Below are 56,429 nucleotides of genomic sequence, written 5' to 3'. Positions count from 1 at the left end.
GAGGTTTTGCGAAATGGCCATGCCCGAGACGCGGGTGCGCGTTGGGAACATTTCGGGATAGAAGCTCGGGAAAATGGCGTTGTAACCTTGATAGAGAACTCCCCACATCAACAGGGACGCCACGATAGCCAGCGGCACGTTGTGAATGCTGATGGCATAGAGATAGCCGAACGACAGCAACCCCGAAGCGAGCGCACCGATGATGATCGGCGGCCTGCGGCCGATCTTGTCCGACAGGTTGCCGACAAACGGGATGACGAACACCGCGACGATATTGCCCATGACGGGGATCCACAGGTAAACGTCCTTCTCGAATCCGATGCCATAGCCTGGCTGGACGGCGTAAGCCGCTCCGAAAATCGTCGTGACCACCGGAATGACGTTCATCAGCGAGCAGCACATCACGCGCAGCATGTCCTTCCAGCTTTCCGTAACGGCCTGGATAACCGGCGCCTTCGGGACCGCGCCGTGTGCTCCCTCTTCGGCGAATGCAGGTGTCTCGTGGACCTCGCGGCGGATGATGTAACCCGCGATGATGACAATGAAGCTGAGCAGGAAGGGGATACGCCAGCCCCAGGCGTTGAACGCCTCCGTTGGCATGTAGTGGGCGAGCGGCAGGAAGACCGCTGCGGCGAGAATCTGTCCCGCTTGTACACCCTGCAATGTGAAGCTGGCGTAGAAGCCGCGCCGGCCAAACGGCGCATGCTCGAGAATCATTGAGCTGGCGCCGGATATCTCTCCGGCCACGGCGAAGCCCTGGACCAGTCGCAGCAAGACAAGAAGCGCCGGGGCGAGCAGACCGACCTGGTCGTAGGTCGGCAACAGCCCGACGGCCACCGTCGAAAAACCCATCAGGAACATGCACAGGATCAGCACCTGCTTGCGCCCATGCGTGTCACCCCAATGCCCGAGGAAGAAGGCACCGATCGGGCGCGCGACATAGCCCACGCCGTAGGTCGCCAATGACGCGATGATGGCGACCTTGGGATCCGTCTTGGGAAAGAAGATCTGTGGGAAGATCAGCGATGCCGCAGTGGCGTAGATGAAGAAATCATAATACTCCAGCGCCGAGCCGATCCATCCGCTGGCAGTAGCCTTCTTGGTCTGTTGTCTTGCGTGGGGCTCGTGGTCCGAGGTGTCTGCCATTGTGGTCTCCAGTATTTTTGATTTGGGAGTCTGCTGATCGAGGTTTAGCGGGCGACGACAGCGAATACCGCAGGCTTCGTGTGTTTCATCCAATGTTTCCCTATCAAGAACGACTACCTCTGCGCCTGGGCGGCCATCCGTGCCGGGGCGTTGGTCGCGCCATAGGCGTCGTAAGAGTCAGCACGTTGCACGATCTCAAAAGGAACGGCTGGTACAGTTCGATCGAAAGGCCGAGGTCTTCGGTGATGCGACGCAGCTCGGCGGCCGTCCCGTTGAAGTTAATGAAGTCGTTCTCGAACAGCTCGATGCCGTCGAAGCCCGCAGCCGCGATGGCCTCGAGCTTCTGACGCAGCGTACCGCTGAGCGACACGGTGGCAATGGATCGACGCATGGTGGGCTCCGCTTTCGCGATGAGTTCAGTACGGGTGGATCTGCGTGCCGCCATTGACCTGCATGCCCGCGTCGATCGTGAAGGGCAGATCGGCGGCGCCAGACGTGGGCGCCGCGCCCCTCACGTCCTTCGGTAAGCCCAAATAGATCGGAGCGAAGTCCTCGGCCGGCAGATTAGCGAATCGCTCCTGCCCGATGCCTGTCGTCGGTGCCCGGAGCAGACCGGCACAGACCTCGTACATCGCAATGCTCCGCGGCGTAAGCCCGATTGGCGCGCCCGTGCTAGACATCGCTCAGTTCACTCTTTGCGCCGCGCTCACTCGCTGCAATGAACGCCCGTACCTCCGGATAAACATTCTCACGCCACCGACGCCCGCTGAAGATGCCGTAATGACCCGCGCCCTCAACTTCGTAATGCCGCTGGTGGGCCTGGCTGATACCGGTACACAGTTCATGTGCGGCACGGGTCTGGCCGGAGCCTGAGATATCGTCCAACTCACCTTCGATGGTCAGCAGCGCGGTCGAATGGATGTCCTGCGGACGCACGCGCTCCAGCACGCCTTCAGGGTTCCTGACGTCCCAGGTGCCGTGTACGAGATGGAATTCCTGGAACACCGTGCGGATAGTGTCAAGGTAGTAGTTCGCGTCCATGTCCAGCACGGCGTTGTACTCATCATAGAACTTGCGGTGGGCCTCGGCGCTGGCGTCGTCCCCCTTGATCAGGTCCTTGAAGTAGTCGTAGTGGCTGCTCACGTGGCGGTCCGGATTCATCGCGACGAAGCCGGTGTGCTGCAGGAAGCCCGGGTAGACGCGGCGACCGACGCCCGGGAAGCCCTGCGGCACGTGGTAGATCACGTTGTTCTCGAACCATGCCAAACTCTTGCTGATCGCCACGTTGTTGACGGCGGTAGGCGACTTCCGGGCATCGATGGGACCGCCCATCATGGTGAGCGACAGCGGTACTTTCTCGCCGCGGCTGGCCATCAACGAAACCGCCGCCAGCACCGGCACTGTCGGTTGGCACACGCTGACGACGTGGCAGTTGCCGTACCGGGCCTGCAGATAGCGGATGAACTCCTGGATGTAGTTGACGTAATCGTCAAGATGGAATTCGCCTTCGGACAACGGCACAAGGCGGGCATTGACCCAGTCCGTGATGTAGGCCTTGTGGTCCTGCAGCAGGGTGCGGACAGTGTCGCGCAGGAGCGTTGCGTAGTGGCCGGACAGCGGCGCCACGATCAGCGCCACGGGCTGGTCCTTGAGCATGCGCAGGGTGTCCGGGTCGTCGGTGAATCGCTTAAAGCGGCGCAACTGGCAGAACGGCTTCTCGATCTCGACCGCTTCCTGGATCACCACATTGGCGTTGGCCACCATCACGGACTGGATGCCGAACTCGGGCTTCTCGTAGCCCTTGCCCAGGCGGTAGAGAAGATCGTATCCCGCCGCCAGGCGCTGTGCCAAAGGCAACTGTCCGAAGACGGCACCTTGAGCATAGAGCTTGGAGACGACTCGAGCGAGGTCGGTCACCGGCTCCGCCAGCGAGCGCTGCGTTTCGTAGAGTTGATAGAGCATGGAAATTCCTTTGGGTATCCCGCAACTACTAAAGTGGTGCCCCCTCTTCGGCTCCTCTTAGCCGGCTCGCAAATGAGACGGATCAAAAGTCGCGCACCACAGCGTAGAACTCCGCAGGATACTCAGAGGGACACGCGGACTGACCGCCCAGGAGGACAAGCATCCGACTCGACGGCCACAGCGCATTGTCATCTGCGCAACCTCGATGCGCCGTCTGGATCGGCGCGAGAATATCTAGATAACGAACAATGCACGCAATAGACGCAGAAGTTGTCCGATCTATGGCAGGATATTCGACCAAGTATGGTGAAACAAATTGTCTCACTGCGTTGCAAGAGTTGGAGCCTTCCACTTGGGCGAGTCGCGGAGAAAGTGCTGCGCCAGCATGGCCCTGTACGCCCCACCGATGGGCAAATTGTGGTCGTTGACGTCGTAGCTAGGGTTGTGCACCATGCAGGCGCCATGGCCGGCGTTTACATCCGCCCTGCCGGCACTATTGCGTGGTCAAGGCGTTTTCCCGCTGATCGGAGCAAAGGCCGCTAGCCCCAACAGCGCCCGAGCCTGAGCTACGCTGGCCACTGGGCGGTCATATTCCTTGCACAGCGTGGCCACCTGGCTCACCAACGCGGCGTTGGATGGGGCTAGCGTGTGCTTGTCGAGCCGTACATTGTCTTCCAGACCCGTGCGGCAATGGCCACCGAGTTCCAACGACCAGCGTGCCATGGTGATCTGGTCGCGGCCTATGCCAGCTCCAGTCCAAGTAGCGTCGGGAGCAAGTCGGTGCAGGGTGCGCACGTAGAATTCGAGTACGTCATGATCGACAGGCATAGCGTTCTTGATGCCCATGACGAACTGGACATGCAGCGCACCATCGACCTTGCCGGCCTGCTGCATTGCCGCCGCCTGGAAGATCATTGAAAGATCGAAGGCCTCGATTTCTGGCTTGATTCCATAGGTCTTCATCTCCTCGGCTAGCCAGTCAACCAGGTCCGGCGCGTTGTCGTAGACGCGAGTCGGGAAATTGACCGAGCCTGTCGCAAGCGAGGCCATGTCTGGCCGCAAGGACAACATCCCTCCACGCTCTTTTCCGGCACCAGAACGGCCCCCGGTCGAGACTTGCGTGATCATTCCCGGAGCGTGTTTGCGGATGCCTTCCAGCACCCGGGCGAAACGATCAGGATCAGACGACGGCGTCTCGTCGTCGTTGCGCACATGCAAATGGACAAGTGTGGCGCCCGCCTCGAAAGCGGCTTGCGTGGACTCAACTTGCTCGCTAACGGTGATTGGTACGGCCGCGTTGTCCCTCTTGCGCGGCAGCGAACCAGTGATGGCGACAGAGATAATGCAAGGCTCTTTCATTCAAGAACTCCGAAATGGGGGGCGCAAGAATCCGGCGAGAATAGGACCAGACTCGTTGCGCGAAGAACTGCAAGCGCAAGCGATAGCCTTTGCTAGCAGTCGGAATCGGCGGATACCGAAATAGCGACTGCCGCCAAGATCGGCGGCCATCGCATCCCGCTTTACCGCCGATCTCGATGATTCGGGAGTGGCGATGGCGTTAGAACCAGTGCACCATCCCCGTATACACACCCTGCTGACTGGAACCTGCCAGCGGCCTGTTGTTGCCAGCCTCTGCAGAGAAGGCTGCATTGCCACCATTCAGAACCGTACCAACGGTGCCGTACAGCATCGTTCTCTTTGACAGATAGTAGTTACCTCCCACCGCCAAGAGCGTGCCGTTCCCACCTGCATTGTTGCGATTCGCACGATATGCGCCGCCGATCAGCACCAGCGCCGGCGTTGCCTGATAATTCGCTCCGACCCAGAACAGTTGCTGCTTGGTCGCCCCAGTCGGATTGTCTGCGGTCGCCACCGTATTGGCGCCGGAGCGGGTCAGCGCATAGCCACCATAGAGTTTCAGATCGCGGACCTGATAAGCCGCCCCGGCTGCGTAGAGCTTCGATGCCGTGTACAGGCTGTTGAATCCACCATCGATATCTCGTATTTCCTCGTAGAGTCCTTTGACGACTAGCGGCCCGCTTTGATAGCTGATGCTACCTGCCAGTTGCCTGCCCGAATTGAACTGGCCTGCCGTGCCGTTCAGGCCTGCCTGGCCGCGGAACGACAATCCGCCCCACACGGGCGAGTTATAGGTAATCGTGTTGGCTCGCGATCCCCAGATACGGCCATTCTGCAGTGTCCCAAGGCTCGTAGCCTGATAGCCCATCGGATCGACTGCCGAAATTTCGCTGTCCGGCAATCCCATCGCGCGTCCGAGCCACAGGGAGCCATAGGTGCTGCTTGCAAGGCCGACATACGCGTAGCGATTGAACAGGCTGTTTCCCGTTTGGCCGTTGTCGGTGGCAAAGGCGCTTTCCAGGTTCATCACCGCGCTCAGGCCTCCGCCGAGATCCTCCTTCGCGCGAAGTCCCCACCAGCTTGTCCCCCAATTCCCCCCTGCATAGCGCAGCGTATCGGCGTGGCCACCACCACTTTGTGCGATCTTGTTCAGGTAATCGACGCCACCCGTGATACGGCCGTAGAGGGTCACGCTACTTTGCGCGTTCGCGGCCCCCGCCATGCCCAACGAGATCAAGGACGCCATGGCGCCTGCAAGCACCGGGTTCAGCTTCATCAACATGATTCTCCTCCAACGCAATCTTCTATCTCTTGTTAGAATCCGGATATCCAACGCATGCCATGCAGCGTCACAGGCACTGATGTGGGTTGCCCCGATTCGCTGCAGCTGTTGGCCGATAAGGCCAATGGCCATCGAAGTGGCCGGGCGCAATGCGACTTTGGAATTCCAGACAATACGATCCCCCTCCAGCAATGCACGTCAGGCGCTGGATTCAGGGCGGTACGACTTTTCTGGCCGCAAAGCGGCAATCACGCGTCAATTCATTGCTTCGATCTCCTTTTCACGGAACATCGCCTTCTGGCAACTGCACGTTTGCTGCTCTGCCGCTGTTGTTGTTCTCAACAAAGGGACGAGCTTCTCCCGCCCATCGTCAATGGCTCGATGGCAAAGGCGCAGGATGTGTGAGCGCCTCTTAATGCGCGGGCGGGGCACCTTCCCAGGCACGTTGAAGCAGTTCTCGGAGCGGTACTGCTTCCATCGGACGCGGATTCCAGTAAGCATTGCTCAGCGCCAATTCGCAGGCCCGATCGAGGTCTTTCTCGCGCATGCCAATATCGCGCAGCGCAACGGGAGCGCCCAGCTCCACCGCCAGGTCAAACAACCCTCTAGCGGCATCTACGCGACCGGCTGCGCGTGCGATGCGATGCATCGCGTCCGGAGCGGCGGCCGCGTTGTAGGCCAGCGCATGCGGCAAGACAATGGTGTGCGTTTCCGCATGGGGCAGATTGAACGTCCCACCAAGCGTGTGGCACAACTTGTGATGCAGCGCCATGCCAACATGGCCCAGCACCGAGCCACACAGCCAAGCGCCATACAGGCACTCGCTTCTTCCGTCCAGATCCGACGGATTGCGGGCGATGCTCCGCAGGCCCGTGAGCATGCCGCGGATGCCCTCCTCCGCCATCAGGCTCATGATGGGATTGCCGTCCTTCGCATAGAGCCCTTCGGCAGCATGGGCGATGGCATTGAATCCGCTGACGATGGACAACTTGAGGGGCAGGCCCGTGGAAAGCTCCGGGTCGTAGATGACGACTTTCGGCAGGACGCGGGCATCCCTGCCGGTCTTCTTCAAGCCGGCCTCCGTTATGCCGTAGATCGGGGTCATTTCGGAACCGGCATAGGTCGTCGGCAAGGCGATGATCGGCAGCGACGATTCCAGCGCGATCGCCTTGCCCAGACCCACCGTCGATCCGCCACCAACGGCCACGGCACAATCGGCCGATGCGCCGTCAGCGAAGGCCCGTGCCTTCCGGGCGACCTCGATCGGCACATGCATCTGTGCCTGCGCAAACACGCCGGCACAACGGCTGCCGAGGGTGGCCGCAACCTGTTCGCCTTGCTGGCGCTGCTCGGGCGTGCAAAGGACGATTGCCCGCTGCGCCCCAAGTTCAGCCACATGCTGCGCAATCCCTTGCGAGGCGCCAGCCTTGAAGATGACCCGAGACGGCAAAGATGTATAGACAAAATCGCGCATGATGAACTCGCCGCAAGTTATATTGGGAAGCCGTTCAGATGTAATCGACCTGGTGACGCGCGATGCGGCAGCCGCCCAACTTTTCCCGCACGCGAAGGTGCTCGGGGTGGGACGCGTAAGCAGCGAGCGCAGCCGTATCGTCGAACTCGGTGTAAAGCACCAGGTCGCACGCATAGTCGACGCCGGAAATATCCATGCCGACTTCCAGTTTGCGCATTCCGGGGATCTTGCCGATCAGCCCTTCGAATTGGCGCTTTACGAGCAAGGCAGTTTCCTTCTTGAGGGCCGGCGTATCCCCGTGGACGTTCCACATCACGATGTGCTTGATCATGTTCACCTTCAGGAATTCAGGGATGAGTGGATCCCGCGGCCCCGAAGTCCGGGGCTGCAAGGAAGCGGTTGCAAGAAAATTCGGCGTAACGTAGCGGGTCTTGCGCCTGTTGCCGACAGGCGTCGACTTACGCCTTGTTCTTGTTGTAGACGTCGACGAAGACGGCAGCGAGCAGCACGATGCCTTTGATGACCTGCTGGTAGTCCACGCCAATCCCCAAAATGGACATGCCGTTGTTCATGATGCCCATGATGAATGCCCCGATCACCGCGCCCATGACCTTGCCGACCCCCCCGGAGGCCGAAGCGCCGCCGATAAAGCATGCCGCGATCACGTCAAGCTCGAAGCCCGTGCCTGCCTTGGGCGTGGCGCTGTTCAGCCGCGCCGCGAAGATCAGGCCCGCCAGCGCAGCCAGCACGCCCATGTTGATGAAGGTCTGGAACGTGATCCGTTCGGTGTTGACGCCAGAGAGCTTCGCCGCCTTGGCGTTCCCGCCCACCGCGTAGATGCGTCGGCCAAAGACCGTCCGGTTCATCACAAACGTGTAAGCAGCGATCAGCACCCCCATGATAATCAGTACCGTCGGCAAACCGCGATAGCTCGCCAGCAAGTAGGTCGAAGCCAGAACCAGGCCGGCGAGCACCAGATTGCGCAGCAGGAACACGAAACTGGAGCCCACGGCCATTCCGTGCGCTGCAGCTTTGGCGCGGGCACGCAGTTCGATCACCAGGAACGCTGCTGCGAGCAGGACGCCGATCAACAGCGACGTCACACGGAGGCTCTGTCCGTGGAAGACATCAGGAATAAAGCCGGAACTCATTGCCCCGAACTGGTCGGGAAATGGTCCGACGGACTGTCCTTCCAGCACCAGGATGGTCAGGCCGCGGAACACCAGCATCCCGGCAAGCGTCACGATAAACGATGGCATCTTCCAATACGCCACCCAGTAACCCTGGATAGCGCCGATGGCAGCCCCGGCCAGCACGCACAATGCGATTGCGACGAATGGGTTGACGTCCTGCTCGATCATCAGCACCGCGGACAATGCCCCGATAAAGCCGGCCACCGAACCGACGGACAGGTCGATATGGCCGGCCACGATGACCATCAGCATGGCCAGCGCCATGATGACGATATAGCTGTTCTGCAGAATCAGGTTGGTCAGGTTCAGGGGCTGGAGCAGCACGCCACCTGTCGACACCTGGAAGAAGACGATGATCACCAGCAGCGAGATCAGCAGACCATACTCGCGAGCGCCGCCCTTCAGTGCGGCCTTGATCCCCTCCAGACTCGATGGAGCCCCCTGCAGCTTGGATGCGGACTTGTTCATTTCAATTGCCTCCATTTCTTACGATTGCCCGCATGATCGCTTCCTGGCTTGCGTCCTCTGCCGAGAACTCTCCCACAATGCGGCCTTCGTTCATCACGTAGATCCGATCGCACATACCCAGCAGTTCAGGCATTTCAGATGAGATCATGACCACGCACTTTCCTTCCTCCACCACCTGGTTGATGACGGTGTAGATTTCATACTTCGCGCCTACGTCAACGCCCCGCGTTGGCTCGTCCAGGATCAGCACATCCGGTCCGGCGAACAGCCATTTCCCAAGGACAACCTTCTGCTGGTTGCCCCCCGACAGGTTTCCGACGGCCTGCGAAACCGTATGGCAGCGGATATGCAGCTTGCGGCGGAACTCCTCCGCCACCACCGCCTCGCGATGCTCGTCGATCACACCGGAAGCCGATACCGCCCCCAGGTTGGCGAGGGTGATATTCCTGACAATCGAATCGTCGAGCAGCAGCCCGCAGCCCTTCCTGTCTTCCGTCACGTAGGCAATGCCACTCTCGATCGCCTGGCGCGCACTGGAGACATCCACGGCCCGGCCCTCGACGAAGACCTCGCCTTGAATGCCGCGGCCGTAGTTGCCTCCAAAAATGCTCATGGCGAGTTCCGTGCGTCCCGAACCCATCAGACCGGCGATCCCCACGACCTCTCCCCGCCTGGCGTGGAGACTGACGTCCTTGATCATCATCCGGTCGTCCTGCGTGGGATGCCGGACGCTCCAGTTCCTGACTTCAAACAGCCTCTCTCCCAGGCGCGGCTCACGACGTGGATACCGGTCCGCCATATCACGGCCCACCATGGCCTTGACGATACGGTCTTCGTCAACGTTTCCCCCCTTGCAGTCGAGCACGTCGACCGTCGCGCCATCACGGATGATGGTGATGGCATCGGCCACCCGCGAGATCTCGTTGAGCTTGTGGGAAATGATGATGGCCGTGACGCCGCGCGCCTTCAGGTCGAGCAGCAGGGACAGCAGTTTCTCGCTGTCGTTGTCGTTGAGGCTTGCCGTCGGTTCATCGAGGATCAGCAGCTTGACGTCCTTCGACAGCGCCTTGGCGATTTCCACGAGTTGCTGCTTGCCGATGCCAAGTGCGCCGACTTCGGTAGCCGGGTCATCGGCAAGGCCAACCTTGCGCAATAGCTCCCGTGTCTTCGAATACGACACTTCCCAGTCGACAATGCCGTTCCTTGCCCGCTCATTGCCAAGAAAGATGTTCTCGGCGATCGACAACATCGGGACCAGGGCCAGTTCCTGGTGAATGATGATGATGCCGATGTCCTCGCTGTCGCGGATACCAAGGAACTGCCGAAGCTGTCCGTCGTAGTGGATATCACCAGCGTAAGAGCCATGCGCATAGACGCCACTCAGGATCTTCATCAGGGTGGACTTACCCGCGCCGTTCTCGCCGCAAATCGCATGAATCTCTCCCCGCTTTACGTCGAGACTGACGTTCTTGAGTGCCTTGACGCCACCAAAGCTCTTCTGGATCTCGCGCATCTGCAGGATCGTTTCTCCGCCCATCGCAGTTGTCCCCTATCTCTCACACTCGGACGGCGTGCCTGCAAAAAGGTAGGCATGCCATGTGTTCGTCCGCCGCGCGTGCATGGCATCGACGGCGGACGCGTACCTCTTACTTCAGGCGCGATTCGGCGTAGAAGCCGCTCTTCACGAGTAGTTCCTTCCAGTTGGAGGCGTCGACGAGAACCGGCTTGACCAGGTAAGTCGGAATGACCTTAACCCCATTGTTGTAGCTCTTGGTGTCGTTTACGGGCACCGGTTTGCCGGCCAGTGCGGCGTCCACCATGTCGGCCGCCATGCCGGCGAGCTGCCGCGTGTCCTTGAAGACGGTACTGGCCTGGTCGCCGCGAATAATTGCCTTGATGTTCGGCAAGTCGGCATCCTGCCCCGTGACCACGGGCATCGGCTGCTGCGGGGAGCCATAACCGACCCCCTTGAGCGATGAGATGATGCCGATCGCCGTGGCATCATTGGGCGCCCAGACCGCGTCCAGGCGTGTGTTTCCGTAGTACGCGCTCAGCAGGTTGTCCATGCGCGACTGTGCGGCAGAGCCTTCCCAACGATAGGTCGCGACTTTCTCCAGTGCGGTCTGCTTGCTGCGCACGACAAACTTCCCGCTGTCCAGGTAGGGCTTAAGGACCGACATACCGCCGGCATAGATGACATGGGCATTGTTGTCGTCGATCGACCCGCCGAAGATCTCGATATTGAAGCTCTTCGCGTTCTTCTTCTGGAAGTTCGACACGATGCTCTGCGCTTGCAGCACGCCAACCTGATAATTGTCGAAGGTGGCGTAATAGTCGACGTTCTTCGTTTGCGCGATCATCCGGTCATAGGAGATGATCTTGATACCCTGGCTCGCGGCACGCTGGAGGACGTCGGACAGGGTCTTGCCATCGATCGGGGCGATCACCAGTGCCTTTGCTCCCTTGGTAATCAGATTCTCGATCTGGCTGACCTGAGTCGGAACGTCATATTCCGAGTACTGAAGATCTGTGGCATAGCCCTTTGCCTTCAAGCCGGCCACGATGTTCTGGCCGTCCGAAATCCAGCGCGCTTCCGATTTATTCGGCAGCGCGATGCCTACGAGCGGCTTGGCCTGGGCAAACGCTTGCGAGGCAAGCGTGCCGGCGCACAGGAAAACGGCGGCGGCGGCGATCTTGAGGGGATTCATGTTTTTGTCTCCAGTCTGTTGTTTGAGTTACCGTCAGCACCGCCAGAAAAAGCGGCACCGACGGGGAACGACTACGCCATCCGATCAGGCGTCGAGAAATACTTCCGCGCCCGCTTCCTTTGATGAGGCAAACAAGGCCTCGATGACGCGGCTGATGTTGTAGGCCTGCGTGGCGGGCACCACCGAAGGCGTACCAGCGCGCAATGCACCAAAGAAGGCCTCTGCCTCGCGGTCGAAGTACGCGGGATTGCCGATCTCCGCGAGTTCCGGCGAGTACTCGGTCTTTCGTACTGCCCATATCTCGGGAAAGCTTGTTTCCTGCCACTCGGTCCAGCCTTCCGGATACAGCCCTTTTCCCGAGTCGTAGAGCTTGTAGCTCGCGGGCAACGAGCGGGCCGACATGATGCCTTCGGTCCCGTAGGCAGTAATGTCCCAGCTTTCCGTCCATGGCAGCACGTCCCAGGACATGAAATCGACCACCACGACTTTGTCGGGATAGTTCAGCACCGCACCGGCGGCATCCTCGCGCGATTCCGGCCCGCGATAGTCGGCGAACTTGTGGATCCGCGCGTTGACTGACTTCGGCATACCGAAGTGCATCAGGATCCGGTCAACCAGATGGCAGCCGATGACAAATACCGCACCGCCAATATCACCAGGCTGGTTCATATGGCTGGTCGCCGCTTCGTCGTGCGAGCAACCGCCATGCGCACGGACCTGGAGCACCCGACCAAGGCGGCCGCTCTCCAGCGCCGACTGCATCGCGTCGACAGACGGCGCGAAGCGCCAGCAGTACCCGACCTGCACCATGCCGCTGGTGCGCTCGACCACATCGACGATGCGCTTTGCATCGACAGCACTGCGTCCCGCCGGCTTCTCGCACAACACCGCCTTGCCGGCTTCCAGCGCCTCGATCGTCAGGTCCGCCATCTTGTCGCTCTTGGAGTGGACCAGAACAACGTGGACATCGGGATCTGCGAGGATTTCCTCCTTGCTCCGGCTTTGCAGGCCGAAGGCTTCGGCAAATGGCGTCAGCAACGGACTGTTATCGTAGGCGCCCAGCATGCGGGCATCCTTGCGGCGCAGGATCGCCTTCACCCGGCCCGAGGTGTGCGGATGGGTGATGCCAAGGCACGCCACTCCCAGTACTTCGTGGTTGATGGGCTTTCTCATGATTGGTCTCCTCCGTTCAGCGGGGCTGTTATCCGCCCCGGTTGGTCAGCCGATTGGTCAGACCTTGACAACCTGCCCGGTGCGGACAGATTCGAGCGCGCAGTCCGCGAGGCGCAGCGCCTGCAGTCCGTCGTTTACCGTGGTCGGCATGGGCGCATTTGCTGCGACGGCCGCAACGAATGCTTCCAGCTCGTTCTTGTAGGCCTCGACATAGCGTTCGAGGAAGAAATTGAGCAGCGGCTCCCGGGCGTCGGTGGTCGTCGCGCTCCAGCGGCGGATCGTGGACGCGCGCAAGTTGTCCTGAAGCAGCATGCCCTTGGCACCGAACACCTCGAAGCGCTGGTCATAGCCATACACGGCCTCACGGCAGCAATTGATATGGCACTGCTTGCCCGAGGCAGTCTTCAGCTGGACCATCACCGTATCGTAGTCAGCCACGTCTTCCAGGGTCCGATCGACGAGGCGGCTTCCCATCGCCATCACCTCGACCGGTTCCTCGCCCAGCAACCAGCGCGCCAGGTCCAGGTCGTGGATCACCATGTCGCGGAAGATGCCACCGGAGTGCAACACGTAGTCGCGCGGCGGCATGCCAGGGTCGCGGCTGGAGATAACGACCTGGCGGATCTCGCCGACTTCGCCGGCGTCGATCGCTTTGCGGAAGGCCTGCGAGGTCGGGTCGAAGCGGCGATTGAAGGCCAGCATGACGCGCCCATTCAGCCGCTCCACTTCCCGCGCGGCAGCGATCGAGCGGCCCATATCGAGGTCGATCGGTTTTTCGCAAAGCACGGCCTTGCCCTGCTCGACCGCCTGCAGCATGAACTTGATGTGCGTATCGGTCGGCGTGCCGATCACGATTGCGTCGACGTCGTTGCGGGCAATAGCCGCGTCGCAGTCGGTCGTGGCTTCGCAGCCGAGTTTTGCGGCCAGGCTGCTTGCGGCCTCCGCAAAGGGGTCCGCCACGACGACGAGCTTGGCATCGGGGCAAGCTGCCACGTTGTGTGCATGGATCTTGCCGATGCGGCCGGCACCAAGTACTGCAATTCGGATCATGTTTGTCTCCGGAAGGATGAACTGCAGCGCGCCTTCCGCGCCACAGCGTTGCTGTCAGGTCAGGTGGTCACTAATCAGGCTGCCGGCTTGGCCGATCGGGCTTTTGCGGCCTCGAACTGAGCCATCGTGCTATCGAACGCACGCTTTGCCATCACGTCGAGCGGCAGGCGGCGGAAATGCTCGGAGATGATCTCCACGCCGTAGTAAGGGCCCGCAAAGCCTGCCGCCTGTACGGCCTGGATGAATGCGGGCGGATCGAACGATCCTTCACCGCAAAGCCGGCGCTGAAAGCGGGTGTCATCGAACAGCGTTCCCTGGATCTCGTCCACCGCGTCGTCGAGTTCGACCGATTTCAGGAAACGCGCCGGAATCCGCGCAACGTCTTCGTAGGAGCCGCCACCGCGGCAAACGTGCCAGTTATCCACCGTCAGTCCGCCGTTCGGCTGGTCGGCGGCTTCGACGATCGCCAGTGAGTCGGCAATGCCACGAATCGGCGAAAATGGCATGAATTCGAGGGAGACCGTCGCACCGACTTCGGCAACGTCCTGGCACAGCTTCGCAAACTCATCCGCCATCTTTGCCGTGCTCGGCGGATTCTGGTCGAGATGGCTCGCGCCGATCTTGAGATTCTTCATGCCCAGCGCACCGCCGAGCTCGATCACGTCGCGGCGGAAGGCGTCGGATTTGATCCGCCGCTCGTCATCGGTGTACCAATCGACCAGGATCTCAAGCTCGAAATGCTTGATCCCGTTGTCGTCCAGGATATGCCTGACGCCGGCTAGCCCCTGCTTGTCGATGGTCGCCTGCAGGTCGCTAAGGACCAGGCCAAGCCCTGTCCAGCCCGCCTTTGCAGCAGCTGCCGCGCGGTCCTGTAGTGGGTAGGGACTGACCTCGCTGGGGGCACAGGGATAGACGTCGCCAGCTAGGGTCCAATAGGCAGCCAGCAGATCGATTTGGGATGCGCTCATGTCTAGAGACTCACAGAAGAGAAAACAACAACTTCGGCACGCTGCGTGTTGCCAGTGACAGGATGCCGGGATAAACGATGGCAATGCGGAGGCGCGGTCAGCGCGCCAGTGGCGCCAGGGTGAAGTCCCATGCAACCGACCAGAACGGTGCCGTCAGGCCTGCGCTTTCCGCTGCAGCGGGATCCTCGACCCGCCGGAAATCCGCGACCAACTCACGCTTCACACCGAACACGGCGTCCTGGTGCAGATAGGGGCAATCGGGGGTGAAGATATGCGTGATCACGGGCTCGTAGCCCGGAGCCGAAACGATGAAATGCAGGTGCGCGGCGCGGTTGGGATGTCGCCCGATCTTCTCCAGCAGTTGCCCGACGGGGCCATCGGACGGAATCGGATAGTGGCGGGGCTTTACCGACCGGAACCAGTAACTGCCTTCGGCATCGGCGGTGAACGTGCCGCGCAAATTGGATTCCGGCTGGATTCCAAGCTGCTGGACATCGTAGAAGCCGTCGTTGTTGGTCTGCCAGACTTCGAGCTTCGCGTGGGGAACTGGGTTGTTCGCCGTATCGACGACACGGCCCGACACAATCAGCGGTTCGCCTTTGCCGTCCAGGCAAATGTTGTGACCGAGTTCATAGTTGGGGGAGTTCTCCACATAGAACGGCCCCAGGATCGTGTTCGGCGTGGCACCACTCGGTCGACGATGGTTGATGGCGTCTACCAGCATCGAGACGCCGAGCACATCGGACAGCAGGATGTATTCTTGGCGCCACTCGTTGCACATCTGGCCGGTCGCGGTGAGGAACTGAATCGCCGCAAGCCATTCGGCATGGGTCGGTTCAATTTCTTTGACCGCTGCGTGCAGGTGCCTGACGAACACTTCCATGACCTGGCGCAACCGCGAATCGGCCTGCGCTCCCATCCGCGAATTGACCACTGCGTCAGAGCCCGCTTCCTCGAAGTATGGCAGCTCGGCGGCCACCAAGGCATGTGCGGCATGTGCATCCTGGTCCATGCTGTCTCCAAAATATTTGTATGTGTTGTTCAAATTCCGACCGTGAACGCAGTATATATTCGCGGTCAACGGTGAAAAATGCGCACACAGCAAATGTCCTTTGCGCCAGTTGGGAAAATCATGGTCACAGAAGTTGCTCGTTCCCGTCGATAATTCGCACGCTAAGCAACAAATATCGGCATTTATGCCAGATCATTGTTTATATCGGAGGCAAAGCATGGACCCGTTCCGGGAAATCGATCTGTTTGTGCATGTTGCGGACTTGGGCAACATCAGCCGAGCGGCTGAAGCACTGGATCTGTCGACCTCCGCCGCTAGCCGCTTGCTGGTCGGACTCGAGGCGCGTTTGGGCGTGAAACTGATACAGCGCACGACCCGCAGGCTATACCTGACCGAGATCGGCGAGGAGTTCTACAGGCGCTGCAAATCCATCCTCTCCGAAATGCGCGAGGCCGAAGAAATCGCCAGCGAAGCCGCCGTCAATCCAACTGGCCTGCTCCGGGTCTCTGCCTCGCTCTCCTTTTGCATGCTTCATATCGAGCCACTTCTGCCGGAGTTCACCTCGCGCTACCCCGACATCACAGTGGATGTCGTTTCCGCCAACCGCTATCTGGACATCATTGAAAACGGCGTAGACGTGGCGATCCGAACGCGGCCGTTCGAAGTGGACAGCAACATCACCATCCGGCGACTGGCAGAAACGCGTCGCATCTTCGCCGCATCGCCCCGGTACCTCGAGCGGTACGGCACCCCGACCTCGCCTGACGACCTCAAGGGTCACAAGATGCTGATCTACACGTATGCGCTGAATCCCGAAGAACTGGCGCTGAAGCACGGTAGCAGTTCCGTGCTTGTCAAGGTCAAGCCGGCCTTGTCGGCCAATGACGGTCAGATTGTTCGGCGCGCGGCCATCGATGGCATGGGTATCCTCGTTCAGCCAAAGTACATCGTTCATGATGACCTGCAGGCAGGGACGCTTGTGCCAATCCTGGACGACTGGGAACTGCCCCGCCTGACCATGAACATCGCGTTCCAGACGCGTACCCACCTGCCGGCGAAGGCCCGTCTGTTTATCGAGGCCCTAACCGAGCGCTTCCGCATTAACGATTTCGAGCGCCTGTGGACATCATAGGGTGAAGGTCAATCTGCACGCACTGGGCAACACGAGCCTGAATGGTCAATTTCGATGAGATGAATTTCAGTGACGATAACCGTGCGACTCTCAGAAAGAATCCGTATCGGAAAAGGCTGGTGTCTCTGCGATACGCTGTGAGATGACCTTACAGGTCTCAAGCAAGGGCCGCACATAGGCATGCAAAGGATCTTCCTTTTGACGGAAGCGAAGAGTGCTCACACTGATTGCGGCGATAGGTTGGCCATTACGTCCAAAAATGGCTGCACCAAAACAGCAAATACCAGCCTCTTGCTCCTCATCGTCAATTGACCAGCCACGACTGCGTACATCAACCAATTGGGCACGCAGCTCAGCTAATGTAGTAACAGTATTAGGCGTGTATTTCGTGAAAGGACTTGATAACTCATGCAGCAATTTATCGCAAATTGGTTCTTCGAGAGCTGCCAGATAGGCTTTGCCTACTGCGGTTGAGTGGAGAGAGACGTTTGTGCCGATACGCGAACTCATTTGTACGGCGCTTGGGCTTTCCAATTTCTCCACATATACCATGTGGTGACCATTCAAAACAGCCAAATGGATTGTTTCTCCCGTGATGTCGCGCAGCCGTTTGAGATCTTCTACCGACGCCAGCCGCAGTTCTGACCGCCCCCAACTCCGGTTGGCCAATTGAATGAGACGCGGCCCCAATGCTAGACGACCGGTTCGAGGACCCTCTTCCAGTAGCCGCTCCGCGACCAGTGCCGCTACGGTGCGATAGACTGTGGGACGTGGATAGCCACTCAGCTTACTGAGCTCCGCGACAGTCAATGGCTCGGGCGTATCGGCTACAAGCTGCAATAAGTGCATGAACTTGGAGAATGCGGCGGTTCCGGCAATTTGAGAGCCTGCACGTGGCTCAGGCGACGACGATCTGGACATGGCGGATAAAATGAAACTCGATATCTAGAGAATCATACCGCTTTTTCGACGGCACCCATACGGAGCAATCCCCTGAATCGCCGGGCACAGCCCTCCACTGACAATAGCTGACAGGTATACTACAGTGTTTATGACCAAGGTGCGCGAGAGCTGCGGGCCGGGCATGCAGTGTCGATAGTGGCGCGCCGGCACTGCTTGAACTGCCGCCAGCTATTCCACGAACGCAAGCTATACCTGGACGGCAACCTCGCGGCATCAGGAACGAACTGCAGGCAATTGTCGATCGAATGATGCGCGTGCGAGCGAACAGCACCACGCCCAGTCCGTTCACCAGTTCCTTGTAATGGCTCGTGCAAGCGAGATTTCAATGCACAGCTTCTCAGTGGCGCGCGGAAAGTGAAATCCTTCGGCAACTATCAAGAAACACCGTGATTCGCGCGTTGCATCGACAGCCCTGGGTTCACGCGATCTAGCTGCTCGGCGCTCAGGAGAAAGAGGCATATCGCACAGAATCTCGTTGCACAGTCGTCGGGACACCATCAACTCACCATGTAACCCCCGTCGACCGGCAGGATAACGCCCGTCATGAAGCTGGCCGCAGGCGTGCACAGAAAGACGACGGCCCGGGCCACGTCCTGCGGCGTGCCCCAGCGGCCCAGTGGCGTGCGAGCGAGTATCAGCGCAGAGCGCGCCGCATCATCCTGCAAGGCCTGGGTCAGCGGTGTCCCAATCCAGCCCGGTGCGATGGCGTTGACGCGAATGCCGTCCGCCGCATAGGCAATCGCCAACGACTTGGTCAACTGAGCAACGCCGCCCTTGCTTGCTGCATAACCCGGTACCAGGCCACCGCCAAAGAAGCTCAGCATGGACGCCATATTCACAACGCAGCCCTTGGTGGCCTTGAGCTTATCGCGCGTAGCCACGCATACGCGCATGGTACCCGTGAGATTCACGTCCACCACTCGCTGAAACACCTCGACATCATGTTCCGCGCCGCGCTGGATGATGCCTGCGCAATTGACCACGATATCAAGACATTCAATGTCGGCGACTACGCGATCGACATCCTCCTGCCTGGTCACGTCGGCCTCGCGTACCTGCACAGCCGCTTCCAGCGTACCATCTCCCGGCCCCAGGCCCAGCGCCACCACGCGAGCACCAAGCGCCGCAAGCTGGTTCGAGATCGCCGCACCAATCCCCTGTGTAGCCCCAGCCACCAAGGCCGTCTTGCTTGCGAACAAGCCCTGCTGATAGGTCTCTCCCATGGCCATCATAACGTCATGTCCCCGTCAGTTGCTCTTCAAGCCCAGCGACTGGGCCAGCTTGGTGAAGGACGCGCTGTCCTTGACCATCTGCTCGCGAAAACTCTTCTCGTCGGCATAGACAAAGCCCAGGTTCTGCTTGTCGAGCACCTCGCGGAAAGCGGGCTCATCCACCGTACGCTTGGCCATGGTCTTGAGGTAGTTCACCACGTCTGGCGACATATTCTTGGGGCCGGCAATTCCACGCCACGTTCCGATGCTCAGATCGATCCCCCGTTCCTTAAGAGTGGGCACCTTGTCGAGGTTTTTCAGCCGTTGATCGGCCATCACGGCCAAGATCTTGAGCTTGCCGGCTTGGACCTGCTGCTTCACCTCGGCGGGGCTCACACTCACCGCGTCCACATGTCCGCCCAACAACGCCAGCACAGCCGGCCCCGCGCCCGGGAATGGAATGTGGTTGAACTGGACGCCGGTCTTCTGCCCCAAGGCCGTCGCAGCAAAGTGCCAGATGCCGCCGTTGCCACCATTGCCCATGCCGATCTTGCCGGACTCGTTCTTAGCGACGGCCAGGAACTCCTCGATGGTGTTCCACGGTGCATCAGCGCGCACCGTGATGGCAGCCGGGTCCGCATTGAACTGGATAATGGGCTGCACATCATCTTGGTTGAACTTGGCCAGGCCTAATGGCTTGAGCGTGACCAGCTCCACAGTCACCACGGCCAGCTTGTAGCCGTCGGGCTTGGCGTTGATCATCTCCGTCCAGCCGATAGCACCGCTGGCCCCCGGTTTGTTCATTACCACCACACTTTGCGGCATGTGCTTGCGCGCCGAATCCGAGAACGCACGGGCCACGCTGTCGGTGCCACCGCCAGCCTGGAACGGCACGATCAGTTCCACCGGGTGATTGGGAAAATCCGCCGCACTGGCAGTGCCTCCGGATGCGACCAACGCAACAACACCGGCCAAGGTCCGCCTGAATGCGCGACAGCGCAAAGCTTGAATCAACATGATGTCTCCTTCTGTTGGTCTATGGACTATTCCATTCATTGAACTGCGCTCTCAGGCCGTTGGCCATGAGTTGCCGCGATTCCGGCATAGCGAGGCTGCTCGGCAATCGAGACGGCGCAAGGCACCGCAGGGAACCGAGCGGGCGCCGCTTCAGCCCACCAGGAGTGCGGGTGCCGCAACGCCGAACTTCTCCAGCCACGGCATCAGTTGCGGCATGATCCCGGGGTTCAGTACTACCCCTTCGCGCAACTGTCTGGCCTTGCACGCCAGCGCCCCTTGCCCTGGCAGACGCACGGCATCGATGCCCGGACGCGGAGGATTGTCCACGCAGGCATCCGCGATCCAGCCCATCTGGTGCGCAAAGGCTGCGCTGCCTGCGAAGGCATCGGGATCGAGCACCTGCAGAAAAACCGTGTTGCCCCATTTCTCCCCAGGGTCATCGCGACCGTGGCCGCTCAACCCCGCGGTGAGCACCTCTACCATCAGCGACAGCGCAAAGCCCTTGTGGCCAACATCCAAGCCGCCTAGCGGCAGGATCGAGCCGGCGTGAGGCGGAAACAGGACGGCCGGGTCGTCACTGGGGTTGCCATGCTCGTCGATGAGCCAGGGGTGAGGCAGCCGCCGTCCCTCGCGATAGAGGCGGCCGGTCATCCCGTTGGTGGTGATCGACGTCGAGACGTCGATCAGCACCGGGCCCCGCGGGGTGGGAAAACCCACTGCCAGCGGACTGGGGGAAAATACGGGCCGCGTGCCACCGAACGGCGCCACCGACGCAGCCTCCGGTGCCGACGAGAACAGCAGCATCACGTAGCCGGCGCTGGCGGCGCGCTCAAGGTACGCGGCCAGGCAGGCTATGTGATGGCTACGCCGGATTGTCACCGTGCCCGTACCGTAGTCGCGCGCGCGCGCAATCGCGTCATCGAGCGCGCACAGCGTCAGCCACGGGCCAGGTAGCCGCTTGCCGTCCCAGGTGGCCACCGCCGCGCGCTCGCTCAGCACTTCGTAGTCCCCCTGCACCGCCATGCTGCCGCTCTCGATTTCGGACAGGTAGGTCGGCAGCAACTGCAGGCCGTGCGTGTCGTGGCCCATCAAGTCCCCCTCAACCAAGATGCCAGCGACGGCGTCCGCGCGCTCGTCAGGCATGCCGGTGCGCCGCAGCAAGGTGCCAGCCATCGTGACCAGAGCAGTGCTGTCGTGGCGCGGATTCTGTTTCTCTTCCTTCATCTCGCCTCTCCTTGTTAGTCGGTGCGTGGAACAGTTCCGTTTTTCAGTGCGTGAGACAAACTCAAACAAGGACGCTGATCTGCCAGGGCACAAACTCCTGCTGACCATAGCCATGACATTCGCTGCGCGAGCGTTCGCCCGATGCAATGTCTAGGAAGCGCTGGAACAGTTCGGCCCCCTGTTCGGAAATCGTGCGGCGACCCTCCAGCACTTCGCCACAGTTCATGTCCATGTCGTCCGACTGGCGCTCCCAAAGTGCCGTGTTCGTCGCCAGCTTGAAGGACGGCGATGGAGCGCAGCCGTAAGCCGAACCCCGGCCGGTGGTGAAGCAGATCAGGTTCGCGCCACCCGCCACCTGGCCGGTAGCCGAGATCGGATCAAAGCCGGGCGTATCCATAAACACCAGCCCATGTGCCCGAACCGGCTGGGCGTACTCGTAGACTTCCACCAGGTTGGTGGAGCCGCCCTTGGCGATGCCCCCCAGCGATTTTTCTAGCACAGTGGTCAGGCCGCCCGCCTTGTTGCCAGAAGACGGGTTGTTGTTCAGTGCTGCACCGTTTCGGGCGCAATAGGCCTCCCACCAGCGAATACGCTCGACCAGCTTCCGGCCGACTTCGGGGGCTTGTGCGCGGCGCGTAAGCAAGTGCTCGGCGCCGTAGATTTCAGGCGTCTCCGAGAGAATGGCCGTGCCGCCATGCTGGACCAGCAGATCCACCGCCGCACCCAGTACGGGATTGGCCGAAATGCCGGAATAACCGTCGGAGCCCCCACACTGCAAGCCTACGATCAAGTGGCTGGCGGGCACGGGCTCGCGCCGCACGGCGTTGGCGCCGGGCAGCATTTCGCGAATCAGCTCAATGCCGCGCACAATGGTCTTGGTGGTGCCGCCCGTGTCCTGGATGGTGAAGGTGCGTAGATGCTCGCCATCCTGTAGCCCCTGGGTAGCAAGCAGTTGGGGAATCTGGTTGGTTTCGCAGCCAAGGCCAATTACCAACAGGCTCGCGAAGTTGGGGTGGCAGGCATAGCCCCCGAGCGTGCGCTGGAGTAGAGCCAAGCCCTCGCCTTCAGAATCCATTGCGCAGCCAGTGCCGTGGGTAAGCGCGACCACGCCGTCCACGTTCGGGAAATCGGCCAGCGCCTCGGGGTGGATGTCACGCCGGAAGTGGTCGGCAATGGCGCGCGCCACTGTGGCCGAGCAGTTCACCGAGGTGAGGATGCCGATGTAGTTGCGCGTGGCCACGCGGCCATCCGGGCGGACGATGCCTTGGAAGGTAGCAGGCGCAGTCGCTGGCGTGGTGGGCTGGGCTTCCTCTCCAAAGGCATAGTCGCGTGTGAAGTCGCCCATCGCCAAGTTGTGTGTGTGCACGTGCTGGCCCGGCTGGATGGCTTTGCTGGCAAAGCCAATGATCTGCCCATAGCGCCGCACGGGCGCTCCGGACGCGATGGCGCGCGTGGCCATCTTGTGACCGGGAGGAATCAGCCCCGCCACGGTGACCTCTTCCGAAGGAATAGCGCTGCCTGCTACCAATTGATCGAGAGCGATGACGACGTCATCCAGCGGATGCAACCGGATGACACGGGGGGACGATGGTGCTTCGGAGAGGGCCATGGGGTTCCTGTAGTGGGTATGTGCAGATCACCGAAGCATTTCCGGTGGCAGTGGCATGCCGTGGTAGCGCGCGAATATCTCGTTCAACTTTCCGTTCTTGATGTTGGTCTTGACCCAGTTGTCGATCCAAGCTTTCAATTCTGGTTCGTTCTTGCGCAGACCGACAGCATATGGATTGACTTTCAAGGTGAACTTGATCACGAGATCGCGCGACGTATTCACCTTTTTCAAAGCAGCAACCACGCTGGGCGGGGTCGCGATGAAATCTTGCTGGCCTGTGACTACGGCCGTGTTGGTGGTGGCATCGTCTTCGTAGCGCACGATATTGACTCCAGCAACCTCCTTGCTGCCTCTGGTCAGCTCCTGGTCGCTCGTGGTGCTGCGCGTGACCGCGACGCTCTTGCCCGCCAGATCGGCGAAGGACGCGACTTTCGCGGCAGCCGGACCAGCGATCACGATCGGAACCACTCCATAGGGCTCGGAGTAATCCACCACCTTTTTGCGCTCCTCGGTGATTGAGAAGGAAGACATGACGATGTCAGCCTTGCGGGTGAGCAAATACGGCACTCGGTTGGGGCCGGTCACCGGAATGATCTCCAGCGCCACGCCCATGTCCAGCGCGAGCAGCTTGGCCGTCTCAACATCGGAGCCCACCTGCTTAGCCCGGTCATCGACCATGCCATAGGGCGGTGCACCGATATCCACAGCGATAAGGATCTTCTGGCGCTGTTTGATGGTCTCCAGCGCGTTAGCAGCGTGTGCCACGCTGACGCCTGCACCGAGCGAGAGCGCGGCTACGGCGATGAGAATTCGTCGATTAAGTTTCACTTGGCGTGTCTCCTTGGTCTTGTGAGAAGGGTGAGTGGCTTGTGCAGGCTCACAGGCCGTTAGCCACGAACTGCTGCAATTCCGGCGTGGCCGGGCTGCTCAGCAAATCGCCGCTGCCGCGCTCCCAGACAACGCCCTGGTGCATGAAAAGGATCTGGTTAGCTACTTGGCGCGCAAAGGCCATTTCGTGCGTAACCAGAACCATCGTCATGCCGTCCTGCGCGAGCTGCTCGATGACGCGCAGGACTTCGCCGGTCAACTGCGGGTCGAGGGCCGAAGTCACTTCGTCGAACAGCATCAGCTTGGGCTCCATCGCCAGCGATCGGGCGATGGCCACACGCTGTTGCTGGCCGCCGGAGAGTTGCTCCGGGTAGTAGTGGGCTCGCTCCTCCAGCCCCACCTTTTGCAGCATCTGCATGCCCAGTTCTTCGGCCTGCTTGGTCGGCACGCCCTTGACCTTGCGTGGCGCAAGCGTTACGTTCTGCAGCACCGTGAGGTGGGGAAAGAGGTTGTAGCTCTGGAACACGATACCAACCTCCTGCCTCAGCGCCAGGAGGTCGACGGCCCCCGAGTGCATGTCGCTGCCGCAGACCTGCAGTTCGCCACCTTGGATAGTTTCCAGCCCGTTGATGCAGCGCAAGGCCGTGGTCTTGCCCGAGCCGCTGCGGCCGATCAGCGCGACCACTTGGCCGCGGCCGACCGAAAAGCTCACTCCCTTGAGTATCTCCACGTTGCCGAACGATTTTCGGACCTCGTGAAAGCGGACGATGTCATTCATGGAGCGATCTCCTTGTTCTTTGCGATGACCTTGGTCAGCGCCGATTGATGCGTTTTTCGAGCCGGTACGCCAGCGAAGAAAGGGGGTAGCAAATCGCGAAGTACAGTAACGCGGCCAGTGTGAAAACCACGAAGGGCTTGAAGGTCGAGTTGTTGACCACCCGCGCCGAGTAGGTCAAATCGAAGAATCCAATGACCACCGCATAGGAGGAGTTCTTGACGATCTGCACCATGAAGCCCACTGTCGGTGCGATGGCGATGCGTATTGCCTGCGGCAGGATCACGTAAACCACTCGTTGCAGCGGGCGCAGCGCTAGGCACTCCGCCGCCTCCCATTGCGTGCGTGAAACCGCTTGAATGCTGCCTTTCCAGATTTCGCCTAAGTAAGCGCTGGCGTAGGCCGTCATGGCAAGCCCTGCCGCCACCAGCGAAGGCAGCTCGAAACCCGCGATGCTGATGCCGAAATAGGAAAGGAACATGATCACCGGCAGCGGCACGCCTTGTACCAACTTCACGTAGGTGCCTGCAACGCCGCGAGCTAGGCGATTACCGCGACTAAGCGTCAACGCGAGGGGAAGTCCTGCAAGCGCGCCGCCGACGAAACCCAAGAGGGATAGCACCATCGTCCAGCCTGCACCTTTGAAAATGAAGCCAATCTGGTCTAGCGAGATTCCGAACATGCTGATTCCTTGCGCGAGTGCATTCACAGCGGCGTCCTGAGGCGACGACGACGGGGAAACGCAAGGTTGGCCAAGCCCCCCATCGTCAGCCGCAGCAGCCAGGACATGGCGAGGTAGATGGCGGCGGCGACGAGGTAGATCTCGAAGCCACGAAAGGTCTCGGACTGAATGCTGTAGCCCGCGGCTGTCAACTCTTCGGCGGAGATTTGCGACATAATCGATGTGGCCAGCATCATCAGGATGAACTGGCTGATTAGCGCGGGGTACATACGCTCCACCGCCTGCGGCAGCACAACCAAGCGCAGCATCTTCCAGCGCGACATGCCCAGGCAGGATGCGGCCTCCAATTGGCCGCGCGGAATCGACTCGATCCCTGCCCGCACAATCTCGGCTGCATAGGCGGCGACGTTAATGGTCAGCGCGACAACGGCCGCCGTAAGCGCAGGCACTCGCACTTGCACCGCTGCAAGACCAAAGAACAGCCAGAAGGCTTGGATCACCAGTGGCGTGTTGCGAAGCACTTCCACATAGAAGCCCACGGCCTTGCGCAATATGGGCCCCCCCTGCGTGCGAGCCACAGCGAGCGCCACACCAAGGATGAAGCCGAGCACGATAGTGGCAAAAGACATGCGCAGGGTCAGCAGCATGCCGTCGACCAGTGTTCGCCAGTGCGTTATGAGAAAACTGAAATCGAATTCGTAATTCATTCTCTGATGGGGGCCTCAGATCATTGTTCAATTGGTCTATTGCCTACAAAAAACATATAGCGGACTTCTCCAGCACGGCCTTAACGGCCTTCCGCAAGTGCATTGCTCATAACCGGAACTACATTCGGTTTTCTGCTATACACGCCCGCGAAAAGCGTCGTGGATCAGCTTTTTTAAGAATGGCGGCTCGTAAAGTTCAGTTCTGCTTAAAGGTGGATTTCCTGTGTGCTCTACGTTGACGCAACGCCAGCGGGACATTCATCGGCATTAGCGGCCGAATACATGCTCATCATCTGGTTGGAATAATTTCGACATATCATGGTTCGTCTCCCCGCCTTTATAGAAAGCAGCTATATTATTATTTTCACCGTTCGAGGATATCAGTAGGTTGAGCGCCCGCCAGACAGATCAAACACCGCCCCAGTATTGAAAGTGCACGACCCAGAACATAGCCACGTCACGATTTCGGCAACCTCTTCACACTCACCTAATCTCCGCATCGGACTCTTGTCGATCATAGTTTGCACATGCGCCGGGGACATTTGCTCTAACAGCGTCGTCCGGATTGCAGCAGGTGCCACTGCATTGACACGAATGTCGGTTTCGGCCAGCTCCTTGCCAAGTGACTTGGTCAGTGCCATGACTCCTGCTTTGGCCGCGCTATAGGCAGATGCATTCGGCGTTCCCTCCTTGCCCGCCAGCGAGGCAATGTTGACGATGCGGCCTGAGCCTACGCGACGCATCGCAGGGACAACTGCACGGCAGGTGTTGAAGGTGCCAACTAGATTTACGTAGACAATACGCTCCCAAACGGCAGGATCGTATGTCTCCAACGGCTGAGTTGGGCCAGCGTAGCCTGCGCTGTTAACCAATATGTCGACACGTCCCAATTGCGAGAGAGTTTGCTGACAGGCTTGATTCACGCTATCGACATCCGAAACGTCCACACGCCACTGGTGCCCCGTATCCTGCGGGGCCAAATCCCAGACTGCGACAGTAGCTCCGTGAGCCGTCAGCTGGCGGGCAATTGCGGCGCCAATGCCTTGCCCGCCGCCGGTAACAACCGCCACAAGCCCGGAGAAATCGTAACTAGCCGCGCTTGCGGCTTTATCGAATGAATTGCGTGACATAGTCTTCGCCCAGGCCAACCTCAGTAAAGTGCTTCTTGCACATTTCAATCTTCGTGAATACATCCTCGTAACCGTTACCATTTCCCCAAGGATCGGTGTAATACATGATCCCGTTGACTTGGAAAAAGGTAATCATTTCCTCTACGTCAGGCGGCACATAGAGTGTGTGGGTTTCGCCCGGAGGCTCGAATACGTAGCTTCCTTCGGTTGCTTCCCAGTCGTGCTCCAAATAGCGCCAACGGCCTTTAAGCACGAAGCCATGCACTGCTTGTGGGTGTCGGTGGCGACTCAGCACACCCGACTTGCGCACACGCAGCAGGTTCATCCAGTAGCCCTGGCTTGCATTCAGGCACAGCGGCCTAAACCACACGTTTTCGGCCTGGGGCACCCATAGCCTCTCGTCAGCAGGAATAGCGTTGGGAATAACAATTTCGGGCGATGCCTCCGCAGGGTTGGGGTACTGATATGGCATCAGCGGTTGCGCTTCAGGTTGCTCGATAGGCATGTCTTAAGTCCATATTGTGGACTGGTTGTTTGTATTGTGGACTTAGTCTAGCATGGGCAAAACATCGTCATAGAGGGGTTTTCCCCAAGGCGATGCGTCGTAGTGTTCCCAGGGATCTGGTGCCACCTGATCGTCACGTGGCGTGGCTATCGTGGTTGTTGCGAGCGCAACATCGATCAACAGACGCAATCCGCGTCAGCCCATCCCCGCGGAAGCACAGCCGACTCTGCACGGCGGTCGCACGAAGAAACTCGCTACGTAACACCGTTGCATTCTGTGGTGGCTCATCTCCATCGCGGTCCACCGTAAGCGGTTGACCTACGTGGTGCCGCCTCGCGGCCAGCGCCAGCCGGCATGAAGTTGCGCCGTTAGATGTTCGTCGGCCCCAATCCAGTCACACGCAGACTGTTGCGGGCCAATCCATCCGCGGAGCCCCCTGCACAAGACCGAAAGGGTGGGAAAACGACAAGTAGGGATTGTTTGCTGGCATGTCGGAGAACAGAATTCACGTGTCTTCCAGCAGGTCGCTGTGAAGCTTCCGCGACTTCCTTGGCCCAATTACCTCGCATGTCCAGATATTCGGGCTGGAATGCTGCTTGCGGTGCAATTGCAATCTCTCGATCCGCTTCTGCACCCATTGCCAATCGGCGACGTGGTCCTCCTGCCTGCGCAAGGGAAGCAGTCGTGGGGTATTCCCGGGCGTGCCGCTGGAACATCCAGGACTGACCAGACAAACGGCATCGGCAACTGCATTCACCAGCGCCTTGGCGTCGATGCGTTCACGCAGCCAGACGACAAAATACTCACCTGACGGCGTTTTCTCCAACCTCGGGGACAAGGGGGCACCAGCGCCACCGAGTCGGGTCGCGCACTCGACTCTTCGAGCTCAAGCCGTCGGTCTGTTGGACTAGTCAGGTTTTCGTGGCGCGAAGCCCTCGGCGTATGCTTCGCGTAAGAAGTCAACGAATACTTGAGACACGCGCGACGCGTGGGCTGCGTAGGGCCGAATCGCGTACAACCATTCTCCGAAGACCCCGATAGAGCGCCACTCCGGCAAGACCTCAACTAGCCGGCCGCTCTGAAGGGCAGACTGGGCGCTGAAGTCCGGCAGCAGCGCAATCCCAAGGCTCGAGATCGCAGCGTCACGCAACGCCTCGCTGTTGTTGACCGCCAGCTGCCCGGAGACTGGCACAGTCACGGGGTCAGAGTGCTTGACGTCAGCCGATACAAAACTCCATGTAGTTGTGCCTTGCGCGCGCGGGTAGTGCAGGCAGGCATGTTGAGCAAGATCCGCAGGAGATTCCGGCATCCCTTTTAAGCGCAGATAGGACCGGCTCGCTGCAAGCACTGTTCGCGTCGATGCCAAGGTCCACGCAACGTGGGTCTCCGGTGGTGCCGCGGTATGGCGTACAGCTAAGTCGAACCCTTCCTGAGCAAGCGGCCGAATTCTGTCGGACATGTCCAGTTCGACCCGGATATCCGGATACCGCCGCAGGAAGGTTGGTAGTTCCGGAACGAGCTGCTGCCGAGCAAACGCAACAGGTGCCGTCACACGGAGCAGCCCCCTGGGTGCCCCGGCCAAATCCCGGACATTTGCAAAGCTCGTCGCAATTTGGTCGAAGGCACCGCGCATCGAATCGACTAGCTCGCGTCCTGCTGCCGTAAGCGTCGCACTCCTCGTCGTGCGCTGGACTAGCATGACGCCTGTGGACTTTTCCAGGTCCGAAATGTGTTGGCTCATTGAGGCTTTGCTCACGCCCAGCCGGGCGGCCGCCTTGCTGAAGCTACCTTGCTGATCCAGCACAACGAGCCAGTGCAAGTGCTCCCAAAGCTCTTCCACGTTGCCTTGCCGCATTCTCGCCCCCCTCTCCGCCGAAAGTTAATAATTCGCATCTACAGCATGGTACCAGTACAGATTCCTGAACAATATGTTTAGAAAAGGACGGCTACCTCGCTAGATCGCCCACACATATACTGCGTTCTCCGTATAGACGCACAACGAACAGGAGATACCAGTGATCGCGCCTTACACCGATTCCGCCGAAGTCATCCACTACATTTCTGGTGAGCAGTACAGCGGCACCGGTACGCGTTTGCAGGACGTTTTCAACCCGGCCACCGGCGCTGTCGCACGCCAGGTCCGCCTGGGTACCGTGGAAGATGTAGGCGCGGCTGTCGCCAGCGCGAAGGCAGCATTTCCAAAGTGGGCCGACACGCCGCCAATCCGTCGCGCGCGCGTCATGCTCAAGTTCCTCGAACTGATGAACAAGCACAAGGATGAGCTGGCATCCATCATCACCGCCGAACACGGCAAAGTCCTGAGCGACGCTGCGGGCGAAGTTAGCCGCGGCATCGATATCATCGAGTTCGCCTGCGGCATTCCCCAGCTGCTCAAGGGAGACTTCACCGACCAGGTCTCGACGGGCATGGACAACTGGACGCTGCGTCAGCCGTTGGGTGTGGTCGCAGGCATTACACCGTTCAACTTCCCTTGCATGGTGCCCTGCTGGATGTTTCCGGTGGCCATCGCCGCTGGCAATAGCTTCATCCTGAAGCCCAGCGAGCGCGACCCGTCGGCCTCGCTGTTCATGGCACGCCTGCTCAAGCAAGCTGGGCTACCTGACGGTGTCTTCAACGTTGTTCAAGGCGACAAGACGGTTGTCGACGCATTGCTGCACCACGACAACGTTAAGGCCGTTAGCTTCGTTGGCTCCACTCCCATCGCCAACTACATCTATGAGACGGGCGCGAAGCTGGGCAAGCGCGTTCAAGCGCTGGGCGGCGCCAAGAACCACATGGTCGTCATGCCCGACGCGGACATCGATCAGGCAGTGGACGGCCTCATTGGCGCGGCTTATGGATCGGCCGGCGAGCGTTGTATGGCCATTTCCGTTGCGGTTCTGGTCGGTGACGTCGCTGACAAGATCATCCCGAAGCTGGAGGCCCGTGCCCGCGAACTCGTCATCAAGAATGGCATGGAAGCAGATGCCGAAATGGGACCGGTCGTAACGAAGCAAGCTCTGGAGCGCATCGAGAACCACATCGCCACTGGCGTTGAAGAAGGGGCGAGGCTCCTCGTGGACGGCCGGAACTACAAGGTACCTGGTCATGACAAAGGCTTCTTCACCGGCGGTACGTTGTTCGACAATGTGACCCCCGAGATGCGCATCTATAAGGAAGAGATCTTTGGTCCGGTGCTTGCCTGCGTACGAGTCGATGACTTCACCCACGCCGTGAAGCTCGTCAACGACCACGAGTTTGGCAACGGCGTAGCCTGCTACACCCGTGATGGCCAGATCGCCCGCGAATTCGCCCGTCGAATTGAAGTCGGTATGGTCGGCATCAATGTGCCCATCCCTGTGCCGATGGCCTGGCACGGATTCGGCGGTTGGAAGCGTTCGCTGTTCGGCGACATGCACGCCTACGGCGAAGAGGGAGTTCGCTTCTACACCCGACAGAAGAGCGTCATGCAACGCTGGCCCAATGACACGGCACGCGGGGCCGAATTTGCAATGCCGACGGCCAAGTAAGAAAACTGCACGACTTTCGTGTCCGAAGTGAGTTGCCGGCCCGTCCGGAGACCACTACGACCTCCCAAGCCCCATTTCGCGCGAGCGATCTGGGGTTTTTTCTGTCTCAGCTTGCTCGTGGGCATACTGCAGCAGTGACGAGGATTTAGATAGCGATTAACGAGCAACCTCTTACCCATTCCTGCGCGTGCTCTCCCGAGCGATAGTCTCGAATCCAACGTCTAGCGCCACGGAAGCTGTGTCTCCCCGCATACGCGCCAGAAGCGCACGTCCCGCCTGGTTGCCAATTCGCGTCCCGTCGACTGCTAACGTTGATAGTGTCGGCACTGCATCCATGGCCAACGCTTGATTCCCAAAGCCCATGACACCAAGTTGCTCGGGAACGTTCAGGCCGATAGCATGCGCGTGAGCCAACGCACCCAATGCCAGCGAGTCTGAGCTACAAAAGACCGCATCGGTCGTCGGCGCGCGGTGCAGCAACTCCCTCATGACTTCCCGGCCGCGGCCGGCCTGAGGATTCGATTCGGGGAATACGATCTCCACAGGTTCCGGTGCTCCGTCCTCCTGAGCTGCGCGTTTGAACCCAAGTGCGCGGCGCCCTGCCCGACCATCATCTGAGCGCAAAAGGGCAGGCTTTCGGTAGCCGCAAGCCTTCAAATGCCGATAGGCTGCCCGCCCGGCGTCCTCCTGAGAGAAACCAACAACGACATCCAGCGGATGAGGCGTGTAGTCCCATAGCTCCACGATGGGAATGCACGCATTAAGCAACAGGCGTCTGCTGCGCGCGGTATGCTCGATGCCAGTAAGCACGACACCATCGGGACGTCTGCTGAGCATCGTGGCAAGCCAACGCTCCTCGCGTGTCGGGTCATATCGCGAGATTCCTAGCGTAGTCTCGTAGCGCTCTGCTTCGAGCACCCCCACCAGCTCATCGAGCATGTCCGAGAACAGCGAGTGGCCAACGGAAGGCACGATCGCAGCAACCAGACGCGTCTGTCGCGACGTTAGTCCCCCCGCCAGCGAATTGGGCACGTATCCCGTCTGCTCCACCGCGGCTTCCACACGAAGCCGCGTCTCCTCCGCCACCAAATCTGGCCTATGCAACGCGCGCGATGCGGTCATCGGAGAAACGCTGGCCAGGCGAGCAAGGTCCTTCAGCGTGGGAGCTACGCTAGCTTTTCGGGAGCCCATCTTCGCGCCATCCGCATCAAAATGATTGCAATGTTACGGCAATCATGTAGGCAACACAAAATATCATCAGAATTCCATCCCAAGCATGGCTTTCTCAATTGGTTGCGGGTCTATGATTGCGCAATCATTGGAGGAGACAAAAACAATGCACCATAGGTCACACCTAGCATCCCGCCGCACCATTCTGCTCTGCCTGGCGGCCAGCCTGATTGCTCCCATTGGTAGCGCTTTCGCTGACAACTACCCCTCTCGGCCGGTGTCGGTGGTCGTCCCGTTCCCCCCCGGCGGACAGACTGACGTCGTTGGCAGATTGATTGCGAACCAGCTCAGCAAGTCGCTCGGCCAGCCGTTCGTCGTAGAAAACCGCCCAGGCGTGAACGGTTCGCTCGCCTCGGATACTGTGACTCGCGCAGCCCCGGACGGTTACACGCTGGTAATCGGCGGCCCTGGCACTCATGCGATTAACCAGTTGGTGAACTCGAACGTCCGCTACGACGCTCGAAAGGACTTCACTCATATTGCATTGCTGAGCAGGGCTCCAATGCTACTAGTGGCGGCACCTCAGCTCAAGGTCAACAGCGTGGCAGAGCTGATCGCGCTTGCCAAATCTCGCCCTAACTCCCTAAACGTCGCGCTTACGGGAATCGGTTCCTCAAGCCACATGACGACGGAGTTGTTCAAACAGACGGCCGGAATCACGTTGAACTCGGTGCCCTACAAGGGAGACGTTCCCGCTATGACGGACTTGATCGGTGGGCAGTTGGACCTTTTGTTCGTGCCAGCCACATCGGCCGTTACTTTTGTACAAGGCGGAAAACTGAAAGCTCTCGCTGTCGCGGGCTCGCAGAGACTGGAGTCGCTGCCGAATACTCCAACGATGGCGGAGGCTGGTCAGCCGCGCATCGTCAACTACTCGTGGACTAGCCTGGAAGGCCCGCCGGGAATGCCTGCGGAGATTGTTCAGCGACTGAACAAAGCTTGCCAGGAAATCCTGAGGCAGTCAGACGTCATCGCCCAACTCACCAAAATCAACAGCACACCGACGCCGGGCACGCCAGAGCAAGCCGCTACTTTCATTTCGACCGAGGTCGATCGTTGGATGCCTATTGTCAAAAGCGCCAACATTCGAACAAACTAAGTCATAGACATGCTTCCTACCAATCATTTCAAACGCGCTTTGCAAGAAGGGCGCGCCCAGGTTGGCATTTGGTCTACCATTCCGTCGCCCTACGTTTCTGAACTCATTGCCGGCGCCGGCTACGACTGGATGTTGCTGGACACCGAGCACACTCCCACAGACGTTCCGCTCATGTTGAGTCAGTTGCAAGCCACTGCCGCTGCCCAACCGGCTCAAGGCATGCTCCCCACGCATCCGGTGGTACGCCCGGCATGGAACGACTCGGTCCAGATAAAGCGGTATCTGGACATCGGCGCACAAACTCTCCTGTTACCTTTCGTTCAAAACGCCAAAGAAGCCCAAGCTGCTGTTCAGGCAACACGCTACCCAGGCGCCGGCATTCGTGGCATGGGCGGATCCACCCGCGCCGCCAACTTCGGTCGCACGACGGACTATGTGGCACGCGCAGCGGAAGAACTCTGCGTTCTCGTCCAGGTGGAAACGGCTGAGGCATTGGACCAGATTGAGGCCATCGCAGCTATCGAAGGGATTGACGGCATCTTTATCGGCCCCGCAGATCTCTCCGCCAGCCTCGGCTACCCCGGCAAGGCCAATCATCCCGAAGTAAGCAAGACCATCGACGACGCAATTTGTCGCATTCGCGCGTGTGGCAAAGCGCCAGGCATTCTCATGGTCGACGAACCTCGCGCACGAGAGTGCCTTGAACTCGGCGCACAGTTTGTCGCGGTGGCCCTCGATACCATCATGCTGCGAAATGGACTTGATGCCGCCGCAATGCGCTTCCGTGGCGCCGGACAGCCTGCGGGCACTCCGCTCACCAACAGCTATTGAGGATTGACATCGTGACGTTCGACGCTCAAGCTTGGCTGGCCGGGGCTCGCTCGCTAATCGGCGATGCGAATGTGCTGACGGAAGACCGCGGCGAAGACCTCAGTTCTTTCGTGAAAGACTGGCGGGGCAAATTCCGAGGGTCTGCACTTGCCGTACTGCGGCCCGCAACGACTGCTGAAGTACAGGCTATTGTCCGACTCGCAGCGAGCACCTGTGTAGCGATCGTGCCGCAAGGCGGAAACACCGGTCTCTGCGGAGCCTCCGTCCCAACAACCTCAGGTACGCAGGTGGTACTGCAGCTTGGGCGAATGAACAAGCTACGCGAACTGGACGTGAGGAACAACACCGTTACAGTCGAAGCCGGCTACATCCTGCAGCGACTCCAGGAGTTGGCCGCCGCTGCGGGACGTCTCTTCCCGCTGTCGTTAGGCGCCGAAGGCTCATGTCAGATTGGCGGTAATCTCGCGACCAACGCAGGCGGGATGCAGGTCCTGCGCTACGGCAATATGCGGGAGTTGGTTCTTGGCCTGGAAGTGGTGCTCCCGGACGGTGAAGTCCTGGACCTTCTCCGCGCGCTTAGGAAGGACAATACCGGATACGACCTGAAGCAGCTCTTCATCGGGTCGGAAGGTACGCTCGGTATCATCACTGCAGCCACGCTCAAGCTGTTCCCGCAGCCAACGGCAGAGACCTCAGCATTCGCAGGAGTGAAATCACTCGAGGACGCGATCAGCGTTCTGGATGCCATGCGCGCATCCATGGGCGACCGATTCACCACCTTCGAGCTCATCTCTCATCCCGCCCTCAAATTGGTTCACCAGTACTTTCCGGAGACCCCAAGCTGCTCGAGGAAGATTGCGCCTGGTACCTTTTGATGAAGGCAGCCGACGGCGGCGATGACAGCGCCTTGAGTGAGGCGATGCAAGCTGCGCTAATGGCATGCCTTGAGCAAGGAACCATTGGCGACGTCGCGCTCGCGACCAGCGTGGCGCAGAGCAAGGTTCTTTGGGACCTTCGCGAGAATGTAACGCACGCGCAGCAGATGGACGGTGGCAACATCAAGCACGATGTCGCCCTGCCTATCTCGAGGATTCCCGCGTTTGTCGAGGGAATCATTCCGGAGCTTGAGAAGGCGTTTCCTGGCGTACGACCCATCGTCTACGGCCACCTTGGGGATGGGAACTTGCACTTCAACGTCAGCGCACCCAACGGCGTTGGTTCGAAAGACTGGCAGGCTAAGACTGAGTCAATCAACAAGATCATCCACGATGCAACTGTGGCGTTGAGGGGGAGCATCAGCGCAGAACATGGCGTCGGCCAGCTAAAGCGCGGGGATCTGCAGCACTACAAGACAGCGGTTGAAATGGCTGTCATGCACCGCATCAAGAAGGCGCTCGACCCGCAGGTCCTGATGAACCCGGGCAAGGTACTCAGTACCTCGCAACGCTAGTACCCAGGTCGGAGAATAGCGATGGATAAATCACAGACCCACGTTTCATATTTGCCATGAAGAAAGCAGAATATTTGCGAAGTGCCCGGTGGTTCGCGCCAGACACCGCCAGTGCCAGCTTGTCCAGCAGACCGATGTCGATGGCGTCCGCGTGACGCAGGCAGGATGCGAGTTCCATGTCCTCCACCACCCATCTGCCGACAATCTTCTGCGCGGCCTGAGCGAACTCGGGGACACGCGCGTCGCCCGTGCGCCCGGAGCGCGCCAGCGCGATCAGCACGCGCCGATTGCGCTCCGGCTGCGTCATGAGTGCGTGCGCCGTCCATTTTTGCCACTGGGCGATGCGATGGTCGTTGACGCGTTGCGGAGTCTGGTTCAAGGGCTTGGATAGCGGCTGGCGCTTGGCTTGCCGTGCCCCGGCCCGGTTCGGGGCTTCGCCCGAGGAAACGCACTTCGTCTTGGGACGGCCGATCTGCCCAGCGACGGCCAGCGTTTCCTGCGCGGCGCGCCGGACCTTGCTCCACTGCGCCACCTTCTGGCTGTTGCAGGCGGCGTCGAAGCACAAGGATGGCGTCACGCGACCATACGATCCCGGCATCGCCGACACGGCGCAACCGAAGGACTGGCAGCCCTTGCACGCGCCGTACTGCTCGGCACCGACACCCAATTCGCCGACCGCCGTCACCGTCAGCGGGGTAAAGCCGTCCGACGGCTTGACGATTCGGATCACCGGATACTCGTCACGCAGCGCCTGCTCCCGGGTTTCGACTTCCTTCATCATCAGTTCGTCGAAGTGGGTGGCGCTGGGCGGCACGGGCTTCTTCTGCGGCGGACATGGCCCGCCCGGTGGTAGTTCTCGATGACGGCCATCGCCTCTGCGCAGGCGTCATTCACGTCCTTGATAGTCACCGGCATGTCGTAGCTGTCGCCGAAGACGTTCTTGGCGGCCCGCCAGCGACGCTCGCCGGCGATGATCCAAACTGGTCGGAATTGGGTATGGGGCGGACAATGATGGGCTCGATCACGCCGAAGACGCGGATGCCTTCTTCGAGTTCGGCCATCTCGTCGGGATCGAAGTATTCGCGCGGATTCTTGCCCTGCACGATCCGCGAGATCGGTAAGGTTTGTAGGGACATTGGGGACTCCATGACGCATGCCTCATGGCATGGATTCTTGGTCCCGCCCGACGCCCCTCGTTCAAGGCCGCGCCCAAGGCCCGGCCGGCGCGATTCCTTTCCTGCCGCTCGTGGTCACAGCACGTGGTGCGTCTTCAACAGCCGGTCGAAGAACTCCCCGACCGTCTCTTGCGCCCGCTTGCCTATGGCCCAGGACTCAAGGGCCACATCCACGAACTCGCGACCGCCAAATCGGTAGACTCAATTGTCTGTTGCATGCGTGCCGCGCGGCGGAGGAGACGATTGTCGTTCACGCACCGCATGGCTTGGAGACTGACCCAGTGCTCTGCGACCGCGAACAACGTGCCCTTGTGGCCGCGATCTACACCACCGTGATTGACGATCCCGCCCCCACCACGTGACCGATGCCCGGTCGCAGCCTCGCAGGAGCTGCAGCTTGACATCTCCGAGTCGCAGGCAAGCTGGCCAGGTATTGGGGCGCCCAACACGCCGCCTCCACCGACAGGTACCCCCAAGTGCCGCCGCACCACGCCGGCGGCGGGACAGAGCCGCGCTCACTGCGACAACCCGTACCACAGTCGCGGATTGGCCTAGCCGCAGACAGCCGCGGGCCACCAGGCGCGTGGCTCCCCATCAACGAGCCGCAGGCGAGCTTGCTTGCAGCTTGGAGTGGTTGCCACCGACTAAACCATTGTCATTGATCCAAGCGGCCCCAATCGCGGCTAGCACTACAGCCATTGCCGTAAAATGGAAAATACTAACTCTATTCGGCGATATCGGCTTCACGAGTAACTTTCGTCCAATCGGGCCAGATTGGTTAGAAGCCATCTCAACTGCCTCCGCAAGCTTATTTAACTCAAGCTGAGACAAACGAATCACCCAAAGATTGCAAATAGAGAAAAACAAATAACTGACCGCAACAATAAAATATGTCAGCAGCGTCCAGTTATTTCTCCCTGAGTTAATCGTATAACCCAGAACTGCGATTGATACTATTTGAAAATACCCCCAGAGTTTATGTAGACTCTCGCTCTGTTTTTGATAAATATCGAATGCATCCCTAAGAGTCACATCCGCGATCACCTTCCCAGTTACATCACCCATTCTAATCCCCTCCCTATAATCTAGCTGCCCCTTTCTCAGAAGGTAGCATTGAGTGCTCGCGGCACAGCAGAGTCAGCTGTACCTGGGCACTCACCAAATCTACTTTGCTCTGCCTGTTTCTCGGGGCAATAGAAGTAATTCTATGACGTTGATCTATTCCCCAGGATCACCGATCAGGCCCCAAGATTCGCAGTGACGTCCCCAACGATATTTCGCTTCGCAATGTCCCGAATCGAGCGTGTCGATTCGATGACATCCATTCCATACTCGCTGAACGTTTGCGGACCGAACACGTTTCTGGACAGCAATGGATTTGTGAAAATCTGCGTGAAAGCGTCGTATGCGACCATGGTGTTGAGCAAGTCGCCGAACAGCGCGCCGCCAGTTCGATCCTCGGCCATTATCCCCACCAAGAACTCGACATCATCAATCGAGCCATAGCACTGCTTGATCGAAGCAATAGCAGTGTCATCCTTCGTTAGATCACTGAATTTCGACAGCCGGTTCAGCCCAAACTGTTCTCGGTAATCATTGTAAGACTGCAGTTTAAATGCTCGAGACATGGTGAGGCTGGCGGTTTCAGCCTGCAACAAAAAGGATGGCGAATTAAAGAGACCAATACGGCCAGCGCGTTGGTTGGATGCGCTCGTCAATACCTGAGCGATACCAACGTGCTCGAGCAGTTCATTGTTGTTGCGAAAATCGCCGGCGACCACAGTCTGTCCGGCGACCTGGATAGCATCCGGGACGAGAGAATGCCACCGATAGAGCAAGTCAAACTCGATAGCGATCCAGTTGGTACGATACCAACTCTGGTCTTCCGCGAAATTCGGATCCAGCTTGAATATATTATTTCCAGCAATGTGATTTATGTAGTCCTCCACCACAACCTTCATCAGGAGGACGATATTTATCATTCGTGCCGTTTGGAACAGCCTCTCATCACCCCAACCCGGATTACTTGCAGCCAACCCAGCGCAGATGCGATTATGTTCACGCATGAATATCGTGCTAATCGCCGCATATCCGATTGTGGAGTTTCCACGCTCCAGTCCAGTGGCATACGCCTTTCGCCTACGCTCATCGTTCTGAAAGATAGAGTCCAGGATCTCTATATACGGTAGGCCGGCATACTCAGGCTTTGGTGTCAGTGGGCTGTCGGGATCGCCTTGAACGTAGAGATAATCAAGAAAGCTCTCCCCGTCAATATCACGGCATCGCAGTCTGCCGCCCTCGTGGCTACGAAGGATGCTCGCCGTCGCTTCAGACAGGCCGTAAATCTGGCACAGGTCGATATCGTGATTCGACGTGTTACGCCGGCGGTCCGTTGGATCTACACGCAGCACGCTGTCGGTGAACCACTGGGCGAAGAACATGAAAAGTACACTCGAGCGATCCTCTTTCATGGAACTACTGCGCTTGAACAACGGTATTAAGCTCTCCACGGGCGTCTGAAGCTTGGCTAGATACTCAGGGGAAGCGACGGGCAAATGCCGTCCCGAGAATCGGCGATCCGTCAGTCCGGGCCAAGACGTGTATTCGCTCACGGATCCGATTGCCGGCGACGGTGGCGAAGGAACGGGGGACCAGAGGCTGAATGGCCGTGGACGTGGTGTGGTTCGCGTTGCGATATGGTTGATGGCAATCCGATTCAACTGATCGCCAAGGAATGGGATATGCCCGATACCGCCTAATACTTCGTCAAATAGGCTCATTTCATCTTCTCCGTGTGAACTTCAGGGCAGCCGCGTCTTTCACCTATGTTCCGATCGGTCCGCTAGAGGAAAGAGATTGCTTGTCTATGGAAGCGAAACAGGCCGTGGCCATCCAAGCAAAGGACGCGCTGGCGGCACTGCAGACATTTGCACACCATGCATGGCCTGGAGCGAGGCGCGTGTATGCGATCATCCGCATCCAGCGAATGGTGCCGCGCCACGCCGCCAGTCGCGTACTGCCGCTACACTGGTCGTAGCGACACCTGCGACTGCCGGCTAGACGGCTTCAGGGGGATAGGAGCAATTTGCGACGTGCCCTTGCGCTTGCGGACCACTCGTTTGCCGAGTCGGACAGCATCGATCAGCTCTGTCCGCAGCTGATTGTTAGCCAACGCCTCTTCAACTGTCGCGCAATAGATCGGTGCCAACTTCTTGTAGCCGCCTGTGGTTGGGTGGATCTCGTTAGCCCAATCGCCGCTCACCCCCGTCGTGCCTGGCGCTGCTGGCGTCAATCCAGTTCGAAGGTCAGTCAGGTAGATCTTGGGATGATTGGCACTGATACGCGTCAGCAAGGCGAAGAATCGATCAAAGAGGTAGTCGCTGAGCTCCCGCCACGCACCACCGGCGTCGGGGATCGAGTACGTGTCAAGAGCGCGTGATAGCCACGGACCGGTAAGCCACGCGCCGGGTACTCCGCCCGTGCCTGCTGGCCGTGGCCGAGCGTAGCAATAGCTATGCAGAACGATCGGAGCGGATTGGGACTTGCTTCGCGGACCATCGCGCCAGTCGACCAGGTTCTGGAACACCCCTTGCAGATAGATCTCGAATGCGGCCCACCCGCTGTCGGAGACATAGCGCGAGGCGTCAGCCTGTGATCCCCATTCAGCAGGGAGCAACAATATTCGACGATTTCGAGGAACCTGGTTGCCCTTCGCATCCTCAGGCGGCGTGCCAAGCGCCGCGATAAGGTCATTGCCGCCAGCTGAGAGGAGGATGGCGTCCCACTTCTCCGAGAGCGGCCCGGTCAGAGCTGCCTCGAATGCAGGATCAAATACCCATTGCGACGACGGCGCCACGTTGACGATCTGGCCGAGCTCTGCTCCAGGCTGGGCGTAATTGACCGCACAAGCGGAAAAGTTGAACGCCATGTGCTGCGGCATGTTGGTAGTCAGGGCATCGGGAGGAAGGGCGCCGATCGAAAACCAGGAATCTCCCTGCATCAGGAATTTGTGACGAAATCCGATGCTTGGGTCCGGGTACGCCCGTCTCCAGTCGGTTGGTGTGAACAGCCGCAGTTGTTCCATTTTTATCTCCTCACTGGTGACGTGGCTTGGCGTTCCTCCGCGGAGGCCCTCTGCCGCCTTCACGGCTGTTCTCCGCACGCCGGGCGCACGCTGGCGCCAATGCGAACCTCGCAACCGCCCATGCCCGGCTTCACGTGCAGCTATAGTAGGTAACGCGAAGCCTAGCCCACATGAATAGTTTCTAATCCTGTCCTGAATGCAATTGAATTGTTCGGCCTTCCGATACTTGGCCCGGACGGCCGACAACCATCGCCACAGCCAGACTGCATCGATGTGTCCCGCAACGGCGTCGCGCCCGGCGCTCGGGCCGGGCGCGGGTTGTCGGCCGGGCGGGCCGACTGCGCTCTGTGCTACTTTGCCAGGTTCAACGCTTTAGGCAGGCGGATCTGGATGAACTCGTTGTCATCCGGGGCCTTCGTGCCGACGTGGCGGCCGACACTGAACGGATAGTTGTTGTCGTCGATGACCAACAGCGTGTTTGCGTCAAGCACCACGATGTCTTCGATGGTGTTGAAAGGCATGCCAAACGGATCGCCGATTGCCACATCGCCGGCGGCGCCACCCTTGCTGATCCCCGCCGGGTCGCGGAGCTTCATCAGGTTGGCCAGCTCCGTCTTGCCAACGTACTCGCCCGGCCTGCCCAGCGTCACCTGGAACAGCTTCTTGAAGCCGTTCAAATCGCCCTGCGAACCATCGCGCTCGATGATGATGCCTTCGGTCGCGTTGTACAGGATGAAGTCGCCGATGTTGGTGCCCTTGTCGTCAAGCTTGTACTTGTACTGCACGCCCGTGTATTGGCGCTTGGCGATGTCGAACTCGGAGATCAGCAGCGTCTTGCCGTCGTGGCCAGTCAGCGGCAGCTCCAGCAGCGGGTAGAGCTTCTTGCCATCGGGGCTGATCGCCATCCCTTCGAATCCGCCCGAGCGCTTGGCACGGACCGGGGCGGAGGTGACGGTGGAGCGGTACGGCCAGTACAGCCCCGCCATCCACGGCGTGTTGGCGCCGGCCTCGTCCTGCATGTTGGTGCCATCATCGGTGTTGGCAGGGTCGCCGTAGATGGGGAAGTCGCCGAACAGGTAGACCGTGCGAATCGCCGGGAACTTTTCCTGCACACGCAGCAGCGTGCGGAAATCGAAGCTCTGGATATCCGCGCGAAGCTGCATGTTGCGGCTAATGATCAGGTTCGCCAGCGTGTCGGCCATCGTGTTGGCGTCCACGGTGCGGCTCCGATAGACGTTGCCCTTGCCGTCCTTGTCACCGCGCGGGTTGATCTTGGTCTCGATGTTGAAGCGCACCTTCTGCGCGTTCGCGGCACGCTTGGCGGCCTGAGCGTGACTCTTGCCCGCGCCGGTCGTGTAGTAGCTCACGTAGGCATCGACTAGGTCGAAAATATCCTTCGCGGCCGGCACGACGTACGGACTGCCATAGCCCTTGGACGTGGCCAGTGCCGCCGAGACGGGCGAGAGCGCCGGATCATTGACCTGGCTCGCACCACGGAAAAGCTTGTCGCAGATGAAGGTGCTCTGGATCTGCGCGAGCGTCAGGCTCTTGATCAGCACCTCGTCGGCCGCGTTGTACGGGGCACCGTCCATGCGGCGGCACTTGACGGCCTCGATGTACGGATCGTGCTTGAGTACCGCCACGCCATCCAGCGTGATGCCGGCGTCGGTCTCTAGCGTCGTCATCAGGTTGTCGAGCGCTGCCTCCATGGCGGGAAGCGTATTCTCCGGACGCAGGTTGCGTGCGCCACGGTGTCCCTGAGCGTCGAACTTGGCCGGGTCGATCTGGCCATCCGCCAGCAGGTAGTCACCTGGCTTGCCGTCGCCATTGGCGTCGAAGGCGGCCACTGCTGCGTAGAGCAAGTCGGGCCGATCCGAAATGATGCCGTTGACGCCGGCCTTAAGAAGGGTGGTCATTTCCGTGCTGTCGTTGACCGTCCAGGTCACCACGCTATGGCCGGCGGCCTTGAGTGACGCCAGGTCGAGCGTATCGGAGACAGCCTTGGCAAGACCCGGTTGCGGATTCGCGCCACGTGCATAATGTGCGTTCGGGTTCGATTTCACGCCATTGGCATCGTACTTGAGCTGCACGTAGTACGGCGAAAACACCGGAGCGCGCTTGGCGCCGTACTGGAATGCGTGGGTACGCACGGCGTTCATGATCCGCACCGGCGTGGCCTCCTCCGAAAACGGATTCTGCGGCGAGCGGATCTGCTTGCCCGGATTCTCGAAGTCCGGCAACGGAATCGGCGCCTCCAGCAGCACGCCCTGCGCATCGGTATGCAGCAGGAACGGCCCGAACTCATCACCAAACCACAACGTGCCATCGGGCGCGCGCTGCATGCTCTCGATATCGAAGTCGGCACCGGTCAGCACGCGATCCGTCGTAAATTGGTTGGTGATGGCGAACGGCACCAGCTTGTTCGGATCCTTCAGCTCGATGAAGCTCTTGACGGTCACGCTGCCTGACCCACCCGCCGACGTCTTGAACACCGGCGCGACGGTGTAGACACGGAGATTGAAGTCGGCAGAATTCTCCAGCGAACCATAGCCATTGTCGGCCATCACCATGAAGGTTCCGTCGCTGTTCCGCAGCACGGCCGAGAAGCCCTGCACCGGCTGCGACGCGAATGGTGCCGTTGCGCCATTCAGGTCGCCGCTGATATAGCGCCCCGAGACCGGCCCCGTAGCAAACGTGGCGGCTGGCAGCACAGCACGGCCGACCAGAGTCGGTTCCGTCATGGCGGGGACGACGGACGCAGCGGGCGCGCTATTGTCGTCACCGCCGCAGGCGGCAAGCAAGGTGGCGGCCAGCAGCGCGCTCGCGAGCGCGGCGCCGGTCAGGCGAGAACGGAATTTGTCAGGATGCATGGCATGGCTCTCTTCTTGAGTGAGAAACAACCATATTGGTGTCTGGATGTTTCTTCGACATGACAATGTAGCGCCTGAGCCCACGCTGACCGGAGCCCTCGCGCCCCAAGAGACCGGCCGTGATGGACTACCATCGGTGCCCTTCCCCGTGGCGGAAATGCTGCTTGTCCTGGCGACGCCGGACGGGCCTGTGTTTTGCGCGTGGTGCGCCAAAACGTCGACCGGGATGAAGGTCCGCTTATCAGGATTGCGTGCGCAAAGTCTGATTCGCGCATGTATTTCGATGACATGCCTCTCGGGAAGCTGACGGAGCCGGCCGCCATGCTTCATCGGTGCATCCCATACGTGAGCGGATCACCGACATGCAGCCAGAAGAACAGCCACTTCGACTATCGCTGGAGGAACGGGTGATTGCGGAGCAGGAGGATCTCCGGCGCCTGCACGAGAAGAGCGTATTCAGGTGGAGTAGGCAAGCCGACCCTAAGGAAGGATGTGCTTTGGCAGCGGCTCGGGAGCCGCGCCGAACTTGCGAGCTTTTTCTGCCGCGCACTCTCAGACGCTCACCGCAATCTAGAATGCGCACTTAATATCTTGATTACGCACGTTAATGCCCTGCCCTCACGTGCCGACGGCGGGGATGAGAGCGGGACACCCAGGCTCAAGTTGTCCCCTGCGGTTGGAGAGGGCGTGGCACGCTTCCCTGCAGCGGACAGAGAACGGACGCGTCCCGGATACGGCTACGTGTTGGCCATGGAAGGGGAAATATCCGTCGGGTCAGGCGGCGTGAAGATGGCCCGCAGCGGCTGGCCATCTTCTCCCATCGCATCAAGCGATACGGCCCAACGGGCCATCGCGCTTCGTCCTCGATCCGAGATCCGATAGAGCGCCTTTGGCGAGATCCCAGGTTCGGGGCGGATTCATTCTGCTGCGATGCCGCACCGGCGCCCGTCTGGCCGCCTCGAGCGGTTGCCGCATCCAGTTCGTCTGCGTGTGCCGTTCGGATTGGGAAGTGGACGCCTGCTCCGCCACCAAAGCCGGCGCATCTAGGTCTAGGAGCTGCCCCTGGCCTAATGAACTGACGCACTCACATCGTCTTCTGGACGACGGCGGCAAACTGGCATTCAATTGACCACGCACCCTCAGCAATCCATCTGCGCTGCCGAAATGCAGATCCCTGCAGGGAACGGACAGAAGGAAGAACCGATCAGGGTGCGGCGGCGGCATGAAAGCGCTATCTGTTCGTCATGCCGGGCTGCCGGGGACAGGTGAAAAAAGAACGGCCAAGAGCAAAGGGAGACAGCAAAATGACCATACCCGACAGCGCAACATTGCTGGATTTCTTCCTGAAGCACGAAACGGAGCAGCGCGACAAGACCTATCTGATCCAGCCGCTGCCCGATGGCACAGTGGTTGCGTACAGTTGGAGCGAGGTCGGCAATCAAGCCAGGCGGATGGCCACCTATTTCCAATCGCTTGGCCTACCCAAAGGCAGCCGCGCCGCGCTGCTCGGTAGGAACAGCGCGCATTGGACCATTGCCGATTTGGCCACGAGCATGGCCGGCATAGTCAGCGTGCCGCTGTTCCCGGTGTACAGCGGCATTTCGGCACGCTATGCGCTCGGCCATCATGGCAATGATCTGCAGGTCGTTGGGAAACCAACTCAGCAATTCCGTCGGTAGCATCTGGGAGATTCGCTTCGGCAGTATGGCGAAGCGCATCCAGGCGGGCTTGCCGCGAAGGCGGCGCGGCGGTCGCGTGGCCTCGCCGCCCAGAACCTCATTACTTGCCTTTCATCTGGTCCATGATCTTGATCAGATCGGCCAGCGCCTGCTTACACGCCGCGGCGTTCGGCTTGCTCTCACGCAGCGCCGACAGGGCCCGGTCGATGGCTTTGTCTACGACGTGCCAATCGGCCGCTGCACGGGGTTTCAGGCCCGCCTCGGCCGAATCCCAGGACAACTCCAGGTCCTTGATGCGTTTCGTCGCCCCGGCCAGATCCCCTTTGTCGACGATGGCGGCGACGTCCACCGCAATGGCCCGGAAGGCGCCCAGATCCCCTAGCTTCGAGGGCGTCGCGGCCTGGGCAGCTCCGATCACGCCAATGGATGATGGTGCGGCATACCCTGCGGTCAACACCGCCAAACCGAACATGGCAGCAGCGACAGGGCGGGTGATACAAAGTGATTTCATCAAGTTCTCCTTTGAAAGTAGCGGAAGGGTTGGAATAGGCTGGTCAACTCATTGCGCCGGGACGGTTGCCACGGCCTGCCTGGCATTGCGCTGCGCCAAGGCGACCAGCCCGACAATGACCACGAGAAAGATGATGCTTGTCAACTTCGCACCGAGCCCGAGGCCACCATACGTCGGTGACTGCGACAGCAGATCCCCCATCGCCGCACCCAGCGGTCGCGTCAGGATGTAGGCAATCCAGAAGGTCAGCACCATGTTCGCCCCGAAAAAGAACGCCAATGCGGTGAGCGCGATCAGCGCGCCGAAGGCAACGACGCCCCATTGGAATCCCAGGCCCAAGGCTTCCGTCGCCAAGTCGCCGGCGGCAGTGCCAAGGGCAAAGGTGCACAGGATGGCGCCCCAATAGAAGAGTTCCCGGGGCCGGGTGTCGATGGCCTTGATCGAAAGCGTTCGCTCGTTCCAGAACCAAGTCGCGAATATCGCGACCAGCGCGGCAGCAAAGGCTGCCGCGCTGAGATAGAGACTGACGCCCATGCCATCGGTCAATGCGTCGGTGATCTGAGTACCCACCACGCTGACCAGCACGACGGTCAGCCAGTACATCCAGGGCACATAGCGCCGGGCCCGCAACTGCATGAACAGCGCGATTGCCAGCAAGGCCCCCATCACACTGGCCGTGAGGGCCTGGCCAAAACCGGCATCAACGGCCAGATAGTCGGCGACCGTCTCTCCGACCGTGGTCGACATGACCTTGATGATCCAGAAACCCAGGGTGACCTCTGGCACCTTGTTGAGCAGGCTGGGCATTTCCTTGTTCGACAGCAAATTCATGGCGGGCTCCGAAGCGATAAGTACAGCAATTTCGAGGCAGTCTGGCCGACCAGACTTAGGCCAAACATAGGGACTAGCGACGAGCCCAGCCGCGTCGGATCAAGACATCGTTTTCGAAATATCTGGCCGCGTAGGCCGCTGTGCCGACGCCCCCCATCGCAACAATGGCGACAGCAACCAGAGTTTTTTTGCTGAAGCGATACATAAAAACCTCTCCAAAGGAACGCTGACATTTGCGCATTGGTGAGACTATGGAGACAGACTTAGCTGTCACTGAGGCTGGACGCTTTCGCTTGGTCGTTTCTGCCCAGATTCGTCTTGTTGCAGGCGCAGTGTTTCGGCTTCCGACCATCGCTGCCCTGCCCTAGCTCTCGGCAAATTGGATCCTGAGCGATTTGCCCATGCTCTCCCGTTTAAATCTGCATGCACACACAAGTATCTTGACAGTCCAATTTGCCCTCATTAATATGCATGCACATGCAATCATATTGAAGACGATATGGCATCCATCACCATCTATTCCGACTACGTGTGCCCCTACTGTCTGCTTGCAGAAAAGGATCTGTCCAACGCAATCGGAGATCGGGACATCTCCGTCACCTGGCGTCCTTTTGAGCTGCGCCCTGCGCCAGAGCCGACGCTGAGGCCGGAGGATCCGTACCTGCCTTCTGTCTGGCAAAGATCCGTCTATCCCTTGGCTCTGAGTCTTGGTGTGCCGATCCGGCTGCCGTCGATCTCGCCCCAGCCGCGCACCGCCAAGGCGTTCGAAATCCTGGCGATGGCCCAGGACCAGGGACTCGATCACGCCTATTCCATGCGTGTCTTGCGGGCCTTCTTCCAGGAGGGGCGAGACATTGGCGACTCCGAATGCCTGATCGAGATCGCGGCTGAGGTTGGGCTTGACCCCGACAAGGCCCGGCAGGCGCTCGAAAGCGGAGCCTATGCCCAACGCCACCGTGAGGCGCAGCGCCATGCTCGCGAGGACATGCACATCACATCCGTTCCCACCATCGTCATCGGGAAGCTGATGTTCCGTGGCACGCCACCTCTGGGTGAACTCAAGCGTGCCATCGACCAACTCGAAAGCGAGGAAAAGGGCGATCAGCAGCCAACATCATCACACGCGTGAGCACCGTCTTCTCAACACCACACCCAACCGCCCCCCGGGGCACATTAACGAAAGGAACCTTCATCATGAATTGGCTTTATCTGGGCGCTGCGGTGATCTTTGAAATCGCGGTCGCCATCTCCGCAGGGAATGCAAAAGGATTCACCCGCCTGTGGTGGACGGTTGCCACGCTGGTCAGCGGTGCGATCGCTACCTTCTTCCTCAGCCTTGCGCTGCTGACCTTCGACGTCGGCGTGGGCTACGCCATCTGGACCTCCATCGCAGGCGTCGGCGTCGTTGTCCTGGGTGCGCTGTTCTTTGGGCAGCGGTTGACCTGGAGCAAATCTCTCGGAATCGCCCTGGTCATTGGCGGCGTCGTTGGCCTGCGGCTCAGCGGCGCGGCGTGAAGCAACGACAGACCATTACCTCATCGAACTTCCATCCCAACTCTAAAAGGTAACCCAAAATGACAACCACAGGCGAAGCGAACAAGGGCAACGGACGCGCATGGATCATGCTGCTGCTGGCCGGTGCCTTCGAGATCGGCTACGCGCTCAGCGTGGCGGGCAGCAAGGCGTTCACGGTGTTGAACTGGTCTATGGCTGCCGTGGTCTTCTTCCTGCTGACGCTGTACGCACTCAGTGTTGCCCTGAAAACCATCGACGTGGGAATCGGCTACGCGGCATGGGCGGGCATCGGCTCGGTGGGCGCGGCAGTCTTCGGCAGCGTTCTGCTCGACCAGCCACTCACGCTGACCCAGGCATTCTGGCTGGCAGTCATCATCGGTGGTGTCGTCTGGTTGAAGCTCGCCGACAGTGCCAAGCTCCAGGCCAGCAAGAGTCGGATGCCAGCATGATGGCATCCGACCTTGCCGAGCGCCTCACACAGCGCATGAACGATGCTGTAGCCTACTCCGTGGAGCATGTCCATAACGGCGGCATCCCTTTCACCGCCTTTGTGGTCGATGCCACTGGTGCAGTGCTTGGGCGCGGCGTCAATCGCGTTCGAGAGCATCATGACCCGACCGCGCACGCGGAGGTCGAGGCCATTCGTGATGCATGCCGGGCCACTGGCAGGCCGCATCTGCATGGGATGACGCTGCTGGCATCGGGAGAGCCCTGCGCGATGTGCTATCTCAGCGCGCTCTTCGCTGGCATATCGCACGTGCTCTTTGCGGTGGACCGGGATGAAGCGGCACGGTATGGGTTCGACTATCGCGGAACCTATACGGTATTCGCCAGTGACCCATCTGCATGGCACTCGCCCACCGTACACAAGCTGTCCATACCGGACGGGTTAGTTCCTTTCCTGGCGTTCCGATCAGGATTGCGTGCGTCATAGGCACACTTCTTTTGATATATACTTGCATGGGCATGCATATGTAAAAATATGCTGCCCATTGTTCAAGAGGAGTGCGACTCGGTTATGTCAACTAGAAGCGAATCATGGCTTAGACTGATTCAAGTCATCGCCAATGTCGAGGCCGATCTTGGGAAAGTGTTGCAAGCTCGGCACGGGCTTGGCCTTTCCGATTATCGCGCGCTCGAGGTATTGGCGCGTTCTCCGGACTGCGAACTTCGCATGCAGGAGTTGGCCTCGCATTTGCGCCTGAACCAGAGTTCGGTTTCGCGGATGGTCGAGCGCCTGGAGCGCAGCGAGTTCACCGTCCGCGATTTGTGTCCAGACGACAAGCGTGGGGTGTATACGGTTCTTACCGCAAAGGGCCGTGCATGCCTCGAGGAGGCTCAGCCCGACTACGAACGGGCGCTGGGTGCCGCCGTCAACGAGCATGGTGGCGAGAAGCTACTGTCATCGTACTTCGTGAAGGCAAGATAGGCGACCCTTCGGATGCTAGTGCAGTGGCAGCTGACCTACTTGAGGCCCAGGGCAGGCTGCCAGAGGCAATGAGGCCAGACTATGGAGATGGAGCTACGACAGCAGCCGCTGTGGCACACCTTCGATTGCTTGCGGAAAGCCTTTCCGGGGAAACGCCGGACGCACTCCAGCACGGCAGCGCAGCGCTGGCCGTGCCAGCCGAAGCCTTGGGTCAGCGCCCCGTGGTCACTTCGGCTGGGTCATGCATTACGGCGAGATCAGCGTATCGCTCTTCGCGCTGGCGAGCCTGCTGGTTCTTGGCTCGCTCGGCCCGGTGCGTCTGGCGGACATCGGGCCTCGCGGGAACCCTAGAGGTACTCGCAGCGCCAGACAGCTACACCAGATACCAGCCTGCGGCTGAGCTTGAATCTAGTCGCGGAAGAAGCTTCGCTTGTCTTGCCGGCAGTCAGTCGATTCCGAAGAAGGCACTATGCAACTGGAGCCCAATCGAGAAGGCTCCCTTCCCAGAGTACGACGCGTTCGCCCTCGATCTGCCAGCCAACTTCGGCCCTGAACGGCAGCCAATATCCGGCGTGCCGTCGATAGTCCGAGGCGCGCCCGAACCACAACCTGGGACAATAGCCAGATTTCGTGTACATGGGTCTGTCGGGTGCGGTCACAGAGGCCACGCGTCCATCTTCGTTCAATTCAATTGTGACCGTCGCAGTTCGACCTGGCTTGCCCGCCGTCACGGCAAAGCAATTCTCGTTCAGCACGGCCCAATGCAGATGCGGGTTGCGCACGATCGCCTGTGGCGCCCAGATGACTTCTGCCAGGTAGCGCATCAGCTCGGCTCGGTCGAGCTCGTCCGATGCCGGCATGCGCACGAGATGCAGAAAGCCAAGCGCTGTCACTTCAAGACGCCCCGTGCCACAGTCAAGCGCGTCAATAATGCGTACGCTGCCGAAAGGACCTGTCTGTGCGGTCCAGCAGAAGCTACAGCTGTCCAGAGCGATCGTCTGCGTGGCGCGGTACTTCGTCCACACGCCGCGCGCATCGCTGCGCATTCGGCCGGCCTGCGAAAAGCGCACCAACGTCTCCCCGTCGTCTGTTCCACACCCGAGTCGTGTTGCGAGGGCGCGCACCGGTCCGGGAAGCGAGTCAATCTCTTTGGCCACATAAGGCCGCATGTTCATCCCTACCCCTTCGGCACTTCGATCAGATCAGTACCGCAGAGACAGGGCGACGCGGCGCATACGGCATAGTAGGACCATAGCCGAAACGCAGGACCAGATCCGGCCGCTTTCCGGCCTCGCCAGCCAGCACCGCCAACGCAGACCGGAACGGTGTCACCTCGACGGGCTGGTTGATGAAAGCGCTTTTGAGGCCGAGCTGCGCAGCAGTAAGCAGAAAGCGTTGGCAGGCGCGGCCCGTTTCGACCCAGCTTGCCCGACCCGCCCTGTCGCCAATGAAGATCGCGAGCCCCGACGAAGACGCGATCTGGCGTGCCAACTTGTCGTTTTCGACTTTGGCATTGAGGAACAAGTCAAAAGCGTGCGGCCCGAGCCAGTCGGGCAGGACCGGGTTCCCCGTGCAGGCAGTATACAAGCCGTCCCCCTTTGCCATTGCCGCACGCGGATTGAAGCGCAGCCAACGCTTCAGTTCACCAACAAAACCGGGATCACCAAGTTGGACGCTATTGCCGGCGACTGCGAGGTCGCGCATCTGGCCGATCTGCCTTGCATCCGTCATCAGCACTACCCGCACACCGGGCCGCATGGCGGCCTGGACCAGCATGTCAAGATGATCATTCGGAACGGGCCTGCCATCGTAGAGTGCGCGAGTGGACTGCCGCCTCGCAATGGCGCCGAACAGCGGGTCGGACCGAGCGACGCCGGTCCCAAGCTGAAACTGCATGACACCGTCGTCGGTGCAGGTCCCCGCGCAGGTGTACCCCATTGCTTCGGCGGAAATGGCCAGATTCTCAGCAGCGCAACCTAAGCTGACAAACAAGTGATGATCGTCGGGATCGACAACGGGAGTGCGTCGGGCGAAATCCGGCAAGAGCCGAATTCCCTCGTTGCCGACCTGAAACAGCCACGGTTGGGTGTTATGGCTATTGGCTGCGAGCGAGGCATAACGGATCAGATCCAAGAGTACTGACTGCCGCCGCGGTGTGCGGCGGAGTGCCGCCGAATAGGCACTGTAGTCGGCCGTGGAACCCGATGCGTATCTCCAGGCGGAAATGCCTCCAGCGACACCAGCCATGAGGACGCCACCACCTACCAGCAAACTTCTCCGACTGAGCTTACCCATGTGATTTCGAGGCGATTCGGAACGATTCAATCCTAACGTGAGCCGGCCGGAGCATCTTGTGTCTGATCAAAAAACCATCGATGGCCCAGATCGGGGGAGCTCATCCTCGAGCTCGGCTATGGCCGCGGACCTGGTGGGTGACATCCGGAATTGGAGGTTGAGCGGGCCGCAACTGCCGGCAGGGGTGCCTATCCGCTACTGCGCAGCAACTGGCGCTCAGTTCGGCGGTATCTCGACGATGCCGGGCCTCGCCCTGGGGTCCAAAGGCAAAGCGAACCTGGTCGCCCGGCTCTGGGGCGCAGCCTGTGCAGCGCTTGCCGACCCGGCCCGTTCGATTTCCTTTGACATAGGCATAAATGGTACCGCGGCGCGCTTAACCCGCCCCCCTCCATCGAAGAAGGCGCTTCATTGCCACCATGTGCCACCCGTCTTCGGTCGTCATGTAGCGCGTGGGTAGCGCCGCAGCCAATGCGTACTGGCGGCCTCCAGCCGCGCTGCGCTGGTCGGCGAGGCACAGCGTGCCGACGCAATCCCTTGATCTGCTTGGAGAGAATGACAGGGCCGATGCCGGCTGCGGCATCGACGGGGTTGGCGGCGCATGCGCCGGCCCATGGCGCCCGCTCGCCCAGGTCGGTGGCGTGGCCGAGCAAGGCGACCCCGCCCGGGACCCGGTTGGCGCCCCGGTCGGTCGGATGGCCGCGTGCCACCAGATACGCGCCGAGCCGCGCGATCACCGCCGGCAGCACCGGCACGCGGAGCAGCTTGTTGCCCTTGCCCACCACTTCCAGCCACCAGCCTTCGATGCGTGCCCGGGTACCTGGCTGTGGCAGGCTGACCCACGCCAGGTGGGCGGTGGTGGCGGCGACCACCTCGGACAGACGCAGGCCGGTAGCGTACAGCAGGGGAAAGACGACCTGCAGGCGCTGGCGGGCCGAGGTGGGTGGCAGCGCGTCGAGCTGCGCCAGCACGAACGCCCATTGGTCCTCGGTCAGGCTGCGCCCCACATCCAGCGCCGGCCGCGCCTCGCGCGGCACGTGGATGCCGTGCCACGGGTTGCCCATCAGATAGTTCTGGTCGACCAGGAAGCGGTAGAGGTTGTTGAGCACGCCGAGCGCGTAGCCCTGCGCGCGCGGCGACGGCGCCACCGGTCGCGACGGCTGAGGGCGCGGCTCAACTGCCACGGCTGTCGTTCGACGCGGCGCCACGAACACAGTTTCAACTTCATGAGATCGAGGCTCCTGGCACTTACAAAATAAGCACAGTGCAAGCTTATAGCTTTGATCAGCTACCTCAATAGCATTCTTGATTCGCCAATCGATTAGCGAGCCCGGCAGCGTATTGGCCGACGAATTGCCACTGGCTTCGTCAAGTCATCTATCAATCGAATCATGGGACGCCGCATTTGTAAAAGCCAACATATGCGTTGGAGTCGTACGGGGGCACACAGTGTCGTGCAAGTGGCAGAGAGAGGTGAGGTGAGGTGAGGTGAGGTGAGTTGTGTCGCGAGACGAGGTACGCGGGCGCGCCTGCGGATGGCATGGTCGCCCTGCGCAGGCGGGCGACCATGCCGACCGGAGGTCCTCACGCCGCGTTGCCCCCCTTGGCAGGTGACCTGAGTTGCCAAACCCCGGATCAAGGTTGGGGCAGAAAACTAGGCGATTAATTGCATTTTGCTCGCCAGGGGATACTCGCCAGGAACACTCGACCCGCTCACCTCTCGTCTTCCCGTCGGCGTGAGTGATCACCCGTTCCCCACGACGTACCTTGTCGGCAGCGCTAGGGTTCCTGCTCCAGGCGCCGTCCTACGCTCCTCACATTCACCTTGTCGTTTGAGCACGGAAGTTGCCGCCCGCCCGGAAGCGTATGGCGCAGAAAAATCTGCGCCGTACGATATGACATCACACTGAAGCCGATCAGGGAGTGAGATGCGCTGCACAAGCTGCGGGCTCGAGAACCCCGCAGAAGCCAACTTCTGCGAGAAGTGCAGCGCCAAGCTTGCATGAAGCTGCCCGCACTGTGGCAAGAAGTTGAGCCTTACTTGACTAGTAGCAACTGAGTTCTTGCCCGACAGCGCGAATGCGGCAGTACAGGCCCGCGGAGCGCACCAAGCCGAATTCGAAACGTACCACTTGATTTCGGATCTTGCGCCAGTGATAGGGATCGGCGTACCGGCCTTGCCAGTACGCGGTGCAAGCTGCCACGCAGTACACGGCTTTGTCATACCTAGCCAATTGGCCCGCTTGATATTGCAGATAGTCCGCCACTAGTTCCTGCAGGCGAAGAGCCGGTTCTCGTTGGGGAAGCGGAAGAATCGTGGGCCTCAGTTCGGCCAAGGCCGCCCCCCACCGTATAGTACGGCGCGGCGCTACGCGCCAGATCGCCAGCGTGGCGCGTGGTCTGCCAGAGAAGATACAACCCACTCATCGTGAAAGCTCGCTCCTGATCGTCGCCTGCGGAACTGCCGGCAATCACAGTCGCATAGCGTACGCCATATACGCCACGAACGTCACGATTAGTGTGTGTACGATTGGTGTGCACCTACCACAGTAGGGGCCATGAAAACGACACTACGCTACCGCTTCGGCAAACGCATTCTTGAACTCAGGAAGGCGACCGGCTTATCCCAGGAGGCATTTGCCGATAGAGTTGGCTTTGCACGGACCTATATGAGTCGGATTGAAACTGGCCGCGCCAATCCCTCACTTGATGCGATAGAAACGCTGGCAACGGCACTCAAGATCACTGTGACTCAGCTATTCCAGCCTATTTGACCAGGCCTCGCCTTGGGAACCTTTGAAGCTGCCCAAGATATCCCGAAGATTGTGCTTTACAGACCACTTCGATGCGTTGCTTCGCGGTTTTGCCGCGCTGCATCCGGACTGCCTGCAGCGGGCCGTCTAGCTCAACTGCACTGAGACAGACGAAGAGTCTGGAGAAGGCGCCACCTAATGTAGTCCCATCAGTCGGGTCACCAGGAGTAAAGCCAGCGCTGCCGGGATCTTTGTGCTTGAGCAATTTTGGACTCTAGCCCTTCAAGCATGAACTCACCTCGAACTCAGCTAGCGTACCCAATTCTGCGAGACACCGATTGAGCCGCTAAAGATATGTGGAGGCCCGCGGTTGACGGGTAATGACAGCGAAGGTTCAATGTCGGCCAACCCTCAACTGGTGGCAGAGCTAACGCGCTACCGCCGCGCCCACAGCCCTGCCCGGCTGCCGACTGGCGGCGTGCGCGTGGCCCCGAATGGGAAAACAAATGGAAAAACCATGCTCGCCGCACTGGCCAGCGCATCGGCGCGCTGTCTGCGTCCTATCGCCGGCAATCACATGATCGACCTGCAGGTCGATCTACGGTTTGTGCGGAACAACCTGGGCCACGCTACGCTGGTCACCTCCAGCGCCTACCTGCATACAGAGGACGATGCCTGGCACGCGGCCACGCAGGAGCTGCGCTGAATCGGCTGGACGCCAACCACTGTGGTGCCAGCCGAGCCGGAGGCGGTGCCGTTGGACTCCACTGGCGGTACGCCCCGGAATTTTCACGTTCGTGAAAGTATCCGTGCCCCGTCACTCGGCCCTCGTGGCTGCGTTCGGCGGGTACGGCAGGCAGACGGGCAAGACCCCGCGTTCGTCACGCGAGAGGGGTGAGGTTCGGCGCGGGTGACGTCACACCCGTGCCGAGCTGTATCGCGAAAACGAGGCGCGGCACGCCAGTGCCCCAGCGGATGGATACACACCCTGCGCCGGCGGAAGACCCTGCCGGCCGGCGGCCTTGACGCCACCCGGCACCTTGACGCCCTGCCAGAAACCGCCGTCGCGCGCAAGGTCGCCGTGGAACTCGTCGGGCCGATCGGGTCGAGTGCCCGCGCGCTCACGGACTCGCCTTGTCCGCGTGCGCAGCGCTTCTCGGACAAACCGATGCGCCTTTTGGATTCGGCGCCAAAATATCTCAATAGCGCACGCAATCATCAATAAACGCAGATATTCCAATTACCCCATCTATGACTGGCTAGTTAGCCAGATATGGCACATCTAATATCCGCGCTGCGTTCCAAGTTCCCGTTGTTAACGTCCAAACGATCCGCCCGCGGAGAGAGGCGGATCGTCTGGCTTTCTTTGCCTCCACCGAGCGCAGGTTTCCCTCGACGGTGGAACTGGAGCCTTCCCTACCGCCTCGTAATCCGACGGGTCTGCGATGGCAGCTCGCCGAACGCATCGCGATACACCTTGGCGAACATGCCAAGGTGCTTGAACCCCCAGTGCATCGCGACTTCAGCAACCGACGCGTCATCGCTCTGCAGAAGTTCATTGCGCACGCCCTC

At 60.1% G+C, this 56,429-nt stretch carries 56 protein-coding genes and 2 pseudogenes (1 of these 58 running past the window's edge); 16 read left to right on the top strand and 42 right to left on the bottom strand.

Going from position 1 to position 56,429, the window contains the following annotated elements; all coding sequences use genetic code 11:
* The 15 genes and pseudogenes from AC3FOF_RS37405 to AC3FOF_RS37335 all read right to left on the bottom strand — a co-directional run.
* A protein-coding gene (locus AC3FOF_RS37405) for an MFS transporter (protein WP_276263523.1) crosses the window boundary here: on the bottom strand, positions 1-1,146 show its 5' portion. Its footprint begins 264 nt before the window's first position; the window shows 1,146 of its 1,410 coding nt (coding positions 1-1,146); it begins with the start codon at positions 1,144-1,146; the stop codon falls past the left edge of the window.
* Between the two features lie 202 nt (positions 1,147-1,348).
* A pseudogene (locus AC3FOF_RS37400) lies at positions 1,349-1,537 on the bottom strand (4-hydroxyphenylpyruvate dioxygenase); the annotation flags it as partial.
* Positions 1,538-1,562: 25 nt separating this feature from the next.
* On the bottom strand, positions 1,563-1,778 hold the full coding sequence (locus AC3FOF_RS37395; protein ID WP_488729474.1) for a hypothetical protein: 216 nt from the start codon (positions 1,776-1,778) through the stop codon (positions 1,563-1,565).
* A 40-nt stretch (positions 1,779-1,818) separates the two neighbouring features.
* Positions 1,819-3,108, bottom strand: coding sequence for a polyhydroxyalkanoate depolymerase (locus AC3FOF_RS37390; protein ID WP_488729473.1), 1,290 nt, complete (start codon positions 3,106-3,108; stop codon positions 1,819-1,821).
* A gap of 504 nt (positions 3,109-3,612) precedes the next feature.
* On the bottom strand, positions 3,613-4,467 hold the full coding sequence (locus AC3FOF_RS37385) for a 3-oxoadipate:acetyl-CoA acetyltransferase (RefSeq protein ID WP_488729472.1): 855 nt from the start codon (positions 4,465-4,467) through the stop codon (positions 3,613-3,615).
* 199 nt (positions 4,468-4,666) lie between these two features.
* Positions 4,667-5,743 (bottom strand): porin, encoded by a 1,077-nt coding sequence (locus AC3FOF_RS37380; RefSeq protein ID WP_430869552.1) that lies wholly within the window; start codon positions 5,741-5,743, stop codon positions 4,667-4,669.
* 418 nt (positions 5,744-6,161) lie between these two features.
* On the bottom strand, positions 6,162-7,223 hold the full coding sequence (locus AC3FOF_RS37375; protein WP_488729471.1) for a maleylacetate reductase: 1,062 nt from the start codon (positions 7,221-7,223) through the stop codon (positions 6,162-6,164).
* Between the two features lie 34 nt (positions 7,224-7,257).
* Positions 7,258-7,554 carry a Dabb family protein gene (locus AC3FOF_RS37370; RefSeq protein WP_276265405.1) on the bottom strand — a complete coding sequence of 99 codons (297 nt, stop codon included), beginning with the start codon at positions 7,552-7,554 and terminating at the stop codon, positions 7,258-7,260.
* 127 nt (positions 7,555-7,681) lie between these two features.
* Positions 7,682-8,899, bottom strand: a complete 1,218-nt coding sequence (gene mmsB, locus AC3FOF_RS37365) for a multiple monosaccharide ABC transporter permease (RefSeq protein ID WP_276265404.1) — start codon at positions 8,897-8,899, stop codon at positions 7,682-7,684.
* Complete coding sequence (gene mmsA / locus AC3FOF_RS37360; RefSeq protein WP_276265403.1) at positions 8,886-10,421, bottom strand: multiple monosaccharide ABC transporter ATP-binding protein; 1,536 nt, start codon at positions 10,419-10,421, stop codon at positions 8,886-8,888. Before mmsA ends, mmsB begins: the two co-directional genes overlap by 14 nt.
* 109 nt (positions 10,422-10,530) lie before the next feature.
* Positions 10,531-11,592: a multiple monosaccharide ABC transporter substrate-binding protein gene (gene chvE, locus AC3FOF_RS37355; protein WP_488729470.1), complete on the bottom strand. Its 1,062-nt coding sequence runs from the start codon at positions 11,590-11,592 to the stop codon at positions 10,531-10,533.
* Positions 11,593-11,676: 84 nt separating this feature from the next.
* On the bottom strand, positions 11,677-12,690 hold the full coding sequence (locus AC3FOF_RS37350) for a Gfo/Idh/MocA family protein (protein ID WP_488729469.1): 1,014 nt from the start codon (positions 12,688-12,690) through the stop codon (positions 11,677-11,679).
* 132 nt (positions 12,691-12,822) lie between these two features.
* Positions 12,823-13,815, bottom strand: a complete 993-nt coding sequence (gene iolG, locus AC3FOF_RS37345; RefSeq protein ID WP_276265400.1) for an inositol 2-dehydrogenase — start codon at positions 13,813-13,815, stop codon at positions 12,823-12,825.
* A 74-nt stretch (positions 13,816-13,889) separates the two neighbouring features.
* Positions 13,890-14,783, bottom strand: coding sequence for a sugar phosphate isomerase/epimerase family protein (locus tag AC3FOF_RS37340; RefSeq protein WP_488729468.1), 894 nt, complete (start codon positions 14,781-14,783; stop codon positions 13,890-13,892).
* 97 nt (positions 14,784-14,880) lie between these two features.
* Positions 14,881-15,795 carry an intradiol ring-cleavage dioxygenase gene (locus tag AC3FOF_RS37335; RefSeq protein ID WP_488729467.1) on the bottom strand — a complete coding sequence of 305 codons (915 nt, stop codon included), beginning with the start codon at positions 15,793-15,795 and terminating at the stop codon, positions 14,881-14,883.
* 217 nt (positions 15,796-16,012) lie between these two features.
* On the opposite strand from AC3FOF_RS37335, the gene AC3FOF_RS37330 reads away from it, so the two are divergent.
* Complete coding sequence (locus tag AC3FOF_RS37330) at positions 16,013-16,927, top strand: LysR family transcriptional regulator (RefSeq protein ID WP_488729466.1); 915 nt, start codon at positions 16,013-16,015, stop codon at positions 16,925-16,927.
* 90 nt (positions 16,928-17,017) lie between these two features.
* Here AC3FOF_RS37330 and AC3FOF_RS37325 read toward each other — a convergent pair whose 3' ends face one another.
* The 13 genes from AC3FOF_RS37325 to AC3FOF_RS37265 form a co-directional block, all read right to left on the bottom strand.
* On the bottom strand, positions 17,018-17,776 hold the full coding sequence (locus AC3FOF_RS37325) for an IclR family transcriptional regulator (RefSeq protein ID WP_488729465.1): 759 nt from the start codon (positions 17,774-17,776) through the stop codon (positions 17,018-17,020).
* Between the two features lie 611 nt (positions 17,777-18,387).
* Positions 18,388-19,122, bottom strand: coding sequence for an SDR family NAD(P)-dependent oxidoreductase (locus tag AC3FOF_RS37320; RefSeq protein ID WP_488729464.1), 735 nt, complete (start codon positions 19,120-19,122; stop codon positions 18,388-18,390).
* Between the two features lie 15 nt (positions 19,123-19,137).
* Positions 19,138-20,118, bottom strand: coding sequence for a Bug family tripartite tricarboxylate transporter substrate binding protein (locus tag AC3FOF_RS37315; protein WP_488729463.1), 981 nt, complete (start codon positions 20,116-20,118; stop codon positions 19,138-19,140).
* 150 nt (positions 20,119-20,268) lie between these two features.
* On the bottom strand, positions 20,269-21,342 hold the full coding sequence (locus AC3FOF_RS37310; RefSeq protein WP_488729462.1) for an Ldh family oxidoreductase: 1,074 nt from the start codon (positions 21,340-21,342) through the stop codon (positions 20,269-20,271).
* 61 nt (positions 21,343-21,403) lie between these two features.
* Positions 21,404-22,951: a UxaA family hydrolase gene (locus tag AC3FOF_RS37305; protein ID WP_488729461.1), complete on the bottom strand. Its 1,548-nt coding sequence runs from the start codon at positions 22,949-22,951 to the stop codon at positions 21,404-21,406.
* Positions 22,952-22,978: 27 nt separating this feature from the next.
* Positions 22,979-23,779, bottom strand: coding sequence for a transporter substrate-binding domain-containing protein (locus tag AC3FOF_RS37300; RefSeq protein ID WP_488729460.1), 801 nt, complete (start codon positions 23,777-23,779; stop codon positions 22,979-22,981).
* Positions 23,780-23,828: 49 nt separating this feature from the next.
* A complete protein-coding gene (locus AC3FOF_RS37295; RefSeq protein ID WP_488729459.1) occupies positions 23,829-24,557 on the bottom strand; it encodes an amino acid ABC transporter ATP-binding protein in 729 nt (242 codons plus the stop codon).
* 34 nt (positions 24,558-24,591) lie between these two features.
* Entirely contained in the window at positions 24,592-25,236 is a 645-nt protein-coding gene (locus AC3FOF_RS37290; protein WP_488729458.1) for an amino acid ABC transporter permease, read from the bottom strand.
* Positions 25,237-25,259: 23 nt separating this feature from the next.
* Entirely contained in the window at positions 25,260-25,943 is a 684-nt protein-coding gene (locus AC3FOF_RS37285) for an amino acid ABC transporter permease (protein ID WP_488729457.1), read from the bottom strand.
* Between the two features lie 380 nt (positions 25,944-26,323).
* Positions 26,324-27,073: an SDR family NAD(P)-dependent oxidoreductase gene (locus tag AC3FOF_RS37280; protein WP_488729456.1), complete on the bottom strand. Its 750-nt coding sequence runs from the start codon at positions 27,071-27,073 to the stop codon at positions 26,324-26,326.
* On the bottom strand, positions 27,051-27,578 hold the full coding sequence (locus AC3FOF_RS37275) for a 2,4'-dihydroxyacetophenone dioxygenase family protein (RefSeq protein WP_488729455.1): 528 nt from the start codon (positions 27,576-27,578) through the stop codon (positions 27,051-27,053). The genes AC3FOF_RS37280 and AC3FOF_RS37275 overlap by 23 nt, the downstream gene beginning before the upstream one ends.
* A 505-nt stretch (positions 27,579-28,083) precedes the next feature.
* Entirely contained in the window at positions 28,084-28,416 is a 333-nt protein-coding gene (locus AC3FOF_RS37270; RefSeq protein ID WP_488729454.1) for a conjugal transfer nickase/helicase domain-containing protein, read from the bottom strand.
* A 69-nt stretch (positions 28,417-28,485) separates the two neighbouring features.
* On the bottom strand, positions 28,486-29,433 hold the full coding sequence (locus AC3FOF_RS37265; RefSeq protein ID WP_488729453.1) for a LysR family transcriptional regulator: 948 nt from the start codon (positions 29,431-29,433) through the stop codon (positions 28,486-28,488).
* A 163-nt stretch (positions 29,434-29,596) separates the two neighbouring features.
* On the opposite strand from AC3FOF_RS37265, the gene AC3FOF_RS37260 reads away from it, so the two are divergent.
* Complete coding sequence (locus tag AC3FOF_RS37260) at positions 29,597-31,108, top strand: CoA-acylating methylmalonate-semialdehyde dehydrogenase (protein ID WP_488729483.1); 1,512 nt, start codon at positions 29,597-29,599, stop codon at positions 31,106-31,108.
* A 171-nt stretch (positions 31,109-31,279) separates the two neighbouring features.
* Here AC3FOF_RS37260 and AC3FOF_RS37255 read toward each other — a convergent pair whose 3' ends face one another.
* The gene (locus AC3FOF_RS37255; RefSeq protein ID WP_488729452.1) at positions 31,280-32,299 is read right to left on the bottom strand and encodes a LacI family DNA-binding transcriptional regulator; all 1,020 of its coding nucleotides are present in this window, start codon (positions 32,297-32,299) and stop codon (positions 31,280-31,282) included.
* A gap of 145 nt (positions 32,300-32,444) precedes the next feature.
* Between AC3FOF_RS37255 and AC3FOF_RS37250 the strand changes: the two genes are divergently transcribed.
* From AC3FOF_RS37250 to AC3FOF_RS37235, 4 genes are read left to right on the top strand one after another with little or no spacing between them, the layout of a single operon-like run.
* A complete protein-coding gene (locus tag AC3FOF_RS37250) occupies positions 32,445-33,437 on the top strand; it encodes a Bug family tripartite tricarboxylate transporter substrate binding protein (protein WP_488729482.1) in 993 nt (330 codons plus the stop codon).
* Positions 33,438-33,440: 3 nt separating this feature from the next.
* Positions 33,441-34,268 carry an HpcH/HpaI aldolase family protein gene (locus AC3FOF_RS37245; RefSeq protein ID WP_488729481.1) on the top strand — a complete coding sequence of 276 codons (828 nt, stop codon included), beginning with the start codon at positions 33,441-33,443 and terminating at the stop codon, positions 34,266-34,268.
* A gap of 11 nt (positions 34,269-34,279) precedes the next feature.
* Positions 34,280-35,143, top strand: a complete 864-nt coding sequence (locus AC3FOF_RS37240; RefSeq protein ID WP_488729451.1) for an FAD-binding oxidoreductase — start codon at positions 34,280-34,282, stop codon at positions 35,141-35,143.
* A complete protein-coding gene (locus tag AC3FOF_RS37235) occupies positions 35,143-35,718 on the top strand; it encodes an FAD-binding oxidoreductase (protein ID WP_488729450.1) in 576 nt (191 codons plus the stop codon). Before AC3FOF_RS37240 ends, AC3FOF_RS37235 begins: the two co-directional genes overlap by 1 nt.
* On the opposite strand, the gene AC3FOF_RS37230 is transcribed toward AC3FOF_RS37235, so the two are convergent.
* The 7 genes from AC3FOF_RS37230 to AC3FOF_RS37200 all read right to left on the bottom strand — a co-directional run bounded on the left by AC3FOF_RS37230 (position 35,699) and on the right by AC3FOF_RS37200 (position 44,177).
* Entirely contained in the window at positions 35,699-36,532 is an 834-nt protein-coding gene (locus AC3FOF_RS37230; RefSeq protein ID WP_488729449.1) for a hypothetical protein, read from the bottom strand. The two genes, AC3FOF_RS37235 and AC3FOF_RS37230, sit on opposite strands and share 20 nt — an antisense overlap.
* Positions 36,499-36,690, bottom strand: a complete 192-nt coding sequence (locus tag AC3FOF_RS37225; protein ID WP_488729480.1) for a ParB N-terminal domain-containing protein — start codon at positions 36,688-36,690, stop codon at positions 36,499-36,501. The genes AC3FOF_RS37230 and AC3FOF_RS37225 overlap by 34 nt, the downstream gene beginning before the upstream one ends.
* On the bottom strand, positions 36,624-36,854 hold the full coding sequence (locus AC3FOF_RS37220; RefSeq protein ID WP_488729448.1) for a ParB N-terminal domain-containing protein: 231 nt from the start codon (positions 36,852-36,854) through the stop codon (positions 36,624-36,626). The genes AC3FOF_RS37225 and AC3FOF_RS37220 overlap by 67 nt, the downstream gene beginning before the upstream one ends.
* 633 nt (positions 36,855-37,487) lie before the next feature.
* A complete protein-coding gene (locus AC3FOF_RS37215; RefSeq protein ID WP_488729447.1) occupies positions 37,488-37,958 on the bottom strand; it encodes a hypothetical protein in 471 nt (156 codons plus the stop codon).
* Between the two features lie 173 nt (positions 37,959-38,131).
* Positions 38,132-39,673 carry a peroxidase family protein gene (locus AC3FOF_RS37210; RefSeq protein ID WP_488729446.1) on the bottom strand — a complete coding sequence of 514 codons (1,542 nt, stop codon included), beginning with the start codon at positions 39,671-39,673 and terminating at the stop codon, positions 38,132-38,134.
* A 242-nt stretch (positions 39,674-39,915) separates the two neighbouring features.
* Positions 39,916-40,977 (bottom strand): hypothetical protein, encoded by a 1,062-nt coding sequence (locus AC3FOF_RS37205; protein ID WP_488729445.1) that lies wholly within the window; start codon positions 40,975-40,977, stop codon positions 39,916-39,918.
* A 350-nt stretch (positions 40,978-41,327) separates the two neighbouring features.
* Entirely contained in the window at positions 41,328-44,177 is a 2,850-nt protein-coding gene (locus AC3FOF_RS37200; RefSeq protein WP_488729444.1) for an esterase-like activity of phytase family protein, read from the bottom strand.
* A gap of 974 nt (positions 44,178-45,151) precedes the next feature.
* On the opposite strand from AC3FOF_RS37200, the gene AC3FOF_RS37195 reads away from it, so the two are divergent.
* A complete protein-coding gene (locus AC3FOF_RS37195; RefSeq protein ID WP_488729443.1) occupies positions 45,152-45,526 on the top strand; it encodes an AMP-binding protein in 375 nt (124 codons plus the stop codon).
* Between the two features lie 100 nt (positions 45,527-45,626).
* Here the strand turns inward: AC3FOF_RS37195 and AC3FOF_RS37190 are convergent, their stop codons facing one another.
* A complete protein-coding gene (locus tag AC3FOF_RS37190) occupies positions 45,627-46,037 on the bottom strand; it encodes a hypothetical protein (RefSeq protein WP_488729442.1) in 411 nt (136 codons plus the stop codon).
* A gap of 48 nt (positions 46,038-46,085) precedes the next feature.
* Positions 46,086-46,868: a COG4705 family protein gene (locus AC3FOF_RS37185; RefSeq protein WP_488729441.1), complete on the bottom strand. Its 783-nt coding sequence runs from the start codon at positions 46,866-46,868 to the stop codon at positions 46,086-46,088.
* A 499-nt stretch (positions 46,869-47,367) separates the two neighbouring features.
* On the opposite strand from AC3FOF_RS37185, the gene AC3FOF_RS37180 reads away from it, so the two are divergent.
* The 5 genes from AC3FOF_RS37180 (at position 47,368) to AC3FOF_RS37160 (ending at position 49,812) form a co-directional block, all read left to right on the top strand.
* On the top strand, positions 47,368-47,997 hold the full coding sequence (locus AC3FOF_RS37180; protein ID WP_488729440.1) for a DsbA family oxidoreductase: 630 nt from the start codon (positions 47,368-47,370) through the stop codon (positions 47,995-47,997).
* 65 nt (positions 47,998-48,062) lie between these two features.
* A complete protein-coding gene (locus tag AC3FOF_RS37175; RefSeq protein ID WP_276269558.1) occupies positions 48,063-48,383 on the top strand; it encodes a DMT family transporter in 321 nt (106 codons plus the stop codon).
* Positions 48,384-48,442: 59 nt separating this feature from the next.
* The gene (locus AC3FOF_RS37170) at positions 48,443-48,832 is read left to right on the top strand and encodes a DMT family transporter (RefSeq protein ID WP_488729439.1); all 390 of its coding nucleotides are present in this window, start codon (positions 48,443-48,445) and stop codon (positions 48,830-48,832) included.
* Complete coding sequence (locus AC3FOF_RS37165; RefSeq protein WP_488729438.1) at positions 48,829-49,317, top strand: nucleoside deaminase; 489 nt, start codon at positions 48,829-48,831, stop codon at positions 49,315-49,317. The genes AC3FOF_RS37170 and AC3FOF_RS37165 overlap by 4 nt, the downstream gene beginning before the upstream one ends.
* 84 nt (positions 49,318-49,401) lie before the next feature.
* Positions 49,402-49,812 (top strand): MarR family winged helix-turn-helix transcriptional regulator, encoded by a 411-nt coding sequence (locus AC3FOF_RS37160; RefSeq protein WP_488729437.1) that lies wholly within the window; start codon positions 49,402-49,404, stop codon positions 49,810-49,812.
* A gap of 467 nt (positions 49,813-50,279) precedes the next feature.
* Here the strand turns inward: AC3FOF_RS37160 and AC3FOF_RS37155 are convergent, their stop codons facing one another.
* The 3 genes from AC3FOF_RS37155 to AC3FOF_RS37145 all read right to left on the bottom strand — a co-directional run bounded on the left by AC3FOF_RS37155 (position 50,280) and on the right by AC3FOF_RS37145 (position 53,288).
* Positions 50,280-50,987 carry a DUF6544 family protein gene (locus AC3FOF_RS37155; RefSeq protein WP_488729436.1) on the bottom strand — a complete coding sequence of 236 codons (708 nt, stop codon included), beginning with the start codon at positions 50,985-50,987 and terminating at the stop codon, positions 50,280-50,282.
* Positions 50,988-51,009: 22 nt separating this feature from the next.
* Entirely contained in the window at positions 51,010-51,945 is a 936-nt protein-coding gene (locus AC3FOF_RS37150; protein ID WP_488729435.1) for an Acg family FMN-binding oxidoreductase, read from the bottom strand.
* Positions 51,946-52,295: 350 nt separating this feature from the next.
* Positions 52,296-53,288 carry a tyrosine-type recombinase/integrase gene (locus tag AC3FOF_RS37145; RefSeq protein ID WP_488729434.1) on the bottom strand — a complete coding sequence of 331 codons (993 nt, stop codon included), beginning with the start codon at positions 53,286-53,288 and terminating at the stop codon, positions 52,296-52,298.
* 123 nt (positions 53,289-53,411) lie between these two features.
* On the opposite strand from AC3FOF_RS37145, the pseudogene AC3FOF_RS37140 reads away from it, so the two are divergent.
* The 4 genes and pseudogenes from AC3FOF_RS37140 to AC3FOF_RS37125 all read left to right on the top strand — a co-directional run.
* Positions 53,412-53,567: pseudogene (locus tag AC3FOF_RS37140) on the top strand (ISKra4-like element ISBusp5 family transposase); the annotation flags it as partial.
* Positions 53,568-54,032: 465 nt separating this feature from the next.
* A complete protein-coding gene (locus AC3FOF_RS37135; protein WP_488729479.1) occupies positions 54,033-54,110 on the top strand; it encodes a zinc-ribbon domain-containing protein in 78 nt (25 codons plus the stop codon).
* 552 nt (positions 54,111-54,662) lie between these two features.
* Positions 54,663-54,878 carry a helix-turn-helix domain-containing protein gene (locus tag AC3FOF_RS37130; RefSeq protein ID WP_488729433.1) on the top strand — a complete coding sequence of 72 codons (216 nt, stop codon included), beginning with the start codon at positions 54,663-54,665 and terminating at the stop codon, positions 54,876-54,878.
* A 496-nt stretch (positions 54,879-55,374) separates the two neighbouring features.
* A complete protein-coding gene (locus tag AC3FOF_RS37125) occupies positions 55,375-55,563 on the top strand; it encodes a hypothetical protein (protein ID WP_488729432.1) in 189 nt (62 codons plus the stop codon).
* A gap of 710 nt (positions 55,564-56,273) precedes the next feature.
* Here the strand turns inward: AC3FOF_RS37125 and AC3FOF_RS37120 are convergent.
* The gene (locus tag AC3FOF_RS37120; protein ID WP_488729478.1) at positions 56,274-56,423 is read right to left on the bottom strand and encodes a helix-turn-helix domain-containing protein; all 150 of its coding nucleotides are present in this window, start codon (positions 56,421-56,423) and stop codon (positions 56,274-56,276) included.
* Between the last annotated feature and the right edge of the window lie 6 nt (positions 56,424-56,429).

Source organism: Cupriavidus sp. 96C5-1 (genome assembly GCF_057798855.1).
Note: the sequence above shows the minus strand (reverse complement) of the source record. Positions and strands in the feature narration are given on the sequence as shown.

Coding starts and splice junctions, on each gene's coding strand:
- AC3FOF_RS37395 (WP_488729474.1), bottom strand. CDS start 1,778: ATGTACGAGGTCTGTGCCGGTCTGCTCCGGGCACCGACGACAGGCATC.
- AC3FOF_RS37390 (WP_488729473.1), bottom strand. CDS start 3,108: ATGCTCTATCAACTCTACGAAACGCAGCGCTCGCTGGCGGAGCCGGTG.
- AC3FOF_RS37385 (WP_488729472.1), bottom strand. CDS start 4,467: ATGAAAGAGCCTTGCATTATCTCTGTCGCCATCACTGGTTCGCTGCCG.
- AC3FOF_RS37380 (WP_430869552.1), bottom strand. CDS start 5,743: ATGAAGCTGAACCCGGTGCTTGCAGGCGCCATGGCGTCCTTGATCTCG.
- AC3FOF_RS37375 (WP_488729471.1), bottom strand. CDS start 7,223: ATGCGCGATTTTGTCTATACATCTTTGCCGTCTCGGGTCATCTTCAAG.
- AC3FOF_RS37370 (WP_276265405.1), bottom strand. CDS start 7,554: ATGATCAAGCACATCGTGATGTGGAACGTCCACGGGGATACGCCGGCC.
- mmsB (WP_276265404.1), bottom strand. CDS start 8,899: ATGGAGGCAATTGAAATGAACAAGTCCGCATCCAAGCTGCAGGGGGCT.
- mmsA (WP_276265403.1), bottom strand. CDS start 10,421: ATGGGCGGAGAAACGATCCTGCAGATGCGCGAGATCCAGAAGAGCTTT.
- chvE (WP_488729470.1), bottom strand. CDS start 11,592: ATGAATCCCCTCAAGATCGCCGCCGCCGCCGTTTTCCTGTGCGCCGGC.
- iolG (WP_276265400.1), bottom strand. CDS start 13,815: ATGATCCGAATTGCAGTACTTGGTGCCGGCCGCATCGGCAAGATCCAT.
- AC3FOF_RS37340 (WP_488729468.1), bottom strand. CDS start 14,783: ATGAGCGCATCCCAAATCGATCTGCTGGCTGCCTATTGGACCCTAGCT.
- AC3FOF_RS37335 (WP_488729467.1), bottom strand. CDS start 15,795: ATGGACCAGGATGCACATGCCGCACATGCCTTGGTGGCCGCCGAGCTG.
- AC3FOF_RS37330 (WP_488729466.1), top strand. CDS start 16,013: ATGGACCCGTTCCGGGAAATCGATCTGTTTGTGCATGTTGCGGACTTG.
- AC3FOF_RS37325 (WP_488729465.1), bottom strand. CDS start 17,776: ATGCACTTATTGCAGCTTGTAGCCGATACGCCCGAGCCATTGACTGTC.
- AC3FOF_RS37320 (WP_488729464.1), bottom strand. CDS start 19,122: ATGATGGCCATGGGAGAGACCTATCAGCAGGGCTTGTTCGCAAGCAAG.
- AC3FOF_RS37315 (WP_488729463.1), bottom strand. CDS start 20,118: ATGTTGATTCAAGCTTTGCGCTGTCGCGCATTCAGGCGGACCTTGGCC.
- AC3FOF_RS37310 (WP_488729462.1), bottom strand. CDS start 21,342: ATGAAGGAAGAGAAACAGAATCCGCGCCACGACAGCACTGCTCTGGTC.
- AC3FOF_RS37305 (WP_488729461.1), bottom strand. CDS start 22,951: ATGGCCCTCTCCGAAGCACCATCGTCCCCCCGTGTCATCCGGTTGCAT.
- AC3FOF_RS37295 (WP_488729459.1), bottom strand. CDS start 24,557: ATGAATGACATCGTCCGCTTTCACGAGGTCCGAAAATCGTTCGGCAAC.
- AC3FOF_RS37290 (WP_488729458.1), bottom strand. CDS start 25,236: ATGTTCGGAATCTCGCTAGACCAGATTGGCTTCATTTTCAAAGGTGCA.
- AC3FOF_RS37285 (WP_488729457.1), bottom strand. CDS start 25,943: ATGAATTACGAATTCGATTTCAGTTTTCTCATAACGCACTGGCGAACA.
- AC3FOF_RS37280 (WP_488729456.1), bottom strand. CDS start 27,073: ATGTCACGCAATTCATTCGATAAAGCCGCAAGCGCGGCTAGTTACGAT.
- AC3FOF_RS37275 (WP_488729455.1), bottom strand. CDS start 27,578: ATGCCTATCGAGCAACCTGAAGCGCAACCGCTGATGCCATATCAGTAC.
- AC3FOF_RS37265 (WP_488729453.1), bottom strand. CDS start 29,433: ATGCGGCAAGGCAACGTGGAAGAGCTTTGGGAGCACTTGCACTGGCTC.
- AC3FOF_RS37255 (WP_488729452.1), bottom strand. CDS start 32,299: ATGGGCTCCCGAAAAGCTAGCGTAGCTCCCACGCTGAAGGACCTTGCT.
- AC3FOF_RS37250 (WP_488729482.1), top strand. CDS start 32,445: ATGCACCATAGGTCACACCTAGCATCCCGCCGCACCATTCTGCTCTGC.
- AC3FOF_RS37235 (WP_488729450.1), top strand. CDS start 35,143: ATGAAGGCAGCCGACGGCGGCGATGACAGCGCCTTGAGTGAGGCGATG.
- AC3FOF_RS37220 (WP_488729448.1), bottom strand. CDS start 36,854: ATGTCCCTACAAACCTTACCGATCTCGCGGATCGTGCAGGGCAAGAAT.
- AC3FOF_RS37215 (WP_488729447.1), bottom strand. CDS start 37,958: ATGGGTGATGTAACTGGGAAGGTGATCGCGGATGTGACTCTTAGGGAT.
- AC3FOF_RS37210 (WP_488729446.1), bottom strand. CDS start 39,673: ATGAGCCTATTTGACGAAGTATTAGGCGGTATCGGGCATATCCCATTC.
- AC3FOF_RS37205 (WP_488729445.1), bottom strand. CDS start 40,977: ATGGAACAACTGCGGCTGTTCACACCAACCGACTGGAGACGGGCGTAC.
- AC3FOF_RS37200 (WP_488729444.1), bottom strand. CDS start 44,177: ATGAAGCATGGCGGCCGGCTCCGTCAGCTTCCCGAGAGGCATGTCATC.
- AC3FOF_RS37195 (WP_488729443.1), top strand. CDS start 45,152: ATGACCATACCCGACAGCGCAACATTGCTGGATTTCTTCCTGAAGCAC.
- AC3FOF_RS37190 (WP_488729442.1), bottom strand. CDS start 46,037: ATGAAATCACTTTGTATCACCCGCCCTGTCGCTGCTGCCATGTTCGGT.
- AC3FOF_RS37185 (WP_488729441.1), bottom strand. CDS start 46,868: ATGAATTTGCTGTCGAACAAGGAAATGCCCAGCCTGCTCAACAAGGTG.
- AC3FOF_RS37180 (WP_488729440.1), top strand. CDS start 47,368: ATGGCATCCATCACCATCTATTCCGACTACGTGTGCCCCTACTGTCTG.
- AC3FOF_RS37175 (WP_276269558.1), top strand. CDS start 48,063: ATGAATTGGCTTTATCTGGGCGCTGCGGTGATCTTTGAAATCGCGGTC.
- AC3FOF_RS37170 (WP_488729439.1), top strand. CDS start 48,443: ATGACAACCACAGGCGAAGCGAACAAGGGCAACGGACGCGCATGGATC.
- AC3FOF_RS37165 (WP_488729438.1), top strand. CDS start 48,829: ATGATGGCATCCGACCTTGCCGAGCGCCTCACACAGCGCATGAACGAT.
- AC3FOF_RS37160 (WP_488729437.1), top strand. CDS start 49,402: ATGTCAACTAGAAGCGAATCATGGCTTAGACTGATTCAAGTCATCGCC.
- AC3FOF_RS37155 (WP_488729436.1), bottom strand. CDS start 50,987: ATGAACATGCGGCCTTATGTGGCCAAAGAGATTGACTCGCTTCCCGGA.
- AC3FOF_RS37135 (WP_488729479.1), top strand. CDS start 54,033: ATGCGCTGCACAAGCTGCGGGCTCGAGAACCCCGCAGAAGCCAACTTC.
- AC3FOF_RS37130 (WP_488729433.1), top strand. CDS start 54,663: ATGAAAACGACACTACGCTACCGCTTCGGCAAACGCATTCTTGAACTC.
- AC3FOF_RS37125 (WP_488729432.1), top strand. CDS start 55,375: ATGCTCGCCGCACTGGCCAGCGCATCGGCGCGCTGTCTGCGTCCTATC.